The following is a 56,234-nucleotide window of genomic DNA, read 5'->3' as shown; positions in this document are numbered from 1 at the left end:
GCTGCATCCGCCACGGCGAGCGGCCGACCTGCATCGGCCAGAAGCAGGTCTGGTTCCTGCTGCGCCTGCTCGGCCGGGAGGACGACCTGCGGCTGGACCTCACCGACAAGCCCGAGTTCGACCAGTGGCGCTGGGTGGACTTCTGGTACCCGGCGGAGCATGTGGTCGCCTTCAAGCGCCGGGTCTACCTGCAGGCGCTGATGCATCTGGCGCCCGAGGCCGAGAAGCTGGCCCAGGGGGCGGCGATCCTGAGCCGCCGGCCGGCGCTGCCGCCCGAGTTGGCGGCTGCCGGGGCGGGGCGGCTGCGTCGTCGCGCCGGCTGAATGCGATCCGGCAGGCAGTTGACAATCATTCTCAATTGAGGTTGAATGGGAACCGTTCTCACCGGAGGCGGTCCCGTGTACGTCTGCATCTGCAACGGAGTCACCGATCACGACATCCGGCGCGCCGCTGCCGAGGGCTGCCGCGATCTGGCCGAGTTGACCGCCCGTACCGGCTGCGGCGGCACCTGCGGCTGCTGCCGCGATCTGGCCGCCGAGGTGCTCGGCGAGGCGCGCAATGCGCATGCCTTGCCGCTCGGGCTGATGCCGATCGCCGCCTGATCCGGGCATCGCGCCCTGCCCCGCCCGGCCGGGCCGAGGGGCATTCGTTCCCATGCGCCACTCACCGCGACCGCATACGCGAATGCGGTCGATTTTCGTTCCGTCATGGTTTTTCCGTCGGCGTTAAGCTGCATGGCTGGAACGACAACGGGAGACGGCCATGAAAGGCGACGCCAAGGTCATCGAGCACCTGAACAAGGCGCTCTACAACGAGCTCATCGCGATCAACCAGTACTTCCTGCACGCCAGGATGCTCAAGAACTGGGGTCTGAAGGAGCTCGCCGAGCACGAGTACCACGAGTCGATCGACGAGATGAAGCACGCCGACAGGCTGATCGAGCGGATCCTGTTCCTCGACGGCCTGCCCAACCTGCAGAACCTCGGCAAACTGCTGATCGGCGAAGGGCCGAAGGAAGTGCTGGAGTGCGACCTCAGGCTGGAGCAGATGGCGGTGCCCGACCTCAAGGCCGGCATCGCCCACTGTGAGCAGGTCGGCGACTACGTCAGTCGCGAACTGCTGGAAGACATCCTCGAGTCCGAGGAGGAGCACATCGACTGGATCGAGACCCAGCTCGGCCTGATCGAGCGTCTGGGCCTTCAGAACTACCTGCAGACCAAGGTCGGCAGCTGAGCCCTGTGCGAAAGCGGGATGCGCTGACGGGCCCGGCGATCCGGGCCCGTCGCCTGTTCGGGGCTCACGGTGCCGGTGGCGCGGTTTCCCGCAGCAGCTCGCGCAGTTCGCGTTCGGCGCTGCGCCAGGCTTCGCGCAGGGCGGCGACCGCCGCGCGTGGATTCTCCAGTGTGCGCTGACGCGCGCCGAGCTCGATGCGTTTGGCCTGACTGGACAGCAGCAGGGCGCCGAGGTTGGCACTGGCCGATTTCATCGTGTGCGCCGGCGCGACCAGCCCGGCGATGTCGCCGTTCCTGGCCGCCTGTTCGAGCTGGTCGAGATGGAATGGCGCGTCCTCCAGGAAGACCCGCACCAGTTGCAGGAACTCCTCGCCCATCAGGTCGCGCAGGTCGTCGACGATGCCGCGGTCCAGGGCCTTGCCCGGCGGCACGGCAGCGGGCGCGGCGGCCGCCGTTGCGGCGGCTCCCGCGGATGGGGCAGCGGCGCCGGTGCGCGTGCCGAGCCAGAGAGCGAGGGTCTGCTCGAGCTGCGACCGGGTCACCGGCTTGGCGAGGTAGTCGTCCATGCCGGCGTCGAGGCAGCGTTGGCGGTCGCCGGCCATGGCGTTGGCGGTCATGGCGATGATCGGCGTGCGCGCCAGGCCCTGTGCCGCTTCGTGCCGGCGCCATTGCCGGGTGGCGGCGTAGCCGTCCAGCACGGGCATCTGGCAGTCCATCAGCACGGCGTCGTAGCCGGTCGCGGCGAGCCGCGCCAGCGCTTCCTTGCCGTTCGCCGCGGTGTCGCAGCTCAGGCCCATCAGGCCGAGCAGACGTTGGGAGACCATCAGGTTGACCGGGTTGTCCTCGACCAGCAGGACGTGACCTTCGAGCCGGCTGGCGGCAGGCAGGGGGGGTGGGGCGACAGGCTCGGCGGCGGCGGGCTCGCCGCGGACGGGTGGGCGGCTGGATGCGCCGCGCTCGCTGCCCAGGTGCGAGGCGATCAGGACGCGCAGGTCGGCGTCACCCAGATGCCGCGAGGCCACCAGCACGCCGGCGCCCTCGCGCAGTTCCTCGGGCAGCGGTTCGTCGCCCTGCAGGTAGACGATGTGCAGGGTATCGAGCGCGCTCAGGCGGCGGATGTTGCGATGCAGGGCGAGCGCGGTGCTGCGCGCCGGGCCAAGGTCGGCCAGCAGGATGTGGAAGGCCCAGCTCGGCCCCCGCGAGACGGCACTGCGCAGCCGGTCGAGTGCATCCTGGGTGGTGGAGACGAAGCTGGCGGTGACGCCCCAGTTGGGGATGGCGATCGACAGCCGGCGATGCAGCGCCGGGTCGGCGGTGAGCACCAGCATGCGCGCCCCGGCCAGCTCGGCGCGCGGGCCCTGGATCTCGCTGACCGTCTTGAGCAGCGGGATCTCGAACCAGAACAGCGAACCGCGGCCGGGTTCGGACTCGACGCCGATGCGGCCGCCCATCAGCTCGACGATGCGCTTGCTGATCGCCAGCCCCAGGCCGGTGCCGCCGTACAGGCGGGTGGTGGAGGCGTCGGCCTGCGAGAAGGGGGTGAACAGGCGGCCGATCGCTTCCGGGGCGATGCCGATGCCGGTGTCGCGCACCTCGAAGCGGATCTCGTGGTGGGTGCGGGTCTCACCCAGACGGATGACGTTGAGGCCGACCGTGCCGCGCTCGGTGAACTTCACCGCGTTGCTGAGCAGGTTGGTCAGCACCTGGCGCAGCCGGGTCGGGTCGCCGCGCAGGGCCAGCCGCAAGGCCGGGTCCATGCGCAGGCTCAGACGCAGGCCCTTGTTCTCGGCCGGCTTCTCCATCAGACGCATGACCGAGTCGACCAGCTCCTTGAGGTTGAGGCCGACGCTTTCCAGCGACAGCCCGTTCGCCTCCAGCTTGGAGTAGTCGAGGATGTCGTCGACGATGTGCAGCAACTGGCTGGCGGAAGCGTAGGCGGTCTGCACCAGCTCCTGTTGCTCGGGCCGCAGGGGCGAGGACTGCAGCAGGTCGAGCATCGGCAGGATGCCGTTGAGCGGCGTGCGGATCTCGTGGCTCATGGTGGCCAGGAACTCGCCCTTGGCCAGGGTCGCCGCCTCGGCGGCCTGCTTGGCTTCGAGCAGTTGCCGTTCGAGCCGCTTGTGCTGTTCGAGCTCCTGTTGCAGGGCGTCGAACTCGGCGCGCTTGGTCGCGCTCTCCAAGGCGTGGATGGAGGCTTCGGCGACGATGGCCGCGGCGCGCCGGCGGTAGGCGAAGCCGAGCGCACTGATGCCGACCACGGCCAGCAGCGCCAGTATCAGCGCGATGCTCGCCCACGGCCCGGCGATCTCGAAATGGTCGATGGCCGAGACCGCCGCGGCGCCGCCGGCGCCGGCGAGGGCGATCCAGCGGATGACCGGGGCGTCTGGGTGCGGCGCGCCCATCGATTCAGAGCACCGCCGACTGGAAATCGAAGGCCAGATCGTCGCCGGCCCGCTGGACCAGGTTGCCCTGCAGGAAGTCGATGCCGCTGACCCAGAGGGTGGCGGCGGCCTGCGGATCCTCGACGCGGTGCCCGATCACCAGCAGGTTGCGGCGGTGGGCGTGGTCGATCAGTACCTTCAGCTCGTCGCGCAAGGCCTGGGTGCTGCTGGCCGCGAGGTACTTCGGCGCCAGCTTGACGTAGCTGAGCGGCAGCCGCTCCAGCAGCGCGAGGCCGTCGCGACCGGCCTCGCACTGGCTCAGGCAGAACTGGACGCCGTCCGCGACCAGCGCGGCGCAGAAGGCCTGCACGCTGTCGGTGTTGAGGATCGCATCGTCGAGCCGGATCTCGATCACCAGCGCGCTGGCCGGGGTGTCCTGCCGGCTGATCCGCTCGCGCAGCCATTGGATCTGGTCGCGTGCGGCCAGGGTCAGGCTGGACTGGCTGACGAACAGCCGCAGCGGACGCGCCTCGCGGCGACTGCGCTCGAGCGCGGCCAGCGCCTGTCCCATCACCCAGCGGTCGATGTCGACCATCAGGCCATGCCGCTCGGCCAGCGGGATCAGTTCGGCGGCGGGGTGCAGCCCGCCCTCGGCATCGCGCAGCCGCAGCAGCGCCTGGAACTGCGCTTCGTCGCCGCCCTGCACGGCGACGATCGGCTGGTAGTGCAGCTCGAAGCCGCCTTCGGTGATCGCGCGCTCGATCTGCGCCAGCAGCGCCTGCTCCCGTGCCAGCTCCAAGTGCTGCCGCGGGCGGTGCAGACGCACGCCGGACTCGCTGCCGCGCGCTTCGTGGCAGGCACGCTCGGCAGCGTTGAGCAGGGTGCCGGCATCGGGGAAGGTCGACGCCAGCGCGCAGGCGCCGACCAGCGCGCGCAGACGGACCGGCCGCTGGTCGACCTCGAAGCTGTGTTCGGCGAGGGTGCGCCGCAGGTCGGCGGCGAGCGGCTCCAGCGCGGCCTCGTCCTGTTCGGTGGCGAACACGATGAAGCTGGCGTCGCCGTAGCGCGCCACCGGCATGTCCTTGCCGAGCCGCTCGGCCAGCAGCGTGCCGGCTTCGGCCATCAGCCGCTCGAGCGCGGCCAGGCCGAGTTGCTCGCGCAGGTGGACGCCGCCCTCGATGTCGATGAACAGCACGCCGGCCGGGCGCGGGCTGCGGCTGGCCAGGGCGGCGTCGATCCGGGCCAGCAGTCGACGGCGGCCGAGCAGGCCGCCGTCGCGGCGGATAACCGGCGACGGCTGCGTGCGGCCGGCCAGCGCGCGGGCGCGGCGGATGCGGTTCTGCACGGCGGAGATCAGGTGGCGCGGCCGGACCGGCTTGGCGAGGAAATCGTCGCCGCCGGCGTCCAGTGCCTCGAAGTGCAGGTCCTGGTCGCTCTCGCCGGACAGGAACACGATCGGGGTGTGCAGGAAGCGGTCGTGCTCACGGATCAGCGCGGTCAGCTCCATGCCGTTGCAGCCGGGCATGTGCAGATCCATCAACAGCAGGTCGGGCGCGAACTCCTCCATGATCGCCAGCACCTGGAAGGGATCGTCGGCGACCCGCGTCTCCATCCCGGCATTGCGCAGGATGCTCTCGGCGAACAGGCCCTGCGAGCGATCGTCCTCGACGATCAGCACGCGATAGGCCGGCTCGCGCTCCTCCGGTGGTTCCAGCAGCACATGCAACTGCTGCAGCACTTCGCCGGCACCGGGCGGGGCGATGATCAGGGCGTCGGCGCCGGCGCGGCGGGCGGTCAGGCGGATGCCGAGGTCGTCCTCGGCGGCAATCGTCGCCAGCGGCAGACGCAGACCGGTGCGCTGGCGGGCGGCCCGCAGCGCGGCGCCGACCGCCTCCAGCGCCTCGATGTGCGCCGAATCCACCACGACCAGCAGCGGCAGCCGTTCGCCGAGCAGATCGTGCAGCTGTTCGGCCTCGGTGAACGGCTCGACGCTGTAGCCCGCAGCCTCCAGCCGCTGGTCGAGCTCGCAGGACAGGGCGCTGCCGTCGGTGAGGTGGAAGATGTGGGTGAGGATCCCGCTGTCGGTCTCCGCCTGGGTCGCCGAGGCGTCCCCGGCAGACTTCGTGCCGTGTGACTTCTTGGCCGCCATGGCTGCCTCTCCCGCCGGCGCAGCCGGGCGGACGGCCACCGCGACAGGGGGCGGCGCGTCGCCGCTCCAGCGTCGCCAGTAGCCCGGGGGCGGTACTTCCACCCGGGCGATATTGCCGAAAGTCGGTGCCGACTGCGCCGAGGCGGCCAGGGGTTGCGGCAGGCGGCTGCGCAGGTTGGCCAGCGTCTCCAGCATCGGGGCGGCGGCCTCTGCGGTGGGCAGGGCGGGAATGTCGAGGTGGGCATGCAGCAGCTGCTCCAGTGCCCGCAGGCCGGAGCCGACGTCGTCCAGGCCGTGGCGGACACTGGCGTCGGCCAGCCAGCGGGCGTCGTGGTGCAGCAGCGACAGCGCATTGATGTCCCAGCCGTTGCGCGACAGACGCTGGATGCGCCGGGCCAGCGCCTCCACCCGTCTGGGCAGGTGGCGGACGAACGCCCCGGCCGCGGTCGCGGGCGCGCTGGCGTCGTGCGGCATGGAGGTGGGCTGCGAAGGCATGAGCGGAAACCCCTGCATCATTGCATCATGGCATGCGCCGCGGTCCGCCGGCTGTCGCCGGAGCGGGCGGAGCCGCCGGGCGGTCCGCCCCGTCCGGACGCATGCGGGCCGCGGGACGACGAGCGTGGTTTGTAATGTGCATCGTGGGCGCGACGCGTCGGCCGTCCGGCGCGGGCCCGTCCCTGTTCGATACCGGTAACGACAATCCGCCCGGCGACAGGACGCAGTTGCGAGCCGGTTCACGTTACCGCCCCGTGCCCGTCCCGGGCCGGCCGCAGTTCATCGCCGGCGCCGCACAATGCAGCCTGGTCGAAACCGCAGGCGGACCGGCGGTTGACTCCCGGCGAAGCCGGGGGCTATACCGATCCACTTGGCATGAGCACTCCGATCCCACCACGGCGATTCATCGTCGTCTCCACCCGTCCCCGGGCCCGCCTGCTGCTGACGGCGGCGGCCGTGCTGTGGCTGGCCAGCCTGGCGGCCGCCTGGACGTGGGCGACGCGGGTCGCCGCGCCGACGCTGGCCGAGGTCCGGGAGGAAAACCGGGCGCTGGCCGGCCAGCTTGCCGAGCAGCGCCGGCAACTCGACGAGCTCCGCCAGCGCAGCACCACGTACAGGCGCTCGGACGAGATCAGCCGCGCCGCCAACCAGGAATTGCAGCAGACCCTGGCCGAACGCGAGGAGGAGATCGCACAGCTGCGTGCCGACGTCGCCTTCTACGAGCGGCTGGTCGGTGCCAGCGGCCAGCGCCGCGGCCTGGGCGTGCACAGCGTGCGGATGGAGCCCGGTGCCGAGGGCGCCTGGCTGTACACGGTGACGCTCACCCAGAACCTCAACCGCGGCAAGATCAGCCGCGGCGAGCTGACCCTGCAGGTCGACGGCGTGCGCGACGGCAAACTCGCCAGCCTGCGCTGGCCGGAATTGCTGCAGCGCGAGGATGCGCCGGGGCAGGCGTTTTCCTTCCGCTACTTCCAGCAGCTCGAGGGCAGCGTGATGCTGCCGCCGGATTTCGCGCCCAACCGCGTGCGGGTGTTCCTGCGCGCCGAGGGCAACACCACGGAACAGGCCTTCCCGTGGGAGGCCACGCAGCGGGCGGTCGCGACCGCCGGGAGATGAGGATGTTCGGGGGAGGCAAGGGCAGGAACGGGCGCGCGGCGCCGCCGGTGGCGGTCGAGACCCTGATCGGGCCGCGGGTGACGGTGCGCGGCGATGTCACCTTCAGCGGTGGGCTGTACGTCGAGGGCCGCATCCACGGCAGCGTGGTGGCCGAGGAAGGCGCCGAGGCGGTGCTGACCATCGCCGAGCACGGTCTGGTCGAGGGCGAGGTGCGCGCGCCGGTGGTGATCATCAACGGTCAGCTGCAGGGCGACGTCCACGCCGGCGAGCACGTCGAACTGGCGGCGCAGGCACGGGTGCAGGGCAACATCTACTACAAGGTGGTCGAGATGGCCGCCGGCGCGATGATCACTGGGCGGCTGATCCACGGCGAAGCGCCGCCGAAACGGCTCGCCGGCCCCGCGCCGGTGGCCGAGGCGCCCACCGCCGCTTGATAATGGACGCCGGGCCCCCATTTCGTCGCCATGAACGCCACGCCGAGCTACCAGCAGATCGATGCCCCGCTCGTGTTCACTTCGGCCGCCGCGGCCAAGGTGCGCGAGTTGATCCGTGAGGAGGGCAACGATGCCCTCAAGCTGCGCGTCTACATCCAGGGCGGTGGCTGCTCCGGTTTCCAGTACGGCTTCAGCTTCGACGAGGAGCAGGGCGAGGATGATCTGAGCATCGTGCGCGACGGTGTGACCCTGCTGGTCGATCCGTTGAGCCTGCAGTACCTGATGGGCGCCGAGGTCGATTACACCGAGTCGCTGACCGGTGCCCAGTTCGTCATCCGCAATCCCAACGCCAGGACCACCTGCGGCTGCGGCAGCTCGTTCACCGTCTGAAGGCCGCCTCCGTGACGCCCACGCCGACCGCGCAGCTTTTCGCCGGGCTGCCGCTGGATCGCGCCGAGCACCTGCGCGAGGACGTCGCCGCCCTGGCGGCGCTGTGGCCGCAGGCGCGGGTGATCCGGCTCGACCCCGAAGGCCATGCCGCGGCGCGCGCGGATGGTGAGGGGCTGGCGCTGGCGTCTGGCCGCGAGTTCGTCGACCGCTTCGCCCAGGCCACCTTCCTCGGCCTGTCCGGCGGCACCCCCTGGTTCGCACTCGACGCCGACCCGGCGGGCTGGCCGCACTGGATCGACCTGCGCAGCGCGGGGGCACGCTTTTCGCCGTTCGAGGCCGGCCTGTTCGCCTATGCCCGCGCGCTCGGGCTGTGGCAGCGCCGCAGCCGCTTCTGCCCGGCCTGCGGACATCGGCTTGGATTCGCGCGTGGTGGTCACGTCGCCGAGTGCGGCAATTGCGGGCTGGAACACTACCCGCGTACCGACCCGGCGGTGATCGTGCTGGCCGAGTCCGAAGGACGCGTCCTGCTCGGCCGGCAACCGAACTGGCCGGCCGGGCAGTACTCGCTGATCGCCGGCTTCGTCGAGCCGGGCGAGAGCCTGGAGGATGCCGCCCGCCGCGAGCTGGCCGAGGAAACCGGCATCGTCGCCGGCGCCTGCCGCTACATCGCCTCGCAGCCGTGGCCGTTCCCCGGCACGCTGATGCTCGGCTTCCGCGCCGAGGCCGAATTCATGCCGCCGCGGGTCGGTCGCGAACTGGAGGACGCGCGTTGGTTCAGCGCCGACGACATCCGCCGCGAGGTCGCCGCCGGTCGCCTGCGCCTGTCCTCGCGCATCTCCATCGCACGCAGCCTGATCGACGCCTGGCTGGCCGAGCGATGAGCGCCGCCGCGCCCCGTGCGCGCATTGCGGGCTAGAATCGGCGGCGAAGCGGCTCGGGGGAGCCGCACGCACCGCGGTAGAGGAACGCATGTCCGCCACCCTGATCGCCGTCGTCCTGGCCCTGCTGCTCGGGCATGCCGTGCAGCCGCTGACCGCGCTGCGCCGCTACGAGTGGTTCTCCGGCTGGGCGCGCTGGCTGGACGCGCAGCTCGGCGACAACGCCTTCTGGCGCGGTCGCTGGGGGCTGCTGCTGACGCTGGGTGTGGTGCTGGCGCTGCTCGGGCTGTTCCAGCTCGCGCTCGCCGGCCGCGTCTATGGACTGCCCGGCTTCGTGTTCGCGGTGGCCGTGCTGTTCTACGCCTGGGGACCGCGCGATCTGGATCTCGACGTCGAGGCCGTGATCGAAGCGCCCGACGCCGAGGGCAAGCGCGCCGCCGCCGCGCGCCTGCATCCGGCCGGCGGCGCGCCGTCGCTGGAAGGGCCGGCCTTGGTCGAGGCGGTCTTTCTCGGCGCGCTGCGGCGCTGGTTCGGCGTGCTGTTCTGGTTCCTGCTGCTGGGGCCGGTCGGTGCGCTCGGCTACCGTCTGGTCGCGCTCGCCGCCGAAGGCGAAACCCGCCAGGCGCTGCCCACGGCGCAGAGCGAAGGCGCGCAGTGGCTGCTGGCGCTGCTGAACTGGCCGGTGGCGCAGCTGATGACCTTCGCGCTGGCGCTGGTGGCCAACTTCGACACCGTGTTCACCGCCTGGCGCGAATCGCACGCCGGCGGCGTGCGCCTGGATGCCGACTTCCTCTCCGCCGCCGCGCGCGCCAGCGTCGACTGCGAACTGGCCGAGGAGGATGCCTACATCATCGATGCCGGCGGTCAGGCGCAACCGGCGCCGCCGGCCCTGCTCGAACTGCGCGACGCGATGAGCCTGGTCTGGCGCATCCTGCTGCTGTGGCTGGCCGTGCTGGCGTTGTTCGTGCTGGCCGGCTGGGTCGGCTGAGCGGCGATCAGGCGGCCGCGCCGCGCAGGGCGCGCACCGTCGCCTCCAGCGTGCTCGCGCTGGCCTGCTCGCCGGGCACCGGCCCGGTGGCGACCACCTCGACATGGGCGCGGAAGCGCCGCGGCAGGCGGGCACGGCGCAGCGCCGAAGAACCAGAACCAGCTCACGCCCAGCACGGCGTTGAGAACGGTGCGGTTGCCGCGCAGGAAACCCAGGTTGCGCACCGTCTCGGTCAGCGGGTTCCAGTTGAGCCGGAGGTCGGGTGCGGTCGGCGGCGCCTCGGGGATGCCGTGACTGGCCCACCAGCCGAGCACGGCGAACACGATCACCGTCGCCGACACCAGCAGCGGCCCGTGGTCGAAGCCGGCCATCAGTACGCCGCCGAGCAGAGTGCCGAGCAGGATGGTCAGGAAGGTGCCGGCCTCGACCAGCGCATTGCCGCCGACCAGCTCCTCGGGCCTGAGGTGCTGCGGCAGGATCGAATACTTGATCGGCCCGAACAGCGTGCTCTGCAGGCCCATCAGGAACAGCACGCCAAGCAGGAACGGCACCGACTCCAGCCAGAAGCCGACCGCCGCCATGCACATGATGAAGATCTCGAGCAGCTTGATCCAGCGGATCGAGCGCGACTTCTCGAACTTCTCCGCCCATTGCCCGGCGTTGGCCGAAAACAGGAAGAACGGCAGGATGAACAGCCCGGCGGCGAGGTTGGACCAGAAGTTGATGTCGTCGCTGCTCAGCCCGGCGACCTTGAACGCGATCATGATCACGAGCGCGTTCTTGAAGACGTTGTCGTTGAACGCGCCCAGCGCCTGGGTGAGGAAGAACGGCAGGAAACGGCGCTGCTTGAGCAGGGTGAACTGGTTGCTCGCCATGTGGCTCGCTCGGCGGATCGGTCGGCGGATCGGTCGGCGGAGCCTAGCAAAGCCGATGGCGGCACAGGGGCGGCCTGGGCCGCCCCCGCGCCAGGAGGCAGGCTCAGCCCCGCTCGCGCGCGATTGCCCTCCAGCCGATGTCGTGGCGGTGGAACTCGCCCTCCCAGGCGATACGCGCGACCGCCTCGTAGGCGCGCGCCTGCGCGGCAGCCACGCTGTCGCCGAGCGCGCACACGGTGAGCACGCGACCGCCGGCGGTGACCACGCGGCCAGCGGCGTCGAATTTCGTGCCGGCGTGGAAGACCTTGCTGTCCTCGATCGGTGTGGCATCCAGGCCATGGATGACGTCGCCGAGCCTCGGTGTGCCCGGGTAGTGCTGCGCCGCCATCACCACGCCCAGCGCGGGGCGTGGATCCCACAGCGCCTGCACGGCGTCGAGGCGGCCGGCGAGCGCGGCCTCGACCAGCTCCAGCAGATCGGACTTCAGCCGCAGCATCACCGGCTGTGTCTCCGGGTCGCCGAAGCGCACGTTGAACTCGATCACCTTGGGTGCGCCGCCCGCATCGATCATCAGTCCGGCGTAGAGGAAGCCGGTGAACGGGTGCCCCTCGGCCGCCATGCCGCGCACGGTCGGCATCACCACCTCGCGCAGAATGCGCTCGTGCACTTCGGGCGTGACCACCGGCGCCGGCGAGTAGGCGCCCATGCCGCCGGTGTTGGGGCCGGTGTCGCCGTCGCCGACGCGCTTGTGGTCCTGGCTGCTGGCCATCGGCAGTACGTGCGTGCCGTCGACCATGGCGATGAAACTGGCCTCCTCGCCGTCGAGGAACTCCTCGACCACCACCCGCGCGCCGGCGCGGCCGAAGGTGTTGCCGGCGAGCATGTCGCGCACCGCCGTTTCGGCCTCGGCCAGCGTCGTGGCCACGATCACGCCCTTGCCGGCAGCCAGGCCGTCGGCCTTGATCACGATCGGCGCGCCCTTCTCGCGCACGTGGGCCAGCGCGGCGTCGAGGTCGGTGAACACCGCGTAGTGCGCAGTGGGGATGCCGTGGCGGGCGAGGAAGTCCTTGGCGAAGGCCTTGCTGCCCTCCAGCTGCGCGGCGTGCGCGGTGGGCCCGAAGATGCGCAGTCCCTCGGCGCGGAAGCGGTCGACGATGCCGGCCACCAGCGGCGCCTCGGGGCCGACCACGGTCAGCGCCACGCCTTCGGCCTTCGCCAGCGCCAGCAGGCCGTCGATGTCGGTGGCGGCCATGGCGACGTTGCGGCACTTGGTCTCGCGCGCGGTGCCGGCATTGCCGGGGGCGATCAGCACTTCATCCACGCGCGGGGACTGCGCGAGCTTCCAGGCCAGGGCGTGCTCGCGGCCGCCGGAACCGATGACGAGAATTTTCATGGTCTGCTTCCTCGTTGCCGTTGCTCCACCCTTGCAGGAGCGGCGAAAGCCGCGACCCGAGAGACGAGAAACGAGTGAAGTGGAGTGAGAAACGAGGTAAAGCGTGGCTCGGTGAGCCGACGCTCTTGCCTCGTTTCTCACTCCTATTCACTCACTGCTGTCGCTCCAGGGTCGCGGCTTCCGCCGTTCCTGCGACGAATCCCGAATCTCCAATTCCGAATCCCGGCCTCAATGCCGGAAATGCCGCACGCCCGTGAACACCATCGCCATGCCGTGCTCATCGGCGGCGGCGATCACTTCGGCGTCGCGCATCGAGCCGCCCGGCTGGATGACGGCGCGGATGCCGGCGGCGGCGGCGGCGTCGATGCCGTCGCGGAAGGGGAAGAAGGCGTCGGAAGCCATCACGCTGCCCGAGACGGCCAGGCCAGCCTCCTCGGCCTTCATGCCGGCGATCCTGGCACTGACCACCCGGCTCATCTGGCCGGCGCCGATGCCGATGGTGCGGCCGTCCTTCGCGTAGACGATGGCGTTGGACTTGACGTACTTGGCCACGCGCCAGGCGAACAGCAGGTCGGCGAGTTCGGCCTCGCTGGGCGCGCGCCGGCTGACGACCTTGAGTTCGTCGCGGGTCACCTCGCGCAGATCGGCCGTCTGCATCAGCAGGCCGGAGCCGACGCGCTTGAGGTCGATGGTGTTGCGGCCGTCGCCGTGCGGGATTTCGATCACGCGCACGTTGGGTTTCTTCGCGGTGACCGCCAGCGCGTCGGCGTCGATGGCCGGAGCGATGATGACCTCGACGAACTGGCGCTCGACGAGGGTCTTCGCGGTGGCCGCATCGAGCGGGCGGTTGAAGGCGATGATGCCGCCGAAGGCCGAGGTCGGGTCGGTGGCCCAGGCCAGCTCGTAGGCGGCGCCGATGTCCGCGCCCTCGGCCACGCCACACGGGTTGGCGTGCTTGACGATCACGCAGGCCGGACGCTCGAACTGGCGCACGCATTCCCACGCGGCATCGCTGTCGGCGAGGTTGTTGAAGCTCAGCGCCTTGCCCTGGCGCTGGCGGAAGGTGGCCAGCGTGCCGGGCACCGGCCACAGGTCACGGTAGAAGGCAGCCTGCTGGTGCGGGTTCTCGCCGTAGCGCAGGTCCATCACCTTGACGAAATTGCCGTGCTGCTGGGTCGGGAACTGCGCGCGTGGGCCGTCGAGGTCGATGCTTGAGAGGTAGTTGCCGATCGCGGCGTCGTACTGCGCGACGCGGTTGAAGGCGGCGACCGACAGCGCGAAGCGGGTCTTGCGCGTGAGTGCGCCGTCGTTGGCCGCGAGTTCTTCCAGCGCGGCGGAATATTGCGCCGGGTCGGTGAGCACCGCGACCCGGTCCCAGTTCTTGGCCGCCGCGCGCAGCATCGCCGGGCCGCCGATGTCGATGTGCTCGATCGCCTCGTCCAGCGTGCAGTCGGCGCGCGCGGTGACCTGCTCGAACGGATAGAGGTTGAGCACCAGCAGGTCGATCGCCTCGATGCCGTGCGCGGCCATCACCGCGTCGTCGGTGCCGGCGCGGCCGAGCAGGCCGCCGTGCACCTTCGGATGCAGCGTCTTGACGCGGCCGTCCATGATCTCGGGGAAGCCGGTGACCTCGCTCACGTCGGTCACCGTCAGACCCGCCTCACGCAGTGCGCGTGCGGTGCCGCCGGTGGAGAGCAGTTGCACGCCGCGTGCGGCGAGCGCCCGGGCCAGATCGAGCAGGCCGGTCTTGTCGGAGACGGAGAGCAGGGCGCGGCCGATCCGGATGCGGTCGGCGGGCTGGCGGTCGGTGGTCATCGTGGGCACCCCGGAAAAGGCGCGAATTATACCGGGGAGTGGTGGCCCGGGCCGTCGGTGGTTTCCGGCGCGGCGTGCCGGCGGTTTGCGCGCCGGCGAGCCGGGCCGGCATCCATGCGTGAAGTGGCAGTCCGGCGATGTTGCGTGCGTGGGGGCTCCGGATTCCCGCTTTCGCGGGAATGACGTCGATGTGACGCGCTCTCTCGCAGCCCCGAGTCACGAGCCCAGGCCTTCAGCCCAGGCCGTAGTGCTTGAGCTTCTTGCGCAGCGTGGCGCGGTTGATGCCGAGCGCGGCGGCGGCGCGGCTCTGGTTGCCACCGTAGTGGCGCATCACTTCCGCGAACAGCGGCGTTTCGACTTCGCGCATCACCACGTCGTAGAGGTCGTCGGGCGTATTGCCACCCAGGTCGGCCAGATAGCGGCGTACGGCGACGGCGACTTGCTCGCGCAGGGCGGGTTGGGTGGCGACGGCGCTCGGGCTGTCCGAGCGCAGGGCGTAGAGGGCATTCACGTCGGGGCGGCTCCGATGTTCTTCTCAGCTTCCGGTGCTGGCCTTCGCGTGTGGATCGAAGGGAGGGCAGTCTACCCCCATCGTCGGACGGCTTGCCAATGCCTGCGCAAACGCCTGAGTGGGCGCAGAAAAATTCTCCACGCCGCGGGATGTGCGCCGGCGTTCAGCGGAAGTCGAACGCGAAAGCGATCGCGGCGCGGTCGGGATCGAGCACTTCCAGCGTGACGTTGGCGGACTGGCCGGGGGCGATCAGCGGGCTGGCCGGGGCAGCGCCGAGGTACTCGGCCGGCGCGAAGCGCCGCATCGCCACGTCGCGGCCGTCGAGATCCTGCAGGCGCAGTTCCAGCCACGGCCAGGGCTGGGCATAGAGCGCGTCGTTGCGGAAGGTGGCGGTGATCAGCAGCGCCCCGGGGACCGACGGGTGTGGGCGCACCTCGCGCGCGGTGATGCGGAGGGCGGACAGTTCGCGCCAGGGTGGCAGCGTGCAGCCGAGCAGCTCGCAGGCTTCGAGCAGCCATGGCCGCCAGCGCGCGTCGGCGGCGAGGCGGTCGCGCTCGGCGTACAGCGACTGCGCCAGCAGCAGCGCGGCGAGCAAGACCACCAGCAGCCACAGCCAGCGCTGGCGGCCGGGATGCGCCGGCCGGGTCGCGGCGAAGCTGGGCATGGCGTGGTGCCGCGCCGACGGCTTGGGCGCGCCGCCGAACAGATCGCCCTGGTCGGGCGACGCGGCGTCGTCGGAGGCCAGCGGATCGCGGTCGGTGTACGGGTCGGCCATGCGGCGATTCTACGCCGCGGCGCTCAGCCGCGACGACGGCCGGTGATGCGGATCCAGTCCTCGTGCCGTGCCACGGCGAGGTCGTCGAACCATTCGGCGTAGCGTTCGAGCAGTGGCGCTTCCTGGCCGGCGAGGATGCCCGACAGCGCGATGACGCCACCGGCTGCAGTGCGCGCGGCGAGGTGCGCGGCCAGCGCGTCGAGTGCGGAGGCGAGGATGTTGGCGACCACCACCGGATAGGTCGCCGGTGGCTCCGCGTCGGGCAGGAACACGGTCAGGCGCTCGGCGACACCGTTGCGTTCGGCGTTGTCGCGGCTGGCGATCAGTGCCTGCGGGTCGTTGTCCACGCCGACCGCATGCGCCGCGCCGAGCTTGAGCGCGGCCAGCGCGAGGATGCCCGAGCCGCAGCCGAAATCGAGCACGGTCCGGTCGCGCAGGTCGAGCGAATCCAGCCACGCCAGGCACAGCGCCGTGGTCGGGTGCGTGCCCGAGCCGAAGGCCAGGCCGGGATCGAGCCGCACCACCGCGGCATCGGGCGTGTTCGCTTCGTCGGGCAGGTCGTGGTTCCACGGCACGATGAAGGTGCGCGTGCCGAACTTCATCGGCTTGAACTGGTCCAGCCAGGCGCGTTCCCAGTCCTGGTCGGCGACTTCGCGGAAGCTCGCCGAGGACAGGTCCAGCCCGTCGTCGAAGGCTTCCAGTGCGGCCAGCACCGCGTCCTGGTCGGTGCCGTGCCCGAACAGCGCGGTGACAGTGAGCATCGGCCACAGCGGTGTCTCGCCCACGCCGGGTTCCAGGATGGCGTGCTCGTTCGGCGTTTCCGCCTCGGCATCCATCAGCGTGACCGAGAGCGCACCGATGTCCTCCAGCGCGGCCTCGACGCGCGGCTGGTCGGATTCGCGGCAGCGCAGTGAGAGTTCGAGGTAGGGCACGGTGGCGTCGGTTTGGAATCGGTTCGATGGGTGAGGCAAGTGAATTGACCCGGGTGCAGCGAAGCGGAATCCGGGGCACGGGTTCCCGGATTGTGGCGCTGCGCGCCTTCATCCGAGCTACTCCCTACTCGCTGGCGCGTGTATCAGACGATGCTCTTGTCCGTCAGAAAGCCTTGGGTAGACCCGCCTGCCGGAGCACGGCGTTGGCGGTGTGGCGCGACTTGATCTTCCCGTCGACCACGAAGTGCAGGCCGGTGAGCGGCGAGCGCCAGATTTCGTGATCGCCGCGTCCGTGGCGGATGAACTCGCAGCCGGCGTCGCGCAGCAGTCGCTTCAGCGCGTCGGTGTAGCTCTCGACCATCAGGCGGCCGGGCGGACATGGTCGAAGCGGCGGGCCAGCAGCTCGAAGGAAATATCGCCTTCCACCGCCGCGCCGTTGGCCGCGAGCAGTTCCGGGATCATCGTCTCCAGCTTGGCCACCAGCGCCTCGACCGTGTCGGCCTCGGTGGCGAGGCCGGGCACGTCGTTCGAGGTGGCGAACCACACGCGCGCCTCGGCATCCCATTCGGCATGCACGTACAACGGCTTGTCGTTCATGTGCGTACTCCGGCGTTCCGGCGCGAGGGTGCGGCGACGGCTGGAGTTTAGCCCAGCCCGATCGCCTTCTCCTTCTGCTCCTTCAGGCGCTTTTCCAGGTAGTGGATGTTCATGCCGCCCTGCCGGAAGCCGGGGTCGGCCATGATGCGCTGCTGCAGCGGGATGTTGGTCTTGATGCCGTCGATGACCATCTCCGAGAGCGCCACGCGCATGCGGGCGATGGCCTGGGCGCGGTCGGCGCCGTGGACGATGAGCTTGCCGATCATCGAGTCGTAGTTCGACGGCACCCGGTAGCTCTCGTAGATGTGGCTGTCCACGCGCACGCCCGGCCCGCCAGGGGCGTGGAAGTGCTTGATCAGGCCGGGGCAGGGCATGAAGGTGTCCGGGTCCTCGGCGTTGATGCGGCACTCGATGGCGTGGCCGCGCAGCACCACGTCCTCCTGCCGGATCGACAGCTTGTGGCCGGCGGCGATCAGCAGCTGCTCGCGCACCAGGTCGATGCCGGTGACCATCTCGGTGACCGGGTGCTCGACCTGGATGCGGGTGTTCATCTCGATGAAGTAGAAGCGGCCGTCCTCGTACAGGAACTCGAAGGTGCCGGCGCCGCGGTAGCCGATGCGCAGGCAGGCCTCGACGCAGACCTGGCCGATCTCGGCGCGCTGCGCCTCGGTGATGCCGGGGGCCGGCGCCTCCTCCACCACCTTCTGGTGGCGGCGCTGCATCGAGCAGTCGCGCTCGCCGAGGTGGATGGCGTTGCCCTGGCCGTCGGCGAGCACCTGGATCTCCACGTGGCGCGGGTTCTCCAGGAACTTCTCCATGTACACCATGTCGTTGCCGAACGCGGCCTTGGCTTCGGACTTGGTGGTGGCGATGGCGTTGTGCAGCGCGGCGGCGGTGTGCACCACGCGCATGCCGCGGCCGCCGCCACCGCCGGCAGCCTTGACGATCACCGGGTAGCCGATCTCCTCGGCGATGCGCGCATTCTCGGCCGGGTCGTCGCCGAGCGGGCCGCCGGAGCCGGGCACGCAGGGCACGCCGGCCGCCTTCATCGCCTTGATCGCCTCGACCTTGTCGCCCATCAGGCGGATGGTGTCGGCGCGCGGCCCGATGAAGATGAAGCCGGACTGCTCCACCCGCTCGGCGAAATCGGCGTTCTCGGAGAGGAAGCCGTAACCGGGGTGGATGGCCTGGGCGTCGGTGACCTCGGCGGCGGCGATGATCGCCGGGATGTCCAGGTAGCTCTGTGCCGACGGCGGCGGGCCGATGCACACCGACTCGTCGGCCATGGCGACGTGCTTGAGATTGCGGTCGACGGTGGAGTGCACCGCCACGGTCTTGATGCCGAGCGCGTGACAGGCGCGCAGGATGCGCAGCGCGATTTCGCCGCGGTTGGCGATGACGACTTTGTCCAGCATTGAAAGGGCGTCCTGTGGCGTTTCGACCACGGTAGCCGGCAACCGGCAGCCGGTAGCCGGAGGGCGGGCGTCAGCGACGCGCTCTTCCGGTCTCCGGTTTCCGATTCCCGGTTTCCGCTCTCAGGAAATGACGAACATCGGCTCGTCGAACTCCACCGGCTGGCCGTTCTCGACCAGGATGGCGGTGACGGTGCCGGAGACGTCGGCTTCGATCGGGTTGAACATCTTCATCGCCTCGATGATCCCCAGCGTGTCGCCGGCCTTGACGGTCTGGCCGACCTTGACGAAGGCGGGCGCCTCCGGGTTCGGCGAGGCATAGAAGGTGCCGACCATCGGCGAGCGCACGACGTGCCCGTCCGGCGCCTCCTTGACGCTCTTGCCGACCGACTCGGCCGAGGGGCCGGGGGCGGGCGCCGCCGGCGCGGCGGCCGGGCGGTGATGCTCGGCCTGCATCGGTGCGGCAACGGGGGCGGCCATCGCCGGTACGCCGCCCTTGGGCACACGTGACAGGCGCACACTCTCCTCGCCTTCCTTGATCTCGATTTCGGCGAGGTTGGATTCTTCGAGCAGGTCGATCAGTTTCTTGATTTTGCGGAGGTCCATGCCGGCCTCGTTCTGGTCTGGAAAGGGGTGTCGCGCGCGGCGACGGGTCGGTCAGTGGCCGGGCAGCCGCGCCAGCGCGGCCTCCAGCGCGAGACGGTAGCTGTCGGCGCCGAAGCCGGCGATCACGCCCACCGCCAGGTCGCTGAAATGGCTGTGGCGGCGGAACGGCTCGCGGGCGTGTGGGTTCGACAGGTGCACCTCGATGAACGGGATGGCCACGGCGGCGAGCGCGTCGCGCAGGGCGACCGAGGTATGGGTGTAGGCGGCCGGGTTGATCAGGATGAAGGCGGTGCCGTCGTCGCGCGCGTGGTGGATGCGCTCGATCAGCACGTGCTCGGCATTCGACTGCACGCTCTCCAGGACATGCCCGGCCGCCTGCGCGCGCTGGCGCAGGCCGGCGTCGATGTCGGCCAGGGTGGTACGGCCGTAGACGTCCGGCTCGCGGCTGCCGAGCAGGTTCAGGTTGGGACCGTGCAGGACCAGGAGTTTGGCCAAGGCTGCCCTCCCCGGGGCGCCGTCAGGGGCCGCCAGTCTGTGCGAGCGACTGGCCGCTTGTCCAGCCGTTGACAACCCGATCAACGACGTTCGCAGGAATTTAAGCGGATGTTTGAATCGCGTGCGTCGATGGGGCGGGGCGACCGGTGGCGGCCTTACTCCGTCGCCCAGCGTCGCAACTCGGCGGCGCTGAACACGCCCAGCTTCTGCTTGCGGACGCGGCCGTCGGCAGCGATCAGCACCGAGTAGGGCAGCACGCCACGGGTATTGCCCAGCCGTACCGAACTGTCATCGGCGGCCGGGCTGTCGAGCAGGATGGGATAGCGCACCGGCACCTGTTCGAGAAAGGCATGCACGGCCTCGGCGCTGTCCAGCGCGATACCCAGCACTTGCACGCCGTTGTCGCCCTGTTCGGCGGCAAAGGCGTCCAGAAGCGGCATTTCCTCGATACAGGGGCCGCACCACGAGGCCCAGAAGTTGATCAGCAGCGGGCGGCCGTCCCAGCGCGACAGCGGCTGCGGCATGCCGTCGAGGTCGGGCAGGTGCAGGTCCGGGCGAAGATCGCCGACCTTGGCGACCGTGACGCCGGCCGGCACCGGCTGCTCGGCCGGCAGCGACCACCAGCGTCCGGCCCACAGCCCGGCCGCGCCGGCCAGCACGGCGACCGCGACGATGGCCAGATGGCCGCGCCAGGACGAGGCGCTCACTTCGCGGCCTCCAGCGCCGCCTGCACGATGCCGTCGCTGAGCACGGTCGGCAGCACCCGCGGTTCGCCGCCGTTGCGCGGGTAGACCACGTAGAGCGGCACGCCGACCGCGCCATGCGATTCGATGAAGGCGGTGATGTCGGGGTCGACATTGGTCCAGTCGCCTTTCATGTAGACGCCGTCGGCCGCGGCCAGCGCATTGCGGAAGGCGTCGCCTCCGAGCACGCGGCGTTCGTTGACCTTGCAGGTCACGCACCAGTCGGCGGTCATGTTGACGAACACCAGTCGGTTGTCGCGGCGCAGCGCGGCGAGGCGCTCGGCCGAATACGGCACGGCGTCGTCCGCCGCCTGCGTGGCCGTGCCCGGCGTGGCCGGCAGGCGCTGCACGCCCCACAGCGGCAGCAGCGCCAGCGCCAGCGTCGCCAGCGCCAGAGCGCGCGCCAGCGGACGGCGGCGGAAGCGCAGCCGCTCCAGCCACCACAGCGCCAGTGCCAGCAGCACCGCGCCGGCCAGCAGCAGGCCAATGGCGTCGGCGCCGCGCTGCTTGGCCAGCACCCAGGCCAGCCACGCCGCGGTGAGATACATCGGGAAGGCCAGCGCCTGCTTGAAGGTTTCCATCCACGCGCCCGGTTGCGGCAGGCGGCGCGCCAGCGCCGGCACGAAGCCGATCAGCAGGAACGGCAGCGCCAGGCCCAGGCCCAGCGCCAGGAACACCAGCAGCGCCAGCAGCGGTGGCGCGGCGAAGGCGAAGGCCAGTGCGGTGCCCATGAACGGCGCGGTGCACGGGCTGGCCACCACCACCGCCAGCACGCCGGTGAAGAAGTCACCGGCCGGGCCTTTCTTTTCCGTCAGCGTCTGGCCCATGCCCGACAGCCCCAGCCCGAGGCTGAACACTCCCGACAGGCTCAGGCCGATGGCGAGCATCACATAGGCCAGCACCGCGACCACCAGCGGCTGCTGGAGCTGGAAGCCCCAGCCCAGCGACTCGCCGGCGGCGCGCAGGCCCAGCACCGACAGGCCCACTGCGACGAAGCTGGCCAGCACGCCAGCCGTGTACCACAGTGCGCGGCGGCCGGCGTGGCCATTGCCGTGGCCGCCATCGGCCAGGCTCAACGCCTTGAGTGAGAGCACCGGCAGTACACAGGGCATCAGGTTGAGGATCAGGCCGCCGCCGAGCGCCAGCAGCAGGGCCAGCGCCAGCGTGGTGGCGCCGGCCGGCGCGCGCGCGGGCGCGTCGGGCAGCGTGGCGACGGCGCCGGCCGGCAGGTCCACGCGCACCTGTCGGGTCATCGGCGGGTAGCACACGCCGTCGGTCTGGCAGCCCTGGAAGGTCGCCTCCAGCAGCAGCGCCTGCGCCTCGCCGCGGCTGCGGCCGAGCGGCAGCGGCACTTCGGTCTCGGCGAAGTACACCGACACGTCGCCGAAGTGGTCGTCGTGGTGTGCCTGCGCCGCCGGCCAGCGCGGCTCGCCCAGGGCGACGCCGTCGCCTTCGATCACCCGGAATGCCAAGCGGTCGCGATACAGGTAGTAGCCCGGCGCCGGCGTGAAGCGCAGCAGCAGGGCCGACGGGCTGGCGGCGATGGCCTCGAAGCGGAACGCCTGCTCGGGTGGCAGCGGCAGGTCGACGCTGCTGCCGTCCGGGGCGGTGCCGGTCAGCGGGGCGCCGACGCCGAGCGCACGGTTGAGTGCGGCCAACCCGTCCTCCGCTCCGGCGGGGGCGGGCGCCAGCGCGACGGTGATCGTCTGCGTATGCGGCGGATAGCACACCCCGATGTCGGCGCAGCCCTGGTAGCGCACGCGCAGCGTGGCTTGGCTGGCACCGGGCACGGGTGTGCCGGTGAGCACGGCGCGCAGCTCGCCGCGGTAGGTTTCGACGTCGCCGAAGAATTCGTCGTGGTAGGCGATGCCCGGCGGCAGCTCCAGCGCGCCGGGCGCGAAACCCTGGCCATCGCGCACTTCGGTGCGGTGGCGGTAGAGGTAATAGCCCTCGGCGATGGCCCAGGTCAGCGCGATGCGGTCGGGTGCGACCGCCTCGGCGCGCAGGGCGAAGGCCTGCTCGATCGGCAGCAGGTCGCTGGGGTCGACGGCACGGGCGGGCAGCGGGAGGGCCAGCGCGAGCGCGGCCAGGGCGGAGGCGAGCCTAGCGATCAAGCGGTGTGTCCTTGCGACGGGGCGGGGGCGCGGGTTTCCTCGACGATCCAGCCCAGGTAGGGCGGTAGACCGGCGGCGATTTCGACCGCGACGATCTCCGGGAGTTCATACGGGTGCAGCGCGCGAAGCCGCGCCTGCAGGTCGTCGAAGCGGTCGGCGGCGGTCTTGATCAGCAGCAGCGTCTCGTCGGCGGATTCGACCGCGCCCTGCCAGCGGTAGACCGAGCGCAGGCCGGGCAGCAGGCTGACGCAGGCGGCCAGCCGCTCCTCGACCAGGGCGCGGGCGATGCGCTCGGCCTGGTCGCGGTCGGGGCAAGTGCAGTGGATGAGCAGGGTCTTCATGGTTGGCAAAGGCTAGCAGAGCCGTCGCGGGCGGACCCGCCATCGGGGGGCTTGAAACCGGCCGGGCCAACCCTATCTAGGGCCTGGTCGCGACGCTTCCTCGGGGGAGCGGTCGCGCGCTATCATTGGCACTCACAAGGGCAGAGTGCTGACAGCTCTGCTCTCATTCATTGGCAATCAGTCAGTTAGAGGGAATGTCATGAGCATCCAGCCGCTGTACGACCGCGTCGTCATCAAGCGCATGGAAGAAGAAAAGGTGTCCGCCGGTGGCATCGTCATCCCCGACACGGCGGCCGAGAAGCCGATCCGGGGCGAGGTCATCGCCGTCGGCGAGGGCAAGGCCCTGGACAACGGCAGCGTGCGCGCGCCGAAGGTGAAGAAGGGCGACAAGGTGCTGTTCGGCAAGTACGCCGGTACCGAGGTCAAGCTCGACGGCACCGAGTACCTGGTGGTGCGTGAGGACGACATCCTGGCGATCCTGGGCTGAGCCAGTCGCCGCAAGTCGGTAACCGGCCGCCCGCTTCGCGGGCCCGATCGGTAATCGGGGTGGCGCACCCCCTCCCATGCCGATCGTCTTGACACCGGTTCCGAAGACCGCTCTGCCGATTTCCCATTTCCCATTTCCGTCTTTGAGGTAACAGCCATGGCTGCCAAAGAAATCCGTTTCGGTGAAGACGCCCGCGCCCGCATGGTCCGCGGCGTGAACATCCTCGCCAATGCCGTCAAGGCGACCCTCGGCCCGAAGGGCCGCAACGTCGTGCTCGAGAAGAGCTTCGGCGCCCCCACGATCACCAAGGACGGCGTGTCCGTCGCCAAGGAGATCGAGCTGTCCGACAAGTTCGAGAACATGGGCGCGCAGATGGTCAAGGAGGTCGCCTCCAAGACCTCCGACAATGCCGGTGACGGCACCACCACCGCCACCGTGCTGGCGCAGGCGCTGATCCGCGAGGGCATGAAGGCGGTCGCCGCCGGCTTCAATCCGATGGACCTCAAGCGCGGCATCGACAAGGCGGTCGCCGCCGCCGTCGCCGAGCTCAAGAAGCTCTCCAAGCCCACCGCCGACGACAAGGCCATCGCCCAGGTCGGCACCATTTCGGCGAACAGCGACGAGTCGATCGGCAACATCATCGCCGAGGCGATGAAGAAGGTCGGCAAGGAAGGCGTGATCACCGTCGAGGAAGGCTCGGGCCTGGAGAATGAACTCGACGTGGTCGAGGGCATGCAGTTCGACCGCGGCTACCTGAGCCCGTACTTCATCAACAACCAGCAGTCGATGTCGGCCGAGCTGGAAGACCCGTTCATCCTGCTGCATGACAAGAAGATCTCCAACGTGCGCGACCTGCTGCCGGTGCTGGAAGGCGTGGCCAAGGCCGGCAAGCCGCTGCTGATCGTGGCCGAGGAAGTCGAGGGTGAGGCGCTGGCGACCCTGGTCGTCAACACCATCCGCGGCATCGTCAAGGTCTGCGCCGTCAAGGCCCCGGGCTTCGGCGACCGTCGCAAGGCGATGCTGGAAGACATGGCGATCCTGACCGGCGGCACCGTGATCTCCGAAGAGGTCGGCCTGCAGCTCGAGAAGGCCACCATCAAGGATCTGGGTCGCGCCAAGAAGGTCGTGGTCTCCAAGGAGAACACCACCATCATCGACGGCGCCGGCGAAGCCGAAGCCATCCAGGCTCGCATCAAGCAGATCAAGGCGCAGATCGAGGAGACCACCTCCGACTACGACCGCGAGAAGCTGCAGGAGCGCGTGGCCAAGCTGGCCGGTGGCGTGGCCGTGATCAAGGTGGGTGCTGCCACCGAGGTCGAGATGAAGGAGAAGAAGGCCCGCGTCGAGGACGCCCTGCACGCCACCCGTGCGGCGGTCGAGGAAGGCGTGGTGCCGGGTGGTGGCGTGGCCCTGCTGCGTGCCAAGGCGGCCATCGAGAACCTGAAGGGTGCCAACGAGGACCAGAACCACGGCATCGCCATCGCCCTGCGCGCGATGGAGGCGCCGCTGCGCGAGATCGTCGCCAATGCCGGCGAGGAGCCGAGCGTGATCGTCAACAAGGTCAAGGACGGCCAGGGCAACTTCGGCTACAACGCCGCGACCGGCGAGTTCGGCGACATGGTCGAGATGGGCATCCTGGATCCGACCAAGGTCACCCGCACCGCGCTGCAGAACGCGGCTTCCATCGCCGGCCTGATGATCACCACCGAAGCCATGGTGGCCGAACTGCCGAAGAAGGAAGACAAGCACGCCCACGGCGGTCCGGGCGGCATGGGCGACATGGACTTCTGATCCACGCCGCACCGTCGAGTCTGTCCACGAAGCCCGGCCCAGTGCCGGGCTTCGTGCTTCATGGCGTCCGAGGCGTAAAGCTCTGGCTCGCGCCGCGGCAACGGCTGATTCGACAAGCAGAAACCGCCGATGGGAACGACGGATCACGGACGCAACCCTGAGCAGCCGTCCGGGCATCGGAGCGCTTTGTGCCGCGCCTTGCCGCATCCCGGCGGCAGGTAGAGGTGTGCGCACCACTGCCGGCCGCCAGACCCGATCCGCGTCACGCCCGCCCCGCGCCCGAGCGCACGCTGCTGTACGCGCTGGTGCAGGCGTACCGCGCGCATCTCACCCGGTTCCACGGCATCTTTGCGGCAAACGCGAAGTCGCGTGCACAGCTGATGCCGTCGGGGCGGGGCAAGCGGCCTGCGACCGATGCCGCAGCGGCGGAGGTCCGTGCGATCGACGAGCCGCGCAGTCACCAGCAGGAGCACTGTGCGATGAACTGGCGCAACGTCTCAATCGGGTCTTTTCCCTCGACGTCACCCCCTGCGTCCACTGTGGCGGTACGGTACGGATCGTCGCCAGCATCGAGGAACCCGCCGCCATGCGCCATCCTCGCCCACTTCCAGAAACACGGCGCGCTGGAGCGAGCGCATTACCGGCCTGCAGCGCGCGCGCTGGCTGCGGCGGCCGCGTGAGTCCTCGCCGGCCACGGAGCCTGTCCAAGGCTCAGTCGAAAAACCCAGGGCGAAAACCGGAAGACGCCACGACGCGGCCACAACCCGCAGGGCTGCGCTCGGCCCGCTGCCGGGAATCGGTGAGAAATGCCGCGGGACTGCGCCGCTGCGCCGCTCCGCGAAGCCGGAATCCCACGCGCGGACCTCCGATGCTGGCCCCAGCTGGCGCCTGTGCGGCCGTGACCTGACACCTGCCCGCCAGCTGCCCGAAGCCAGCGCCCGAAAAGGGCGTTTGAATTTCCTATATCCTCGTGCGCTGGTTCGATACCGAGCCGGTGCTGGCCGCGCTGGTGGCCGGTCTCAGCGAAGAGATGCAGCACCTGCGTGCTGAATTGGCCTATCACCTGGTGCGCGCGGCGTGAGCGGAGGCCCCTGATGGACAAGCAAAAGACGTGGAATGCCAGTTACTGGCTGGTGGCGTTCGTGTTGTTGCTGGTGCTGCAGAACTGGTGGCAGGCCGCGACCAGGGTGCAGCCGGTGCCGTACAGCGAGTTCGAACAGGCACTGCGCGAGGGGCGTGTGGCCGAGGTGCTGGTGGGCGACCGCACCCTCACCGGGCGGCTGAAGACGCCCGACACGCGCGGCAAGACGGTCATCGTGGCCAACCGGGTCGAACCCGACCTGGCCGAGCGCCTGGCGCCGTACGATGTGCCCTACACCCGCGTGGTGGAAAGCACATTGCTGCGCGACGTGCTGTCCTGGGTGCTGCCGGCGCTGGTGTTTTTTGGGGTGTGGTTCTTCCTGTTCCGCAAGTTCGCCGAAAAGCAGGGCATGGGCGGCTTCATGAGCATCGGCAAGAGCCGCGCCAAGGTGTACGTGGAACAGAACACCGGCGTGCGCTTCGACGACGTGGCCGGGGTGGACGAGGCCAAGGCCGAGCTGGCCGAGGTGGTGGACTTTCTGAAACACCCGCAGGAGTATGGTCGGCTGGGAGCGCGTATCCCGAAAGGCGTGTTGCTGGTGGGGCCGCCCGGCACTGGCAAGACTCTGATGGCCAAGGCCGTGGCGGGGGAGGCCGGGGTGCCGTTCTTCTCCATCTCGGGCTCGGAGTTCGTCGAGATGTTCGTGGGGGTGGGCGCAGCGCGCGTGCGTGACCTGTTCGAGCAGGCGCGCGCCAAGGCGCCGGCCATCATCTTCATCGACGAACTGGACGCGCTGGGACGCGCCCGGGGCGCGGGTGGCTGGGTGGGAGGGCACGACGAGCGCGAGCAAACCCTCAACCAGCTGCTGACCGAAATGGACGGCTTCGACAGCTCGGTGGGGTTGATCATTCTGGCGGCGACCAACCGGCCCGAGATTCTGGACCCGGCGCTGCTGCGCGCCGGGCGGTTCGACCGCCAGGTGCTGGTCGACCGGCCGGACAAGAAAGGGCGGCTGGCGATCCTGCGCGTGCATGCGCGCAAGGTACGGCTGGCGCCCGACGTCGATCTGGAGCGGGTGGCGGGATTGACCACCGGGTTTTCGGGGGCCGATCTGGCCAACCTGATCAACGAAGCGGCGCTGGCGGCTACCCGCCGCAAGGCCGACGCCGTGGGGATGGCCGACCTGACTGCGGCGTTCGAACGCATCGTCGCGGGTCTGGAGCGGCGCAACCGCGTGCTCAACGAGGCCGAGCGCCGCACCGTGGCCTACCACGAGATGGGTCATGCCTTGGTGGCGCTGGCACTGCCGGGGTCGGATCCGGTGCACAAGATATCCATCGTGCCGCGTGGCGTGGGCGCGCTGGGCTACACCCTGCAACGCCCGACCGAAGACCGGTTTTTGATGCGGCGCCGCGAGTTGGAGCACAAGATCGCCGTGCTGCTCGGGGGGCGTGCGGCGGAAAAGCTGGTGTTCGGCGAGCTGTCGACCGGTGCCGCCGACGATCTGGCGCGAGCGACCGACATCGCGCGCGACATGGTGACCCGTTACGGGATGGATGAAGACCTGGGCTATATCGCCTTCGAGGCACAGCGCCCGCGTTTTCTGGACGTGCCGGAACAGGTCGCCGGGGGGTGCCGTGTCGCCGAGTCGACGCAGACGCGCATCGATGCCGCCATCCGTGCCATCGTGATGGGGGCGTTCGAACGCGCGATGGCCATTCTTGAGCACAATCGCGACATACTGGAGCGCAGTGCGCAGGCGCTGCTGGAACGCGAGACGCTGGAAGAGGACGAGATTCGCGCCCTGACCCAAGGGATGCGTGCGCCCGACGCGGTATCGGTGGCGACGTGAGGATCGGCGGCCCGCCCACAGGGCCCGTCCGATCCGCTGCCACGATTCGCCTCCAGCCCGGTGCGCCCTTCTTGGACGCGCCCTGCGTGCCGTTTTGCCATGCCGTCCTGCCCACCCCCGTCCCGCCCCCGATCGTTTTTTTTTTCGCCGCTGGTTCACCAACGTCTTATCGGTGTTGGTGCTGATGCTGGCCTGGCGCCAGACGTCGGTGCTGCAGGCCATCGTCGCGCTGGGCCTGCTGTTCTACTGCATGGGCGTGCCGGCCTGACTGCTGCCCAGCACCGTGGCGGAAGGCGGGTTCAGCAGTCGTTGACGCGGCGCGCGGTGATGCTGCCGTCGACGTCCAGGTCGCCCAGCGGCGTGCTCATGCGCATCGACATCGTGCCGTCGCTGTGCTCGCCCTTGAACACGACATCCATGCGGCCGGTGGCCTTCGAGTGCATCCCGTCCGTGTCGTAGGTGCAGTTGAAGGTGGCCCAGCCGCCCTCGCTGCCGACCTCGCGACCGGTGATGGTGCAGTCGTCGCCCATGTTGCTGCCCATCAACTCCTCCGCACTGGCCAGGCACTCGGCGCTCTCTTCCACGACGTCATCCAACTCGATCGGGCCCGTGATCCGGCTGTGGACCCTGATTTCCCAGATGCCCGGGACGAAGCGGGTGCTGTCGTCTGCCTGCGCGGTCGCGCTGATCTGGGCGGTGGTGGCGAGGGCGGCGGCAAGCGTAAGGGCGATGCGCATGTCGGACTCCTTGGACAAGTTCGAACGGTGATCCGGGTCGGTTCGTCGGGTACGGCTGGTCTCGCGTCCGGTGAGCGCACAGCCATCCCCCGGCAGGGTGATCATCAGGCTGCCGTCGCGGATGTTGCTCCCCCGCTCAGGCAATGTACCCCGGAGTGAGTGGCTCAAGCCCTCCATCGTGATGAAGCCAGTGGTTTTGGCCGCGCTCTTGATTCCCCGCTGGGCGGGTCGGACGCTGTACAGGCCGTTGGCCAGCAGGGACTGGCTGAACAGGGTGTTTGAATCCCCTATGCCCTGGCGCTGTCTCGGCGCCGGCCTTCAGGTACAGCACCTCGTTGGCGATGATGGCGACGAACAGCCCATCGGGGCAAAGGCCATGGCCGCCGAACATGCGCTTGGCGTGCATCGCCCCCAGCGGCGCCAGCAGCTCGACGCACCAGCTGACGAAGCCCTCGTCGCGTGCCACGCGCCGGCCGCCGGCAAGCTCGCCGGGCAGGCGGCGCGGCATCGATGTGGTCGGCATGCCGCTGATCGGCGTGGCGCTGCCGGTCGCCGCCCTGTGATGGCTGGCGCGCCTGCGCCCTCCATTCCGGCCGATCGCGCGCCTGCGGGCTTTCGCCCTGCTGGCCCTGTCCCCGCTGTGGGGCGCTGCCGAGGGCGCGCCGGTGTTCTCCTCGATCGGCCAGCCGCGAAGGGCCGGTACTGAGGCCCAGTCGCGGAGCACGGAGCTTTCGCCGCGCAGCGGGGTTGCCATTTACATCATCGCTGGTGTCGGATATAGTGTCTGTTATGCGACTTACCCTCACCCAACTCAGCGAACAGTCCGGCGTGCCGGAGCGCAGCGTGCGCTTCTACATCCAGAAGGGCCTGGTGGACCGGCCCGAGGGCGAGAAGCGCGGTGCCTACTACACCCCGCGGCACCTGGAGCAGCTGCTGCGCATCCGCCAGTGGCGCGAGGCCGGGCTGTCGCTGGAGGGCATCGCCGAGCTGCTGGCGGCGCGCAGCGAGCCGCCGCGCAGCACGCTGCGGCCCAGCGGCATGGAGGTGCGCTCACATCTGCTCATCGCCGATGGCGTCGAATTGGCCATCGCGCCCGAGCGCGCCGGGCTCAGCTCCGATCAGGTACGCCAGCTGTTCCGCGCGGTGCAGGCGGCCTACGCCGACCTCGCCCGCTCCCCTTCCGACCAGGAGAACCCCGATCATGGCGATTGAATCCCTGCCCGCAGCCGCCGCCCCGCGCCAGGCGCTGGAGCGCGCGCACCTGGACGTGACCGTGCGCGGCCTCGATGCCGTGGTCGCGGTGAGTTACAGCTTCCGCAATGCCGAACCCAAGGCCATCGAGGCCCTGTTCACCTTCCCGATGCCGCGGTCGGCGGCCTTCCTCGGCCTGTCGGCCGAGATCGGCGGCGAAACCATCGAGGCCGAGGTGATCGAAGCGCGCGACGCGTTGCGCCGCTACGACGATGCGATCTCCGACGGCGACAGCGCCCTGCTGCTGCGCCAGCTCGCGCCGGGCCTTCTGCAGGCCAGCCTCGGCAATGTCGGCCCGGGTGAGGAAGCGCGTTTTACGCTGCGCTATGCCCTGCCGCTGACCGTGCTGGAGCGGCGTCTGCGCCTGCGCCTGCCGATGAACCTGCGTCCGCGCTATGGCGCCTGGGATCTGGACGAACTGGACGAGCCGGTGCACGACGCCGGTGTCGAATACGCGCTCTCGGCCCGGCTGCGGGTGGAGGGTTTCCTCGCCGGCGCCAGCCTGGCCTGCGTCTCGCATCCGGCCCGCTTCGAGCGTCGCGGCGAGGTGGCCGAGCTGGCCCTGATCGATGCCTGGCTGGATGGCGACGTGGTGGTCGAGTTCGGCCTGGATGCCGCGCTGCCGCCCGTGGGCGAGTGCTTTCCCGACGGCGATGCTGCCGGCGCACGCGTGCAGGTGCTGCTGCCGCCGGCGCCAGACGAAGCGCAGAAGCCGCTGCAGACCATCCTGCTGCTGGACTGCTCCGGCTCGATGGCCGGCGATGCCATCCTCGGCTGCCGCGCCGCGCTGGAAGCCGTGGCCCAGGCCCTGGACGAGAACGACCGCCTGCAGGTGATGCGCTTCGGCAGCGACGTGCATGCCCTGCTGCGGCGTCCGATCCGCGTCGGCGAGGCGGTGCGTCGCTCCCTGTCCGAGCTGGCCGCCACGGTTCAGGCCGACCTCGGCGGCACCGAGATGGGCAAGGCGCTGGGCCGCGCCCTCGATGACCTCGCCCTGACCCGCGACCCCGCCTGCGCGCAGGCAATCTTCCTGGTCACCGACGGCGCGATCCAGCCGCACGACATCGAACACGCCCTGCAGCGCGCCATCGACGAGGGCGTGCGCGTGTTCGTGGTCGCGGTGGGATCGAGCGCCAGCCTCGAAACCCTCGAACCGCTCGCGACGCGCACCCGGGGCCAGCTCGAGCAGGTGATGCCGGGCGAGGCCATCGCCGGGGCCGTGCTGAGCCAGCTGCGGCGCATGCGCCAGTCGTCGCCGCTGACGGTGCATTTCCAGTTCGAGACCGAGGCTGGCCCGGTCGAGGCCAGCGCCCTGGCCTATGGCGGCGATGCGGTCGGGCTGCAGCTGGCGCTTCCTGCCCCCGCAACCCAGGTGCGCGCCAGCTGCGCGCTGTGGAACGAGCCGCTGAGGTTCGCCCTGACCCCGGTCGAAGCCAGCCCCGACCGGCTCGCCCTGCTCGGCCTTGCCCGCTACCGCGCCACCAACGACGAGGGGCAGCAGCGCGAACTGGCCCTGCGCTACCGCCTGCTCACGCCGTTCACCTCCGCCATCCTGGTCAGGCGCCGCGCCGATGGCGAGCGCTTCGAGGAACTGCCCGCGATCCGCCCGCAGCCGCAGATGCTGAGCCGCGGCATGGCAGCGGCGGCTGCATCGGGGCGGGTGCTCATGCCTGACGCGGCTGCGTCGGCGCTGTGTACGGACGCCACCAGTTTCAGTGCGGTTCATTTCAGCGCCCTGGATTTGTTGGGCGAGGCCCACGTCGACGAATCCGCTCCACTGCCGGACGAGCCGGCCCTGCCGCCGGCACCAGGGCCGGAGTCGATCCGGCAGGCCCTGCTGGCGCTGCAGGCTGCCGTCCTGGCTGCGCTGGAGAAAACCCAGCCCGACCTGAGCCGCACAACCCTGCTCGCCCAGTTGCCGGATACGCTGCACGAGGTTTTCGAGTGGCTGTTGCGGGAAGGCCTGTGGGTGGAGTCCGACGCGGACTGGCTGGCCCTGCTCGACGCCCTGACTGGGCTGGATCTGGGTGTCCCGGTCGATACCGGCATGCAGGACGCCATTGCCACAGCCCTCCTGCTCGCCGGCTACGGCGGGCGGGCGGACCACGAGCTCGCCGAGCTGCGCGAACGGCTTCAGAGCCTGATCGAAACCTGAGCATCCCAATGCCGGGAGACAGTCCCATGGCCGTACTGGCTGAAACCCTCGCCGCGCAGCCGCCTCGGCACCGGCTCACGCCCGGACTTCGTCGGCCAGCGGCCGCGCTCCTTCTCCAGCTCGACCTTTCCGGGCTTGATCCCGGACGCTCCTCTCGAGGCCAGGATCCCGCAGCGCGTGTCCAAGGAAATCGAGGGACCGAAATCGGGGGCGTAACTCGTAACTGGGGGGTGGGGGGCTGCACCTGAACGGGTGGCGGTGGCCCTCCGCCTGCCATGGCTTCGGCCAGCGCAATGTGCGCCGCTTCCGGGCGCCGGCCCTCGCCCGGATCAGCGCTCCGAATGCCCGGCCTCGAACCAGTCCTTGCGCTGGAACAGGCCAGGCTTGATGAGGTCGACGAAGGCGCGTGCCGGGCTCGACAGGACCTTGCCCTTGCGCACCAGCACGCCGTAGCTGCGCGAGGGGAAGTACTCGCGCATCGGCCTGGCGACGAGGCGCCCTTTGTCGGCCTCGGTGAGGCATAACGCCGAGACGATGGCGATGCCGAGGTCCTGGGCCACGTATTGCTTGATCACTTCCCAGCCGCCGACCTCGATGGCCACGCGGTAGGGCAGGCGGCGCTGCTCGAAGGCGGTGGTCACCATGCGCCAGGTGGAGAGCTGCTTCGGCGGCAGAATCAGGCCATAGGGCGAGAGGTCTTCGAGCGTCGGGTTCGCCTTCTTCGCCAGCGGGTGCCCGGGGGCGGTGATCAGCATGGCGTCGAAGCGTTGCAACGGGGCGTAGTCGATGTCGTTGGGCACCTCCCACATCGCCCCCACGGCGAAATCGACCTCGTCAGCGCGGAGTTTCTCCAGCCCGGCCCGGCCGGTGACGCTGTGCAAGTGCACCCGGACCTCGGGACGCTGACGGCGGAAAGCGGCCAATGTTGCCGGTAGCAGGTGCAGCAAGGTGGAGCTGCCGGCCGCGATGTTCACTTCTCCGCCGTCCAGGCCCTGCTGGCTGTTGCGGAAGGCCTCGTCCAGGCTCTCGAAGCCCTCCAGCAGGGGACGGACGAGGTCGTAGAGCGCTTCGCCTTCCCGGGTCAGCGAGAGCCGCCGGCCCACGCGTTCCAGCAGCGGAACGCCGTAGTGACTTTCCAGTGCCTTCAACTGCAGGGAGACGGCCGGCTGGCTCAGGAACAGAGCCTCGGCGGCCCGCGAGACCGAGCCCAGGCGGGCCACCTGGCAGAAGGCCTGGAGTGGCTTGAGGCGGCTTCCCTTGTAGTAGAAGCGCCCGGACTCCGTCTTGGATGCCGACTTTTGGCTGCGTTTTCGCGGCGTGTTGGCCATCTTTTCGGACTCGCATTAGAAAATCTTATGAAGAATATCCAAAGATTTGCCTTGTAAAAGCAGGTGCAGCGTAACAGCGTGGAGCCAGTTCCATGAGCGAGCCGCCATGTCTGCCACTGCCACTGCCTCCGCCAGCGCCAGCCAGTCTCCGCCTGTCTCCAGCCCGGCCCGCGTTCCGGCCGAGGGTTTCCGCCGCGTCGGCCGCCCGGTGCCTGGTGAGGAGACCATCCTGACTCCGGCCCTGCAGGCCCTGCTCACCGATCTGCACCGTCTGTTCGAACCCGCCCGCCGTGAGCGCCTGGCCGCCCGGGTGGCCCGCCAGGCGGCCTTCGATGCCGGCGAGCTGCCGGACTTCCGCGCCGACACCCGGGCCATCCGCGAGGGCGGCTGGACGGTGGCGCCGATTCCGGCCGCGCTGCGCGATCGCCGGGTGGAGATCACCGGGCCGGTCGATCCGAAGATGGTGATCAACGCCCTGAATTCGGGCGCCAACTGCTTCATGGCCGATTTCGAGGACAGCAACGCGCCGTCCTTCACCAATCAGATCACCGGCCAGCGCGCCCTGCGCGACGCGGTGGACGGCATCCTCGCCTACACCGCCCCCGAGACTGGCAAGCGCTACGCCCTCGACCCGGCCAGCCAGACCGTGCTGATCGTGCGTCCGCGCGGCTGGCACCTCGACGAGGCGCATGTCACCGTCGATGGCCAGCCAATGTCGGGCGCGCTGTTCGACCTCGCCACCTTCGCCTTCCACAACGCCCGCGCCCTGGCCTGGCGCGACCGGGGCCCGTACTTCTACCTGCCGAAGATGGAGTGCATGGAGGAAGCGCAGCTCTGGGAGGAGGTGCTGGCCTTCCTGGAGATGCGGCTCGATCTCGACATCGGCACGATGAAGGTCACGGTGCTGATCGAGACCCTGCCCGCGGTCTTCGAGATGGACGAGATCCTGCACGCCCTGCGTGGCCGCATCGTCGGGCTCAACTGCGGGCGCTGGGACTACATCTTCAGCTACCTCAAGACCCTGCGCCGGCACCGCGACCGGGTGCTGCCGGAGCGTGGCCAGGTGACGATGTCGCAGCCCTTCCTCAAGGCCTATTCCGAGCTGCTGATCCAGACCTGCCACCGCCGCGGCGCCCATGCCATGGGCGGCATGGCGGCGCAGATTCCGATCAAGGGCGACGATGAGGCCAATGCCCGCGCCATGGAGCGCGTGCGCGCCGACAAGCTGCGCGAGGTCATGGCCGGGCACGACGGTACCTGGGTGGCGCATCCGGCCCTGATCCCGCTGGCCCGCGAAGTGTTCGACGCCCACATGCCCACACCGCACCAGCAGCACGTGAAGCGCGAGGACGTGCATGTCACCCGCGATGACCTGCTGAAGCCCTGCGTCGGCACCATCACCCGCGCCGGCTTCGACAACAACGTCGAGGTCTGCGTGCGCTACCTGGCGGCGTGGCTGGCCGGCAACGGCTGCGTGCCGATCCACCACCTGATGGAGGACGCCGCCACCGCCGAGATCTGCCGCGCCCAGCTCTGGCAATGGCTGCACTACCCGGCCATCGCCGCCCGCGGCGGTGTGGCCGCCGAGCCCCTGGCCCTGGACGATGGCACGCCGGTGGATTGGGCGCTGTTCGAGCGCGCACTCATCAATCTGCCCTCGCGTATCGGCGATCGCCGGAATCTGCCGGGTGGCGAGCGCATCGACGAAGCCATCGCGCTGCTCGACCGCCTCACCCATGCCGACAGCCTCGAGCCTTTCCTCACCGTCGTGGCCTATCCGGCACTGATCGGGCCGGAACTCCGCGCCGTCTGACCAGCCCCTGCTTTCCTCTCAGCCATTCCCACCACTCACCACCCGCCAAGGACCTCCGCCATGAACCGCCTCCCCACTGCCGAAGAAATCACCCGCGACTGGGCCACCAACCCCCGCTGGAAGGGCATCACCCGCAACTACCGCGCCGAGGACGTGGTGCGTCTGCGCGGCACCGTGCCGGTCGAGCACAGCCTGGCCAGGCTCGGCGCGGAGAAGCTCTGGCGCTACCTGCAGACCGAGGACTTCATCAATGCGCTCGGTGCGCTCACCGGCAACCAGGCCATGCAGCAGGTCAAGGCCGGCCTCAAGGCCATCTACCTCAGCGGCTGGCAGGTGGCGGCCGATGCCAATCTCGCCGGCGAGATGTACCCCGACCAGTCGCTATATCCGGCCAACTCGGTGCCGCAGGTGGTCAAGCGCATCAACAACACCCTGTTGCGTGCCGACCAGATCCAGCATGCGGAAGGGCGGGACGACATCGACTTCCTGCAGCCGATCGTGGCCGATGCCGAGGCCGGTTTCGGAGGTGTGCTCAATGCCTTCGAACTGATGAAGGCGATGATCGAGGCCGGCGCGGCCGGCGTGCACTTCGAGGACCAGCTCGCCTCGGTGAAGAAGTGCGGCCACATGGGCGGCAAGGTGCTGGTGCCCACCCGCGAGGCGATCGAAAAGCTCAATGCCGCACGCCTCGCCGCCGACGTGATGGGCGTGCCCACGCTCATCGTCGCCCGTACCGATGCCGAAGCGGCCGACCTGCTCACCTCCGACATCGACGACAACGACAAGCCCTTCTGCACCGGTGAGCGCACGGTGGAGGGCTTCTTCAAGGTGCGTCCGGGGGCCGAGCAGGCCATCAGCCGCGGGCTGGCCTATGCGCCCTATGCCGATCTGGTGTGGTGTGAGACCGGCAAGCCCGATCTCGCTTTCGCCCGGCGCTTCGCCGAGGCCATCCATGCCAGGTACCCGGGCAAGCTGCTGGCTTACAACTGCTCGCCCTCTTTCAACTGGAAGAAGAACCTCGATGACGCCACGATTGCCAGGTTCCAGAAGGAGCTTGCGGCGATGGGCTACAAGTTCCAGTTCATCACCCTGGCCGGTTTCCACAGCCTCAACTACGGCATGTTCGAACTGGCCCACGGCTATGCCCGCCGCCAGATGAGCGCCTTCGTCGAGCTGCAGGAGAAGGAGTTCGCCGCCGCCGAGCGCGGCTTCACCGCGGTCAAGCACCAGCGCGAAGTGGGCACCGGCTATTTCGATGTCGTCACCCAGGTGATCCAGAGTGGCCAGAGCTCGACCACGGCGATGAAGGGCAGCACCGAGGAGGAACAGTTCCACAGCGACAGGGCGGCGGTGGCCGCCTGAGTCCCGGGGAGCCCGGCTGCGGAGGGATGTCCCGGCCGGGACATCGAGTCGGGGAGGGGGTGGTCCCGGCCCCGCCTCGATGCGCACGCGGCAGACACGGCAATACTGTCCTTTCAAGTGCAGTTTTGCACTGCAGCGTGACCTTCCCACCCAGATCGTTAGGCTCAGGGCTCCCGACATGGGGGGAGGGAGCCAGGCCCGCATCCGGTGCGAACCGATGCGGGCTTGTCTTTTCCGGGGCCGGATCGCCGATGCGGTCGGGGCTACAGTTTCGCGCCGGGCGGCCGATACGACGGTCATGCCGCCGACCCGGACCCCCGCCCTGCCTTCCTCCGCCGATCCGGCGCGCCGTCTCCAGGACCTGACCCACGAGCTCGACAGCACCCGCGCCGCGGTCGAGGGCGCCGGGCTGATGCTGCTGGTGGTGGCGGCGGCGGACCAGTCGATCCGCGATGCCAACGAGGTGGCCTGCCGTCGCCTCGGCTACCGCCGCGAAGAGCTGCTGGCGCTGCATGCCGGCGACATCGATCCGGACATCGACGAGGCGATGCGTCACCGCTTCTGGTCGGTGCTGCGTTCGGGCGAGGTGCTGCGCGAGGAACGACGCTTCCGCACCCACGGCGGCGACCACATCCAGGTTGAGGTGATCGCCTCCGCCGCCCGCTACGGCAATGACGGCGTGGCGCTGGTGCTGGCCCGCGACATCAGCGAGACGCGCCGCGCCGAGGTCGCGCAGCAGCGCGCCATCGAGCGGCGCGAGCGCGAATCGCGCCTGCTGGCCGAGCTGGCGGTGCATCCGGGCGTGGCCTCGGGCGACCTGGAAACGGTCTGCGAATGGCTGCTGGAGGGTGCCCGCGCCCTGCTCGAGGTCAGCAGTGCCAGCCTCTGGCTGGTCGAGGACGAAGGCCGCCGCATCCGCCCGCACTCGGTCGCACGCACGATGGGGCCGGTCGATTCCCCGGCCGAGCCGCTGTGGATCGACGATTTCCCGACCTACTTCCAATGCCTGCGCCGCGGCGAGGTCATCGACGCCGGCGATGCCCTGCGCGATCCGCGTACCCGTGAGCTGACCGAGCATTTCCTGCGTCCCTCGGGAGTGCGCGCGCTGCTCGACGTGCCGGTGATCCTGGCCGGCGAGCTGGTCGGCGTGATCTGCTTCGAGCAGGTCGGACGCGCGCGCCATTGGAGCCCGGAAGAGCTGTCCTTCGCCCGTGCGCTGGCGCAGATCGCCGCGCAGGCGATGCTCACCCGCGAGCGCCTGCGTGACCTGCAAGCGCTGCGCCAGAGCGAGCTGCGCCTGCGCCTGGCACAGCGCGCGGCCGGTGTGGGCAGCTGGGAATGGTCCGCCGACGGCACGGTCTGGTGGTCCGAGCAGCTCTACACCCTGTTCGGTGTCGACCCGGCGCACTGGCAGCCCTCGCTGGAGAATTTCCTCGATCTGGTGCACCCGGAAGATCGCGGGAAGGTCAGCGAAGCGATCGGCAATGCCGTGCGCGCCGGCGAATGGGTGCAGTTCGAGTACCGCCTGTGCCGGCCCGACGGCGAGGAGCGGATCTTCCACGAGTCCTCGCTGGTGCAGCGGGACGCGCGTGGCCGCGCGTTGCGCATCATCGGCACCGCGCTGGACGTCACCGAGCGGCGCCGGCAGGAGCAGCGCATCCAGGAGCTGGCGTTCTTCGACCCGCTGACCGGCCTGCCCAACCGCACCCTGTTCTCCGACCGCATCGACCGCTGCCTGGTCGAGGCGCGGCGCAGCGGCACCGGCTTCGCCCTGCTGTTCCTCGACCTGGACAACTTCAAGCAGGTCAACGACTCGCTCGGCCACACCCAGGGCGACGCCCTGTTGCGCGAGGTGTCCAGGCGGCTGGTCCAGGCCTTGCGCGAGCAGGACACGATCTCGCGACTGGGCGGCGACGAGTTCGTGGTGCTGCTGCCGGGCGTGACCGACCCCACGCACATCGCCGGGATCGCCGCCCGCGTGCTGGCCGAACTGCGGGCCCCGATCACGCTCGATAACTTCGAGCTGAGCGTGACCACCAGCCTGGGCATCGGCTGCTTTCCGCAGGACGGCGAGGACGCCGAGACGCTGATCCGCAACGCCGACACCGCCATGTACGCCGCCAAGGCGCTCGGCCGCGACAACTTCTGCTTCTTCACGCCGGCGATGAACGCCGACGCGGTGCGACGCCTGTCGCTGGAGGCCGGCCTGCGGCGCGCGCTGGAACGCGAGGAGTTCGAGCTGCACTTCCAGCCGGTGTACGCCCTGACCGACGACGCCCTCTACGGCGCCGAGGCGCTGCTGCGCTGGCGCGATCCTGTCCGCGGCCTGATTCCGCCCGGCGAGTTCCTCGCCGTGGCCGAACACAGCGGCCTGATCCTGCCGATCGGCGAGTGGGTGATGCTGGCGGCCTGCCGTCAGGCGATGGCCTGGCGAAAAGCCGGCTATCCGCCGATTCCGGTGCTGGTGAACCTCTCGGCGGTACAGCTGCTGCGTGCCGATGTCGCCGCGCTGGCCGAGCGCGCCCTGCAGGCCAGCGGCCTGCCAGCCGACGGGCTGTGCGTGGAGATCACCGAGAGCACGCTGATGGAGCGGGTCGAGGACGTGCTGCCGATGCTGCACCGGCTCGGCGAGCTCGGCGTGCGGGTCGCGGTGGACGATTTCGGCACCGGCTACTCCTCACTGGCCTATCTCAGCCAGTTGCCGCTGCACGTGCTCAAGATCGACCGCAGCTTCGTCCAGGCGGCCGACCGTGAGCGTCACCCGGCCATGATCACCCGCGCGGTGATCAATCTGGCCCGCGACCTCGGTCTGAGCGTGGTCGCCGAGGGCGTGGAGACCGAGGCCCAGCTCGACTGGCTGCGCGCCCACGGCTGCACCGCCTACCAGGGCTTCCTGCGCAGCCCGCCGCTGCCGCCGCGGCTGTTCGCCGAGCGGGTGCTGGCGCAGAAGGCGCGCGTCCAGTAGCGGCCGGCCGGGCGAGCGATTGCGGCGCTCCCGCTGCGGGACCGCGAGCGACGCCGTGGATCGCGCAAACGTGCGTTTGAAGCCGCACTCCGGGCCCCGGTCCGCAGCCAGGGGCGGATCGGGAGATGCCGGCCGATCAATCGCTTGCACACATTTCCTGCGTGGCGCTGCATCGCAGCAAGCCAGTCTGCCCGGGCTCTGCTATCAACCGCAGTGCGATTTGTGATGCAGATCACACAATCGGGCCTGCCGGACAACCATCGCTATCAAGGGGGTTCACGTGAAAAAGACGAAACTCGCCGCTGCGGCGGCATGGGCGAGCCTGTGTCTCGCCGGGGGACTGCATGCCGGCGGGGCGTACCAGCCGGTCCAGCCGCTGCTGCCGCAGGACTCGATCGTTGAAGGCACGGCGGTCGACGAAACGCCGGCCCTGTGGTTCATCGAACTCGGTGGTGCGCCGATCGCCGATGGCGGCAATGCCCGCGCCCTGCAGGCCGAGAAGGCCAGCTTCCGCGCCGCGGCCCGCAGCGCCGGCGTGCGCTACAGCGAACGCTTCGCCTACGACACGCTGTTCAACGGGTTCTCGGTTCACGCCGACGTCTCGCAGTTGGCCGCCCTGCAGCGCCTGCCGGGCGTGCGCGCGGTCTATCCGGTCGAAACCTTCCAGCGTCCGGAGGTCACCCGCGAGGCGGTGGCGGACATGTACACCGCGCTGGCCATGACCGGCGCCGACATCGCCCAGTCCGAGCTCGGCCTGGACGGCAGCGGCATCCGCGTCGCGATCATGGATACCGGCATCGACATCGACCATCCCGATTTCGGCGGCAACGGCGTGCCGGGCGCCAACGACACCCCGTTCCCGAACGCCAAGATCGTCGCCGGCTACGACTTCGTCGGCGACGCCTACACCGGCCCCTCCGGCCCGGTGGCGCCGGTGCCCGGCGGCCGTCCCGACGACTGCAACGGCCACGGGACCCATGTCGCCGGCATCGTCGCGGCCGACGGCACGGTCAAGGGCGTCGCGCCCAAGGCCCGGCTCGGCGCCTACCGTGTGTTCGGCTGCACGGGCTCGACCTCGGCCGACATCATGGTGGCGGCGATGGAGCGTGCGCTGGCGGACGGCATGCATGTGCTCAACATGAGCATCGGCGCCGCGTTCCAGGCCTGGCCGCAATACCCGACCGCCCAGGCCGCCACCCGGCTGGTGAACAAGGGCGTGGTCGTGGTCGCCTCGATCGGCAACAGCGGCACCAGCGGTCTGTACGCGGCCGGGGCGCCGGGGGTGGGCGACAAGGTGATCGGCGTCGCCAACTACCTCAACACCCACGCCTTCCTGCCGGCGTTCTCGATCTCGCCCGACGACCGCCTGATCGGCTACAACCGCGCCACCGGCGCGCCGGCCGCGCCGACCAGCGGCAGCGTGGAGATGGCGCGCACCGGCACGCAGACGTCGACGGCCGACGCCTGCAGCGCCTTGCCGGCCGACAGTCTCACCGGCAAGGTCGCGCTGATCCGCCGCGGCACCTGCAGCTTCCACATCAAGGCGCTCAACGCGCAGAACGCCGGCGCCGCCGGTGTGATCCTGTACAACAACGTCGCCGGCAGCTTCAGCCCGACGGTGGCTGGTGAGCCGGCCATCACCATCCCGGTCGGCGCCATCACCCAGGCCGACGGCAACCTGATCGACACCCGCCTGGCGGCCGGTCCGGTCACGCTGACCTGGCGCACCGGCGCGTCCTTCCCCAATCCCGGCGGCGGCCTGATCTCGGCATCGAGTTCGCACGGCCTGACCTACGAGCTGGTGCTCAAGCCGGACATCGGCGGCCCCGGCGGGAACATCTACGCCCCCTATCCGCTGGAGTTCGGCGGTTACGCCAGCCTGAGCGGCACCTCGATGTCGTCGCCGCACGTGGCCGGCGCCGCCGCGCTGGTGCTGCAGGCCGCACCGCGCACGCCCGCGCAGGCGATGGCGGCGGTCCTGCAGAACAGCGCCGAGCCCAAGCCATGGTCGGGCAATCCGGGCCTGGGCTTCCTGGACATGGCGCATCGCCAGGGCGCCGGCATGGTGCGGGTCGACAAGTCGGTGCTGGCCACCACACGGGTCGAGCCGGCCAAGCTCTCGCTCGGCGAGAGCGAGCACGGGCCGGCCGTGCGCACGCTGCGGATCTCCAACAAGGCCGGGCACGCGGTGACCTACACGCCGAGCTTCGTCAATGCGATCGCCACCGGCCCGAGCAGCTTCTCGCTGACGTATTTCGCCTCCAATGCGCAGGTGAGCTTCGGCGCCGCCACGGTCAGCGTGCCGGCCGGCGGTGCGGCCTCGCTGGACGTCACCGTCACCGCACCGACCAGCGTGCCGGCCGGCGGCATCTACGGCGGTTACATCGTGCTGACGCCGGACGACGGCGGCCAGGCGGTGCAGGTGCCCTTCGCCGGCTACGTCGGCGATTACCAGGCGCGCCAGGTGCTCACGCCGACCGCCAACGGCTTCCCGTGGCTGGCGCGCCGGACGGGCGAAACCAGCTATGCGAACCGTCCGGCCGGCGAGACCTACTCAATGACCGATCCGATGAACATCCCGTACTTCGCGGTGCATTTCGACCATGGCGCCCGCCGCGTCCGCTTCGAGGTCAGGGACGCGGTCACCGGCAAGAGCTGGCACCGCGCGCTCGACCTGGAGCACGTGGCCCGCAACAGCACCGCGACCGGCTTCTTCGCTTTCGGCTGGGACGGCACCACCGTCGCCGGCAGGAAGACCTACACCGTGCCCAACGGCCAGTACGTGGTCACGCTGTCGGTGCTCAAGGCGCTTGGCGACGACAGCGACCCGGCGCACTGGGAAACCTGGACCTCGCCGGTGATCACCATCGCACGGCCGTGATGGCCGCAGCACGGGCGTGAGGCAACCCGACAGGCCCGGCGCAATGCCGGGCCTGTCGCTTTCGGCCGCCAGCGCGAGGACACCCACGCGGCTGTGACAGAATCCGCCGATGCCCACACCGACGCTGCCGCCCGCGCTGGCCGACTTCCTCGCTCCGCGGCTGGAGCGCCTGGCCGAGGCCGACCCCGGCCTGGCTGCCGCGATCGCCGACCCTGCACGACGCCCCGGCATCGAACGCCTGCTGCTCGCCAGCGACTTCGCCTTCGACGCCTTGCAGCGCATGCCGGACTGGCTCGACGGCATCGAGGCGGACATCGCGCCGCCACGGCTCGCGGCCGAGGACGAGCCGCAATGGCCCGCGCGGTTGCGTCGCTATCGCCGCCGCCAGTCGTTGCGGCTGGTGTGGCGCGATGTCAACGGACTCGACGATGTCGAAGCCACGCTGGCCGGCAGTTCGCGGCTGGCCGAAGCCTGCCTCGACACCGCGCTGACGGCGCTGGAAACGCAGTTCGTCCAGCGCCACGGATGGGTACGCGACGCCGCCGGCACGGCGCAGCGGCTGGTGGTGTTCGGCCTGGGCAAGCTCGGCGGCGGCGAGTTGAATTTCTCCTCCGACATCGACCTGGTGTTCGCCTATCCCGAGGGCGGGCAGAGCGACGGAGCGCGCCCGCTCGATGCCGAAACCTGGTTCGCCCGCTTCGGCCAGCGACTGATCCAGCTGCTCGACGAGGTCACCGCCGAGGGCTTCTGCCACCGCGTCGACATGCGGCTGCGGCCGTTCGGCGCCAGCGGCCGGCTGGCGCTGAGCTTTTCGGCGATGGAGCAGTACTTCCAGCGCGAGGGCCGCGACTGGGAGCGCTACGCCTGGATCAAGGCGCGCCCGGTGGCCGGCGACCGCGCCGCCGGCGAGGCGTTGCTCGACACGCTGCGGCCGTTCGTCTACCGCCGCTACCTCGACTACACCGCGCTCGACGGCCTGCGCGAGATGAAGGCGCTGATCGCCGCCGAGGTCGCGCGCCGCGAACTGGCCGAGCACGTCAAGCTTGGCCCCGGCGGCATCCGCGAAATCGAGTTCCTCGCCCAGGCGCTGCAGCTGATCCGCGGTGGCCGCGAGCCGGAACTGCGGCAGCGCAATCTGCTGCGCGCGCTCGCCGCGCTGGTGCAGGCCGGTCACCTCGACGACGCGACCGGCGAACGGCTGGCCGTCGCCTACCGTTTCCTGCGCCGGCTGGAGAACCGCCTGCAGATGCTTGCCGATCAGCAGGTCCACACCTTGCCGGACGATCCGCTGACCCGTGCGCGGCTGTCGGTGACGCTGGGCTTCGCCGACTGGGAGGCGCTGTACGCCGAACTCGCGGCCCACCGCACGGCGGTGTCGGAGGAGTTCGACCGTCTGCTGGCGCCGCGCCGGCGCGCAGCGCAGACCAGCGCCCTGGCGACCTACTGGCGCGCGCTGCCCGACGGCGGCGAGCCCGGCGTGCTCGGCGAGAGCGGCTTCGGCGACGTCGCCGGCATCGATGCCGTGTTGCGCGACTTCGCCCGCAGCCCGGCGCTGCGCGCGCTCTCGGCGCGCGGCCGCGCCCGGCTCGACCACGTGCTGCCCGCCCTGCTCGCCGCGGCGGCACAGAGCCATGCGCCGGACGCGGCGGTACCGCGCCTGCTCGGCCTGCTGCACGCCATCGCCCGTCGCACCAGCTACCTCGCACTGCTGGAGGAGCAGCCGGCCGCGCTGCAGCGGCTGGTCGACGTGACCGCGCGCAGCGCCCTGCTCGCCGAGCGGCTGGAACAGCACCCGCTGCTGCTCGACGAACTGCTCGACGTGCGCGCCGCCGGCCCGGTACCGGACCGGGCCTCCCTCACCGAGGAGCTGGCCCGCGCGCTGGCTCGTGCCGATGCCGAGGACGCCGAGAGCGTGTTGCTGGCGCTCAACGAGTTCCGCCAGGGGGCATCGTTCCGCATTGCACTGGCCACGCTGTCCGGGCGTCAGCCGGCCCGCGACGCGGTGCGTCAGCTCGCCTGGCTGGCCGAGCTGATCGTTGGCGCGGCGCTGGCGCAGGTCGAGCGCGAACTGGCCGCGCAGCACGGCCGCGTGCCCGACGCCGGCATCGCCGTGCTCGGCTACGGCAGCTTCGGCGGCGAGGAGCTCAACTTCGGCTCCGACCTCGATCTGGTCTTTCTCTACGACGCCGCGCCGGACGCGCTCTCCGATGGCGCGCGGCCGCTGGAGGCGGCGCGCTGGTACGCCAAGCTGGCGCAGAAGCTGGTGAGCTTCCTCGGCACCGTCTCGCCGGCCGGGCGGCTGTACGAGGTCGACGTGCGCCTGCGCCCCGATGGCGCCAAGGGCCTGCTGGTGTCCACCGTCGCCAGCTTCGCTGCCTACCAGCGCGAGCGCGCCTGGACCTGGGAGCGTCAGGCGCTGGTGCGCGCGCGGGCGGTGGCCGGCGGCGAGCGCGTCGTCGCGGCGTTCGAGCAGGTGCGCACGCAATCGCTGTGCGCGCAGCGCGATCCGCAGGCCTTGCGCGAGGACGTGGTGGCGATGCGCCGGCGCATGCGCGCCGAGCTCGACCGCAGCGATGCGGCCCGTTTCGACCTCAAGCAGGGCGAGGGCGGGCTGGTCGACCTGGAGTTCCTGTTGCAGGCCGGCGTGCTCGAACACGCCGTGGCGCATCCGGCGCTGGCCGTTCCGCGGGCGACGCCGGCGCTGATCGAGGCGCTGCGCGACGCCGGTGTGCTGACGCGCGACCGGGCCGAGGCCCTGCATGCGGCGCGCGACGTACTGTTGGCGCGCGCGCTCGGCTGCACGTTGGATCGTCGGCCGCGGCTGGTGGGCGAAGACGCGGAACTGGCGCAGGCGCGCGCCGCGATCCGTGCGGCCTGCCTGGCGCACGGGCTCGACTTCCGCACGCAGGCGAGGCGGTAGCGGCGACCGGTTTGCGGCCACGCAGCCGGCGTGATGCTCTACAGGGGACTGCTCCGTCCCAGCAGGCGCCGCACCTCGGCGGCCACCCGTGGCAGCTCGCGCAGCGGCGTCACCGGCCAGTCGCCGGGGCAGAACTTCATCGGCCGGATGCGGGCGCGCACCACCAGATCGTGCAGAAATTCGCCGTGCCGGCCGCGCACCGGCCCAGGCATGTGCACATACACCGGCGCACGGGTGGCGCAGGCCTCGGACAGCAGGTTGACCGAATCGGGCGACACCACCAGCCGGTCCGACCAGGCCAGGATGCCCGGGTAGGGATTGGGGCCGTCGGTGGCGCCGAACCAGTGCAGCCCCGGTGCCTGCCCGAAACGTTCGCGCACCGCCTCGGCCAGCCACGCCGGCGTGCGTCGCGAGCCGGTGACCAGCAGGCTGCCGCCGTCGCGCTCCAGCCAGTGCATCAGCATTTCCGCCAGTCCGTCCCACCAGGCCGCGTCGAGTCGCGCGGCGCGCACCGGCCCGCCCAGCAGCAGGCCGATGCGCGGCGCCGGCAGGGCGGCGAACCGCGCGAACTCGCGCCGCGCGCGTGCCAGCCAGGCATCGTCGATCGGGTGCAGGCTGCCGCTGAGTCTGACCACATTGGCGGCGGTCAGAGCGTCGTGCGTCGGCGTCACCACCACGTCCCAGTGCGCGGTGCCGATGCGCGGATTCAGGATCTGCACCACCGGCACGCCGCGCTCGCGCAGCAGGCGCGTGGCCAGCGCGGCCTGGCGGCCGCAGCCGATCGCCAGCGCGGGCGGCGCCGCCAGCGCCCGCATGAACTCGCGGCCGAAGGCAGCCTGTGCGCCGGGCAGCCGATGCGGCGCCAGCCAGCGCCACGGGTATCGCGTGCGCAGCCGCCAGACCCGCGGCGCGGCGTCGCCGAGCGCTTCGGCCAGCGCCAGCGCCTGCCGCTCGTTGCCGGCGGCACCGTCGCTGATGACCCAGGTGGCGTGCGCGGAGGAGGTCGTCATGCGCGGAGTCTAGCCTGCGGCGGTGCATCGGCGTCGCGCGCGTAGCGCATGACGCGCCGCCGGCTGCGCCGCGTCGGCAGCAGGCTTACACTGGCTTCACTCGCGGGCCGGCAAGCTCGGTCCCGGGCGCCGCTCCGCCCGCGCGCCGCCATCCCCTCGTCCTTGTCCGTGGAGAACGCCATGTTCCGGAGTCTTTTCCTCGCCGCCTTCACCTTGGGCCTGGCCGCGCCGTCGCCGGCCGCCGAGCGCTGGGCCTTCGACAAGGCGCACACGCAGGTGCTGTTCACCGTCGACCACCTCGGCTTCACCGAGCTCACCGGCCAGTTCCGCGTGATCGACGGCGAGCTGATGCTCGACCGCGAGGATCTCACCCGTTCCTCGGTGCGCGCGACGATCCGTGCCGACAGCGTGGACATGAACCACGACCGCCTCAACGCCCATCTGCGCAATCCGGATTTCTTCGATGTCGAGAACCATCCCGAGCTGGGTTTCGTCAGTACCGCCGTCGAGCGCGTCGGTGAGGACGCACTCAAGCTCCATGGCGAGCTGACCATGCTCGGCAGGACCCTGCCGGTGGTGCTGGACGTGAAGATCAACCAGATCGGCAGCCATCCGCTCCGCGGCACGCCCTACGCCGGCTTCACCGCCACCGGACGGCTCGATCGCACCGCCTGGGGCATGGGCTACCTGGCCGGTCCGATCGGCGCCGACATCGGCATCCGCATCAACCTCGAAGCGGCCCCCGTGCAGGAATGAGCCCCCGTCTGCACCGCCCGGCGGCGTCGCGCGGCCGGACCCGGACCGACTGGCTGGACAGCCGGCATGCGTTCTCGTTCGGCCATTACTACGACCCGCAGTGGCTGGGCTTCGGCCCGTTGCGGGTGCTCAACGAGGACCGCGTCGCGCCGGGTGCGGGCTTCCCGCCGCACAGTCACGCCAACATGGAGATCCTCACCTGGGTGCTGTCCGGGACGCTGGCGCATCGCGACAATGCCGGCGGCAGCGGATCGATCCGGCCCGGGGAGCTGCAGCGCATGAGCGCCGGTCACGGCATCGAGCACAGCGAGTTCAACGCGGCGAGCGACGCGCCGGTGCACTTCCTGCAGATCTGGCTGCAGCCGGACCGCTCCAACACGCCGCCCGGGTATGCCCAGCGCGCGTTTGCGCCCGAGGCGCTGGCTGGGCGCTGGTGTCTGCTGGCCGCGCCGTGCGCCATGGCCGATGCGGTCGGCGCGATCGGATTGCGCCAGGATGCGCGCCTGTACGCGGCGCGCCTGATCGCCGGGCAGGCCGTCGAGCACGCCGTGGCGGCCGGTCGTCGCGCCTGGCTGCAGGTGGCACGCGGCGAGCTCGAGTGTGGTGGCCTGACCCTGGGCGCGGGCGATGGCCTGGGCGTGAGCGGTCGGGACGAGCTTCGGATCGCGGCCCACGGCGAGGCCGAGGTCATGCTGTTCGATCTGCCTTGACCCGGACGCGGGCGGTGCTCACCGTTTGCGGCGCGCGCGCGGATGGGCGGCGTCATACACGCGGGCCAGATGCTGGAAGTCCAGATGGGTGTAGATCTGGGTGGTGGCGATGTCGGCATGGCCGAGCAGCTCCTGCACCCCGCGCAAGTCGCCGGAGGATTCGAGCAGATGGCTGGCGAAGCTGTGCCGCAGCAGGTGCGGGTGCACGCGCTTCCAGATGCCCTGCCGCCGGGCCAGTTTGCGCAGCCGCAGCTGTACCGCGCGCGGCGAGATCGGCGCGCCGCCGCGGCCGGGGAACACTGGCGCATCGGGCCTGGCATCGCATTGGCTCCGCCAGGCCGCCAGCGCCTCGCGGGCATGGCGGCCGACCGGCACCAGGCGCACCTTGCCGCCCTTGCCGGTGACCCGCACCAGCCCCTCGACCAGGTCGAGCGCGTCCCAGCGTAGTGCGCACAGCTCGGACAGGCGCAGGCCGGAGGAATAGAACAATTCCAGCATGGCGCGGTCGCGAAGGCCCAGCGCGCCTTCCGGCGGCAGCTCGACCAGTCGGGTCATCTCGTCGGCGTCGAGCACCTGCGGCAGCTTGCGCGGCGCCTTGGGCGCGCGGATGCCGGTGGCCGGGTCGGCGTCGATCAGATCCTCGCGCTCCAGATGGCGAAACAGGCTGCGGCAGGCCGACAGCCGCCGCTGCAGGCTCTTGCCGGACAGGCCGCGGCGATGCTCGCTGGCGACGAAGGCGCGCAGGTGATCCGGGCGCAGCTCGCGCCAGTGGGCGAGACGGTTGGCGTCCATCCAGCCGACCAGCGCGGCCAGGTCGCGGCGGTAATTGACGACGGTGTGCGCCGACATCCGTCGCTCGACTTCGAGGTGGCGCAGGAACGCCTCGACCGCGGCCGCCAGTGGCGTGTCGGCGCCCATCTCACTCGCCGTCGAAGCGCTCCAGCGCTGCCAGCAGCGCCTCGGACATCAGCCGCAGGAACAGCGTGCCCATGCCGGGGTAGAAGCGGTTGGGGTCGTGGCTGCCGACCGCGAGCATGCCGCGGATGCCCAGTGGCAGCAGCGCGGTCGACTGCACCTCGTCCTGGCGCTCGCCGAACAGCAGCGCGGTCTTCTCCGGCTGCAACCGGCCGCACAGCGGCTCGCCCTCGGCGAAGAAGGTGCGGAAGGGTTCGAGCACGGCGGCATCGCGGGCGATGACCTGCAGCCAGGGCGCGTCCTCCAGGCCGGCGACCGGTGCATGCAGCACCACGCTCACCGCGTCGCCCTGGAAGTCCTCGCCCAGCGTCGCGACCATCGCCCGCAGCGTGTCGGCGGCGCTGCGCTGGCGCATCAGCGCCAGGGTCAACTGGTGGGTGCGGACGGTGAGGCGCTCGTTCTCCTGGGCGTTGTGGAACAGCTCGTGCAGGCGACGGTTGAGTTCGCGGTTCTTGTCGCGCAGCACTTCGAGCTGGTAATGCGCCAGCGAGGTGGTCTTGCCCTCCTCGCGCGGCACCACCAGGCTCAGCGCCAGGTCGGTGAACTGCTCCAGGAAACGTGGGTGGCGGCGCAGCCAGGCGGCCACCTCGTGGGCGCTGAGTTTTTCCAGGTCGCGGTCGATATCGCTCACGGATTCCATTCTCCTTCGAAAACGAATGCGGCCGGGCCGGTCATGCGTACCGGGGCATCGTCGGCGGGCCAGTCGATGTCGAGCATGCCGCCGGGCAGGGCGACCCGGGCACGGCGGCCGAGACGGCCGCGCCGGATCAGCGCGACCACCGCCGCGCAGGCGCCGCTGCCGCAGGCCAGGGTCTCGCCGGCGCCGCGCTCGTACACGCGCAAGCGGATGCGGTCGGGCGCCAGTATCTGGGCGAAACCGACGTTGACGCCCTCGGGGAATTCCGGTCGCTGCTGCAATGCCGGACCGAGCCGATGCACTGGCGCGGCGTCGAGGTCGTCCACCTCGATCAGCGCATGCGGGTTGCCCATCGACAGCGCGGCGAAGCGCACGGTCTCGCCGTCGATGTCGAGCGCGTACTCGACCGCCTCGGCATCGGCGCGGAACGGGATGCGCGCCGGCGCGAACACCGGCCGCCCCATGTCCAGCGCGTAGCGGCCGTCGGGCAGGACATCGACGGTGATCGCGCCGGCCGGGCTGTCGAGCACGAAGCGCGGCGGCATCGCCGCACCGTCGCGCACCAGCCAGGCAGCGACGCAGCGCGCGCCGTTGCCGCACTGCTGCGCCGGCGAGCCGTCGGCGTTCCAGATCCGGTAACGGGCGACACAATCGGGGCGCGCGCTGCGCTCGATGGTGATCAGCTGGTCGAAGCCGACGCCGGTGTGGCGGTCGCCCATCGTCCGCGTCAGCGCAGCGTCCGGCGGCGGTGCGCCCTCGCGCAGGTCGAGGATGACGAAATCGTTGCCGGCGCCGTGCATCTTGCAAAAGCGCAGCCGGCGGGACGCGGCGGCGTTCATCGCGTCGGCGCGGCGCTGTCCGGTTTCGGCAGCACCAGCGGTCCCTTGTTGCCGCAGGCGGCGACGGAGACGAGCACGGCGGCGAGCAGCAGGGCGCGTAAGGTGGTTTTCATCCCGTGGAGTATACCCAGCCGTTCACCACCGCAGGCGGCTGGCGGCGATGCGTGCGCCGACCTCGGCCAGGATGCGCCGTGCCTCGTCTTCGGGCAGGTAGCGGATGCACAGCGGCGGGTCGGTCGGGTGGGCGCCGGCGGTGTCGAACCACAGCGTGGCCATGCCGTGACGACGGTCGAACGGCGAGCGGGTCAAGCGCAGCGCCTGCAGCTTGCCGACCTCGGCGAAACGCCAGCGGCGGTCGAGCCAGCCGGTATGCACGGCGACCAGCGCCTCGTCGACGGCGTAACGTGCGCAGGCGGCCAGTTTGCGCGCGCGCAACCACCACCACGGCAGCAGCAGGAGCAGCCACAGGCCGTCGGCGCCGAAGCGCAAGGTCGCGGCGAACGTCGCCAGCCCGGTGAGCAGCGCCGGTGCGGTGAACATGCGCCGCCAGGCGCGCGGATGCAGCGGCCGCCAGGGCAGGTCGGGCCAGCCGGCCCGCGGCAGCAGGCGCCGGATCAGCGCGTCGGCGACCGCGGGCGTGGCGATCGGCGCCAGCTCGCGCAGCGAACGGCCGCCGTTGCCGGTGTCGACCACGGCGGTGTCCACCCGCAGGCTGCGCCGCCCGAACCAGCGATGCAGCAGGCTTTCGCGCAGGCAGAACGCCTGGATGCGGTGCGGCGGCGCATTGGCCCGCACCCGCGTCAGCAGGCCGCCGTCGACCTGCAGCCGGCCACCGAGGTCGCGCAGGACGAAACCGTGGAACTGCAGCAGCGCCAGCGCCACCGACAGCGCCCGCAGCAGCAGCGCGAAGGCGAGGAACAGCGTCAGCCCGCCGAGGATCCAGGGCAGCGGCCCCAGCGCGGCACCGTTGGCCCAGTCGAAGACCGGCCGCACGACCGCGTGGGCCAGGTCGCCGAACAGCGACGAGCCGGACTGCGCGAAAGCGCCGAAGCCGGCGGCGAGCAGGATCATGCCGCGGTTGGAGATCAGCCCGAGCTTGATCACCTCGGCCGTGGGCAGTGCCAGCAGCAGCTCGCTCTCCGGGGGCGCCGCCGCGGTGTCGGCTTCGCCGGCCGCCTCGCGGGCGCGGCGGCGCAGCAGCGCCTCCAGCGCCTGGGCATCGTCCAGGCGCAGCACGCGCATGCGCGCCTCCGGCGCGTGGCCGCCGGCCGATTCCAGCCGCACCTCGGCCACGCCGAACAGCCGGTGCAGCGGGTTGCGGTGCAGGGTGACGTCGTGGATGCGGCGGAACGGAACGTGCCGCAGCTTGCGCTGCAGCACGCCGCTGCGGATCACCAGCGCGTCGCGGTCGATGCGGAAGCGGTAGGTGAAGTACTGCACCACGGCGTGCAAGGTCAGCGCGAGCACGCCGATCAGGCCGAACAGTTCCCAGGTGTCGTTGCCGCGCCGGCCGAGGAACAGCACCGCGATCAGCGGCACGGCGAACTCGCGCAGGCTGGCCAGCAGCACGAACAGCCAGGACAGCGGATGCAGCCGGCGCTCGTCGCCGGGCAGACCCTCAGAGCGCGTCGTCATCGGCGCCGGCCTCGCGGTCGACCAGGGCGTCGCGCAGCGCGCGGGCGCGGGCGGCGTCGAGCCCGGGCAGCCGCACCGCGCTCATCCGGGTGCCGGCGGTGTGCAGCACCAGCGTGGCCAGGCCGAGCCGGCGTTCCAACGGGCCGCGTTCGAGGTCCAGATGCTGCACGCGCGAGCGCGGTACCAGCGTCTCGCCCTGCCAGCAGACGCCACGGCGGATGCGCAGGCCGTCGTCGTCGAGCCGGTAACGGGTGCGGCGATGGCTGAGGCCGCCGTAGACCCAGGCATGCGCCAGCATCAGCAATCCGGCGGCCAGCAGGGCCGGCGGCAGCCACTCGCCGCGCAGGCGCAGCACCAGGCCGGTGACGACGGCGGCGATCAGCGGCAGCGCGGCCCAGCCGGCCAGGCCGAGCCGGAAGGCCCAGCGCGCCGGTGGTGGCAGCGCCTCCCAGTCGGGCGTGGGCCGGCTGGTCGGGGTGGCTTCAGTCGTTTCGTGCATTGCGGATCGCTCGGGCGGAGTAGCAGTCGGGCCAGTACGGATTGCCCCCGAGCGGGCTGTCGGGCGGCTGCAGGCTGAAGCGCTTGTAGGTCCACTGGTACTGCGTGGGGTCGCGGCGGGCGATGCCTTCGACCGCGACGTTGAGGGCGGCGGTGGCGACGGCGGGATCGGTGTCCGCCACGGCGGCCGGCGCCGGCTGGAAATGAATGTCGAAGCGGCCGTCGGCCAGGCGCTCGGCCCACGCGAACAGCACCGGCGCGCCGCTGCGTGCGGCCAGCCGCGGCAGCAGGGTCATGGTCAGCGCCGGCAGGCCGAAGAACGGCGCGAACTCGCCTTCGCCGGCCTTGGGCTGCTGGTCGGGCAGGATGCCGACCGCGCCGCCTTCCTTGAGGGTGCGGAACAGCTGGCGTACGCCGGCACTCTCGGCGCGCACCTGGGTGACGCCCGGCTGGCGCCGCGCCAGCTGCACAAACGCATCGCCCGCGGCCGAGTCCGGTGGGCGGTAGACGATCGAGATCGGTGTGCGCGAGGCCAGGTACTGGTTGAGCAGTTCCCAGTTGCCGAAGTGCGGCGCGGCGATGATCAGCCCGCGCCCGGCGGCAAGCGCGGCGGCGAAGTGCCCATCCCCGGTCACGCTGCGCACCAGACGCAGGTTGTGGCGGGCCGGGTGGGTCCAGAAGCGCAGGGTCTCGAAAATCTGCCGGCCGGTGCCGCGCAGGATCGCCGCCACGCGCGAGTCGCGTCCGGCCGGGTCGAGCTCCGGGTGCAACAGCTCGATGTTGCGCCGCGCGACCTTGGCCTCGCGCCAGCCGCGCCGCGCCGCCAGCACCGCCCACAGGTCGCCGAGGCGGTGCAGCACGGGCAACGGCAGCCGGCCGACCAGCCAGCACAGGACATAGGCCAGATGGCCCGGGAATTGCGACGGGGTCATGGATGGGAGTCTAGCCGGGCGGGCCTGGAGAATGGGGAATCGCAAACGCGCCAGGATGCCCCGCTCCGCACGGACCTCACGCTTTGCGCCCCGCCGCAGGCCCGTTACCCTCCCGCCACCCGCGCCGATTTCCGATTTCCAACTCCCGGTTTTCCGCCCCATGATCAGCCTCATCCAGCGCGTCACCCAGGCCAGCGTCCGCGTCGACGGCGAGACGGTGGGAGCGATCGGGCCCGGCCTGCTCGCCCTGGTGGCGGTCGAGCCCGGCGACGGCGAGGCGCAGGCGCAGCGGATGGCCGAGCGCCTGCTCGGTTATCGGGTGTTCCCCGACGCGGCCGGGAAGATGAACCGCGCGCTCGCCGACACCGGCGGCGGCCTGCTGCTGGTCAGCCAGTTCACCCTGGCCGCCGACACCACCAGGGGCATGCGTCCCAGCTTCACCTCCGCGGCCGCCCCGGCCGAGGGTGAACGCTGGTTCAACCGGCTGGTGGAAATCTGCCGCGCGCGCCACCCGCGAGTGGAAATCGGCCGCTTCGGCGCCCATATGGAGGTGGCGCTGGTCAACGACGGTCCGGTGACCTTCTGGTTGCGGGCATGACTCGGCCGCGCGAGAAAACCCTTTGGCGTCAGTCGTTTGGCAGCGCCATCGGGATTCCAGTACACTGAAACGTTCCATTTTCTTTCCCGGCGACCCGGATCCGCACCCCATATGGCCAACGCATCCCCGGAGCAGCAGTCCGAGATCAAGCAGCTCATCAGCAAGGGTCTCGAACAGGGCTACCTGACCTACGCCGAAGTCAACGACCACCTGCCGGACGACGTCGTCGATCCCGAGCAGATCGAAGACATCATCGGCATGATCAACAGCATGGGCATCGAGGTGCACGAGGTGGCGCCCGATGCCGAGACGCTGTTGCTGTCGGACAGCTCCAGCAGCCGCGACGCCGACGACACCGCCGCCGAGGAGGCTGCCGCCGCGCTGTCCGCACTCGATGCCGAGGGCGGCCGCACCACCGACCCGGTGCGCATGTACATGCGCGAGATGGGCACGGTCGAGCTGCTCACCCGCGAGGGCGAGATCGCCATCGCCAAGCGCATCGAGGAGGGGCTCAACCAGGTCCACGCCTCGCTGGCCAGCTTCCCGTGGTCGATCCAGCTGCTGCTGGAGGAATACGAACAGCACACCGAGGGCAAGAAGCGCCTGAACGAGGTCGTCACCGGTTTTCTCGACATCGAGGAGCCGGCGCCGGAACTGGCCGAGGCCGAGGTGGAGGCGGACGCCGACATCGACGAGGACGACGAGGAGGCTGCCGGCGACGACGAGGACAGCGCTCCGGCCGATACCGGCCCGGACCCGGCCGAGGTCGCGCGCCGGATGGACAGCCTGCGCACCCTTTACGGCAAGTTCCAGAAGGCGCACGCCAAGTACGGCCCGAGCGACAAGAAGGTGGTCAAGCTGCGCGAGGAGATGGCGGCCCAGTTCCTCACCCTGAAGCTGCCGATGCCGCTGATGGACAACTTCGTGCGCAAGCTGCGCGACGTGGTCAACGCCATCAAGGAGCACGAGCGCCGCATCCTGGAGCTGTGCACCAAGTACGCCAAGATGCCACGCAAGGACTTCCTGCGCGCCTGGCCGGGCAACGAGACCAACACCAAGTGGGCCGACGAGGTCATCCGTCGCAAGCAGAAGTGGTCCTCGGGCATCCGCGAGTTCCGCGACGAGATCATCGCCGAGCAGGAGAAACTCATCGGCATCGAGCAGGCGCTGTACCTGACCCTGCCCGACATCAAGGAGATCAACCGCGCCATGGCCTACGGCGAGGCCAAGGCGCGCAAGGCCAAGAAGGAGATGGTCGAGGCCAACCTGCGCCTGGTGATCTCCATCGCCAAGAAATACACCAACCGCGGCCTGCAGTTCCTCGACCTGATCCAGGAAGGCAACATCGGCCTGATGAAGGCGGTGGACAAGTTCGAGTACCGCCGCGGCTACAAGTTCTCCACCTATGCGACCTGGTGGATCCGCCAGGCCATCACCCGCTCGATCGCCGACCAGGCGCGCACCATCCGCATTCCGGTGCACATGATCGAGACGATCAACAAGCTCAACCGCATCTCCCGCCAGATGCTCCAGCAGTTCGGCCGCGAGCCGACGCCCGAGGAGCTGGCCAAGGAGATGGACATGCCCGAGGACAAGATCCGCAAGGTGCTCAAGATCGCCAAGGAGCCGATCTCCATGGAGACCCCGATCGGCGACGACGAGGACTCGCACCTGGGCGACTTCATCGAGGACACCAACGTCGAGTCGCCGATCGAGACAGCCACCAACATCGGCCTGATGGAGACTGTGCGCGAGGTGCTCGCCGGCCTGACCCCGCGCGAGGCCAAGGTGCTGCGCATGCGTTTCGGCATCGACATGAACACCGACCACACCCTGGAGGAGGTCGGCAAGCAGTTCGACGTCACCCGCGAGCGCATCCGCCAGATAGAGGCCAAGGCGCTGCGCAAGCTGCGCCATCCGAGCCGCTCCGAGCAGCTGCGCTCGTTCCTCGACCTCGACTGAGCCGCCCCCGCGGCAGCCTGAGACGAAGCCCCGCTCCGGCGGGGCTTCGTGTATCCGGCGGCGACAGACGATAATCACCGTCCGAATCACCGCCCGCCGGACCCATGGTCCAACGGTCAGCGCAGGGACTCGTGATCCCTTGGTTCCAGGTTCGAATCCTGGTGGGGCGAGCCGGGGCTTTCGCGAGATGCGTTGAAGCGCATCTCGCGCCGGCGAGCGCCCGGCCAGGGAAGGCCGGGCGGGCAGCACGCACCATGGACGGTGTTCCCGGGCGACAATGCAGGGCACGGGGGCCTATAGCTCAACGGTCAGAGCAGGGGACTCATAATCCCTTGGTTCCAGGTTCGAATCCTGGTGGGGCGAGCCGGGGCTTTCGCGAGATGCGTT

47 protein-coding genes, 2 tRNA genes and 3 pseudogenes (1 of these 52 cut by a window edge) are annotated in these 56,234 nt (G+C 70.4%); 25 read left to right on the top strand and 27 right to left on the bottom strand.

Annotated elements, in window-relative coordinates; genetic code table 11:
* The 3 genes and pseudogenes from HNQ58_RS06760 to bfr all read left to right on the top strand — a co-directional run.
* A pseudogene (locus tag HNQ58_RS06760) lies at nucleotides 1-225 on the top strand (RNA pyrophosphohydrolase) (its annotated part extends 244 nt beyond the left edge of the window); the annotation flags it as partial.
* A 173-nt stretch (nucleotides 226-398) separates the two neighbouring features.
* The gene (locus tag HNQ58_RS06755) at nucleotides 399-602 is read left to right on the top strand and encodes a (2Fe-2S)-binding protein (RefSeq protein ID WP_183948145.1); all 204 of its coding nucleotides are present in this window, start codon (nucleotides 399-401) and stop codon (nucleotides 600-602) included.
* Nucleotides 603-762: 160 nt separating this feature from the next.
* Complete coding sequence (gene bfr / locus HNQ58_RS06750; protein ID WP_183948144.1) at nucleotides 763-1,233, top strand: bacterioferritin; 471 nt, start codon at nucleotides 763-765, stop codon at nucleotides 1,231-1,233.
* Nucleotides 1,234-1,297: 64 nt separating this feature from the next.
* On the opposite strand, the gene HNQ58_RS06745 is transcribed toward bfr, so the two are convergent.
* Nucleotides 1,298-3,634, bottom strand: a complete 2,337-nt coding sequence (locus HNQ58_RS06745) for a hybrid sensor histidine kinase/response regulator (RefSeq protein ID WP_183948143.1) — start codon at nucleotides 3,632-3,634, stop codon at nucleotides 1,298-1,300.
* Between the two features lie 4 nt (nucleotides 3,635-3,638).
* The gene (locus HNQ58_RS06740) at nucleotides 3,639-6,257 is read right to left on the bottom strand and encodes an EAL domain-containing protein (protein ID WP_183948142.1); all 2,619 of its coding nucleotides are present in this window, start codon (nucleotides 6,255-6,257) and stop codon (nucleotides 3,639-3,641) included.
* Nucleotides 6,258-6,632: 375 nt separating this feature from the next.
* Between HNQ58_RS06740 and HNQ58_RS06735 the strand changes: the two genes are divergently transcribed.
* The 5 genes from HNQ58_RS06735 to HNQ58_RS13255 all read left to right on the top strand — a co-directional run bounded on the left by HNQ58_RS06735 (nucleotide 6,633) and on the right by HNQ58_RS13255 (nucleotide 10,063).
* On the top strand, nucleotides 6,633-7,373 hold the full coding sequence (locus HNQ58_RS06735; protein WP_246417112.1) for a DUF6776 family protein: 741 nt from the start codon (nucleotides 6,633-6,635) through the stop codon (nucleotides 7,371-7,373).
* Between the two features lie 2 nt (nucleotides 7,374-7,375).
* Complete coding sequence (locus HNQ58_RS06730; RefSeq protein ID WP_183948141.1) at nucleotides 7,376-7,807, top strand: bactofilin family protein; 432 nt, start codon at nucleotides 7,376-7,378, stop codon at nucleotides 7,805-7,807.
* Between the two features lie 30 nt (nucleotides 7,808-7,837).
* The gene (gene erpA / locus HNQ58_RS06725; RefSeq protein ID WP_183948140.1) at nucleotides 7,838-8,197 is read left to right on the top strand and encodes an iron-sulfur cluster insertion protein ErpA; all 360 of its coding nucleotides are present in this window, start codon (nucleotides 7,838-7,840) and stop codon (nucleotides 8,195-8,197) included.
* A gap of 11 nt (nucleotides 8,198-8,208) precedes the next feature.
* A complete protein-coding gene (gene nudC, locus HNQ58_RS06720) occupies nucleotides 8,209-9,078 on the top strand; it encodes an NAD(+) diphosphatase (RefSeq protein ID WP_183948139.1) in 870 nt (289 codons plus the stop codon).
* A gap of 88 nt (nucleotides 9,079-9,166) precedes the next feature.
* Nucleotides 9,167-10,063, top strand: a complete 897-nt coding sequence (locus HNQ58_RS13255) for a hypothetical protein (protein WP_221301189.1) — start codon at nucleotides 9,167-9,169, stop codon at nucleotides 10,061-10,063.
* Nucleotides 10,064-10,230: 167 nt separating this feature from the next.
* On the opposite strand, the pseudogene HNQ58_RS13380 reads toward HNQ58_RS13255, so the two are convergent.
* The 14 genes and pseudogenes from HNQ58_RS13380 to cutA form a co-directional block, all read right to left on the bottom strand.
* Nucleotides 10,231-10,938: pseudogene (locus HNQ58_RS13380) on the bottom strand (MFS transporter); the annotation flags it as partial.
* Nucleotides 10,939-11,041: 103 nt separating this feature from the next.
* Complete coding sequence (gene purD, locus HNQ58_RS06710) at nucleotides 11,042-12,331, bottom strand: phosphoribosylamine--glycine ligase (RefSeq protein WP_183948137.1); 1,290 nt, start codon at nucleotides 12,329-12,331, stop codon at nucleotides 11,042-11,044.
* A gap of 228 nt (nucleotides 12,332-12,559) precedes the next feature.
* Nucleotides 12,560-14,146 (bottom strand): bifunctional phosphoribosylaminoimidazolecarboxamide formyltransferase/IMP cyclohydrolase, encoded by a 1,587-nt coding sequence (gene purH / locus HNQ58_RS06705; RefSeq protein WP_183948136.1) that lies wholly within the window; start codon nucleotides 14,144-14,146, stop codon nucleotides 12,560-12,562.
* A gap of 232 nt (nucleotides 14,147-14,378) precedes the next feature.
* A complete protein-coding gene (gene fis / locus HNQ58_RS06700) occupies nucleotides 14,379-14,657 on the bottom strand; it encodes a DNA-binding transcriptional regulator Fis (RefSeq protein WP_183948135.1) in 279 nt (92 codons plus the stop codon).
* Between the two features lie 163 nt (nucleotides 14,658-14,820).
* Nucleotides 14,821-15,432 (bottom strand): DUF3426 domain-containing protein, encoded by a 612-nt coding sequence (locus HNQ58_RS06695; protein ID WP_183948134.1) that lies wholly within the window; start codon nucleotides 15,430-15,432, stop codon nucleotides 14,821-14,823.
* Between the two features lie 23 nt (nucleotides 15,433-15,455).
* Complete coding sequence (gene prmA / locus HNQ58_RS06690; protein ID WP_183948133.1) at nucleotides 15,456-16,364, bottom strand: 50S ribosomal protein L11 methyltransferase; 909 nt, start codon at nucleotides 16,362-16,364, stop codon at nucleotides 15,456-15,458.
* A gap of 163 nt (nucleotides 16,365-16,527) precedes the next feature.
* Complete coding sequence (locus HNQ58_RS06685; RefSeq protein ID WP_183948132.1) at nucleotides 16,528-16,725, bottom strand: type II toxin-antitoxin system HicA family toxin; 198 nt, start codon at nucleotides 16,723-16,725, stop codon at nucleotides 16,528-16,530.
* A complete protein-coding gene (locus HNQ58_RS06680; protein ID WP_183948131.1) occupies nucleotides 16,725-16,961 on the bottom strand; it encodes a DUF1902 domain-containing protein in 237 nt (78 codons plus the stop codon). The genes HNQ58_RS06685 and HNQ58_RS06680 overlap by 1 nt, the downstream gene beginning before the upstream one ends.
* A 47-nt stretch (nucleotides 16,962-17,008) precedes the next feature.
* Complete coding sequence (accC, locus tag HNQ58_RS06675; protein ID WP_183948130.1) at nucleotides 17,009-18,376, bottom strand: acetyl-CoA carboxylase biotin carboxylase subunit; 1,368 nt, start codon at nucleotides 18,374-18,376, stop codon at nucleotides 17,009-17,011.
* A gap of 120 nt (nucleotides 18,377-18,496) precedes the next feature.
* On the bottom strand, nucleotides 18,497-18,979 hold the full coding sequence (gene accB / locus HNQ58_RS06670) for an acetyl-CoA carboxylase biotin carboxyl carrier protein (RefSeq protein ID WP_183948129.1): 483 nt from the start codon (nucleotides 18,977-18,979) through the stop codon (nucleotides 18,497-18,499).
* Between the two features lie 51 nt (nucleotides 18,980-19,030).
* Complete coding sequence (aroQ, locus tag HNQ58_RS06665) at nucleotides 19,031-19,474, bottom strand: type II 3-dehydroquinate dehydratase (protein ID WP_183948128.1); 444 nt, start codon at nucleotides 19,472-19,474, stop codon at nucleotides 19,031-19,033.
* A gap of 155 nt (nucleotides 19,475-19,629) precedes the next feature.
* Entirely contained in the window at nucleotides 19,630-20,181 is a 552-nt protein-coding gene (locus HNQ58_RS06660; RefSeq protein ID WP_343057221.1) for a TlpA disulfide reductase family protein, read from the bottom strand.
* Nucleotides 20,178-22,331: a protein-disulfide reductase DsbD family protein gene (locus HNQ58_RS06655; RefSeq protein WP_246417110.1), complete on the bottom strand. Its 2,154-nt coding sequence runs from the start codon at nucleotides 22,329-22,331 to the stop codon at nucleotides 20,178-20,180. The genes HNQ58_RS06660 and HNQ58_RS06655 overlap by 4 nt, the downstream gene beginning before the upstream one ends.
* Entirely contained in the window at nucleotides 22,328-22,672 is a 345-nt protein-coding gene (gene cutA / locus HNQ58_RS06650) for a divalent-cation tolerance protein CutA (protein ID WP_183948127.1), read from the bottom strand. The genes HNQ58_RS06655 and cutA overlap by 4 nt, the downstream gene beginning before the upstream one ends.
* 199 nt (nucleotides 22,673-22,871) lie before the next feature.
* On the opposite strand from cutA, the gene groES reads away from it, so the two are divergent.
* The 4 genes and pseudogenes from groES (at nucleotide 22,872) to ftsH (ending at nucleotide 27,883) form a co-directional block, all read left to right on the top strand.
* Complete coding sequence (groES, locus tag HNQ58_RS06645) at nucleotides 22,872-23,159, top strand: co-chaperone GroES (RefSeq protein ID WP_183948126.1); 288 nt, start codon at nucleotides 22,872-22,874, stop codon at nucleotides 23,157-23,159.
* A 156-nt stretch (nucleotides 23,160-23,315) separates the two neighbouring features.
* Nucleotides 23,316-24,950, top strand: a complete 1,635-nt coding sequence (gene groL / locus HNQ58_RS06640; protein ID WP_183948125.1) for a chaperonin GroEL — start codon at nucleotides 23,316-23,318, stop codon at nucleotides 24,948-24,950.
* A gap of 293 nt (nucleotides 24,951-25,243) precedes the next feature.
* Nucleotides 25,244-25,630 (top strand): annotated as a pseudogene (locus HNQ58_RS06635) (IS91 family transposase); the annotation flags it as partial.
* Nucleotides 25,631-26,044: 414 nt separating this feature from the next.
* Entirely contained in the window at nucleotides 26,045-27,883 is a 1,839-nt protein-coding gene (gene ftsH, locus HNQ58_RS06630; RefSeq protein WP_183948124.1) for an ATP-dependent zinc metalloprotease FtsH, read from the top strand.
* Nucleotides 27,884-28,182: 299 nt separating this feature from the next.
* Here ftsH and HNQ58_RS06625 read toward each other — a convergent pair whose 3' ends face one another.
* Together HNQ58_RS06625 and HNQ58_RS06620 are read right to left on the bottom strand one after the other, a co-directional pair.
* A complete protein-coding gene (locus HNQ58_RS06625) occupies nucleotides 28,183-28,725 on the bottom strand; it encodes a DUF3617 family protein (RefSeq protein WP_183948123.1) in 543 nt (180 codons plus the stop codon).
* Between the two features lie 31 nt (nucleotides 28,726-28,756).
* On the bottom strand, nucleotides 28,757-29,143 hold the full coding sequence (locus tag HNQ58_RS06620; RefSeq protein ID WP_221301186.1) for a TfoX/Sxy family protein: 387 nt from the start codon (nucleotides 29,141-29,143) through the stop codon (nucleotides 28,757-28,759).
* A gap of 266 nt (nucleotides 29,144-29,409) precedes the next feature.
* On the opposite strand from HNQ58_RS06620, the gene HNQ58_RS06615 reads away from it, so the two are divergent.
* Both HNQ58_RS06615 and HNQ58_RS06610 read left to right on the top strand, forming a co-directional pair.
* Nucleotides 29,410-29,832 (top strand): helix-turn-helix domain-containing protein, encoded by a 423-nt coding sequence (locus tag HNQ58_RS06615; RefSeq protein WP_183948122.1) that lies wholly within the window; start codon nucleotides 29,410-29,412, stop codon nucleotides 29,830-29,832.
* Nucleotides 29,822-32,026 carry a VIT and vWA domain-containing protein gene (locus tag HNQ58_RS06610; RefSeq protein WP_183948121.1) on the top strand — a complete coding sequence of 735 codons (2,205 nt, stop codon included), beginning with the start codon at nucleotides 29,822-29,824 and terminating at the stop codon, nucleotides 32,024-32,026. Before HNQ58_RS06615 ends, HNQ58_RS06610 begins: the two co-directional genes overlap by 11 nt.
* Before the next feature lie 329 nt (nucleotides 32,027-32,355).
* On the opposite strand, the gene HNQ58_RS06605 is transcribed toward HNQ58_RS06610, so the two are convergent.
* Nucleotides 32,356-33,354: a LysR family transcriptional regulator gene (locus HNQ58_RS06605; protein ID WP_183948120.1), complete on the bottom strand. Its 999-nt coding sequence runs from the start codon at nucleotides 33,352-33,354 to the stop codon at nucleotides 32,356-32,358.
* A gap of 106 nt (nucleotides 33,355-33,460) precedes the next feature.
* Here HNQ58_RS06605 and aceB point away from each other — a divergent pair, with 106 nt between their 5' ends.
* The 5 genes from aceB to glnE all read left to right on the top strand — a co-directional run bounded on the left by aceB (nucleotide 33,461) and on the right by glnE (nucleotide 45,295).
* A complete protein-coding gene (gene aceB, locus HNQ58_RS06600) occupies nucleotides 33,461-35,167 on the top strand; it encodes a malate synthase A (RefSeq protein WP_183948119.1) in 1,707 nt (568 codons plus the stop codon).
* A gap of 60 nt (nucleotides 35,168-35,227) precedes the next feature.
* Entirely contained in the window at nucleotides 35,228-36,529 is a 1,302-nt protein-coding gene (gene aceA, locus HNQ58_RS06595) for an isocitrate lyase (protein ID WP_183948118.1), read from the top strand.
* 298 nt (nucleotides 36,530-36,827) lie between these two features.
* On the top strand, nucleotides 36,828-39,494 hold the full coding sequence (locus tag HNQ58_RS06590) for a sensor domain-containing protein (protein ID WP_183948117.1): 2,667 nt from the start codon (nucleotides 36,828-36,830) through the stop codon (nucleotides 39,492-39,494).
* 280 nt (nucleotides 39,495-39,774) lie between these two features.
* The gene (locus HNQ58_RS13540; RefSeq protein WP_183948116.1) at nucleotides 39,775-42,375 is read left to right on the top strand and encodes a S8 family serine peptidase; all 2,601 of its coding nucleotides are present in this window, start codon (nucleotides 39,775-39,777) and stop codon (nucleotides 42,373-42,375) included.
* 109 nt (nucleotides 42,376-42,484) lie between these two features.
* Nucleotides 42,485-45,295: a bifunctional [glutamate--ammonia ligase]-adenylyl-L-tyrosine phosphorylase/[glutamate--ammonia-ligase] adenylyltransferase gene (gene glnE / locus HNQ58_RS06580; protein WP_183948115.1), complete on the top strand. Its 2,811-nt coding sequence runs from the start codon at nucleotides 42,485-42,487 to the stop codon at nucleotides 45,293-45,295.
* Between the two features lie 38 nt (nucleotides 45,296-45,333).
* Here glnE and HNQ58_RS06575 read toward each other — a convergent pair whose 3' ends face one another.
* Complete coding sequence (locus tag HNQ58_RS06575) at nucleotides 45,334-46,305, bottom strand: mitochondrial fission ELM1 family protein (protein WP_183948114.1); 972 nt, start codon at nucleotides 46,303-46,305, stop codon at nucleotides 45,334-45,336.
* 180 nt (nucleotides 46,306-46,485) lie between these two features.
* Here HNQ58_RS06575 and HNQ58_RS06570 point away from each other — a divergent pair, with 180 nt between their 5' ends.
* Nucleotides 46,486-47,061, top strand: coding sequence for a YceI family protein (locus HNQ58_RS06570; protein WP_183948113.1), 576 nt, complete (start codon nucleotides 46,486-46,488; stop codon nucleotides 47,059-47,061).
* Nucleotides 47,058-47,771, top strand: coding sequence for a pirin family protein (locus HNQ58_RS06565; RefSeq protein WP_183948112.1), 714 nt, complete (start codon nucleotides 47,058-47,060; stop codon nucleotides 47,769-47,771). The genes HNQ58_RS06570 and HNQ58_RS06565 overlap by 4 nt, the downstream gene beginning before the upstream one ends.
* Before the next feature lie 18 nt (nucleotides 47,772-47,789).
* Here HNQ58_RS06565 and xerC read toward each other — a convergent pair whose 3' ends face one another.
* The 7 genes from xerC to HNQ58_RS06530 are packed head-to-tail and all read right to left on the bottom strand — an operon-like array spanning nucleotide 47,790 to nucleotide 53,287.
* Nucleotides 47,790-48,689 (bottom strand): tyrosine recombinase XerC, encoded by a 900-nt coding sequence (gene xerC, locus HNQ58_RS06560; protein ID WP_183948111.1) that lies wholly within the window; start codon nucleotides 48,687-48,689, stop codon nucleotides 47,790-47,792.
* Between the two features lies 1 nt (nucleotide 48,690).
* Entirely contained in the window at nucleotides 48,691-49,368 is a 678-nt protein-coding gene (locus HNQ58_RS06555; protein WP_183948157.1) for a DUF484 family protein, read from the bottom strand.
* 5 nt (nucleotides 49,369-49,373) lie between these two features.
* Nucleotides 49,374-50,222, bottom strand: a complete 849-nt coding sequence (dapF, locus tag HNQ58_RS06550; RefSeq protein WP_183948110.1) for a diaminopimelate epimerase — start codon at nucleotides 50,220-50,222, stop codon at nucleotides 49,374-49,376.
* A complete protein-coding gene (lptM, locus tag HNQ58_RS06545; protein WP_183948109.1) occupies nucleotides 50,219-50,335 on the bottom strand; it encodes an LPS translocon maturation chaperone LptM in 117 nt (38 codons plus the stop codon). Before lptM ends, dapF begins: the two co-directional genes overlap by 4 nt.
* A 22-nt stretch (nucleotides 50,336-50,357) precedes the next feature.
* Nucleotides 50,358-51,857, bottom strand: coding sequence for a PH domain-containing protein (locus HNQ58_RS06540; protein WP_183948108.1), 1,500 nt, complete (start codon nucleotides 51,855-51,857; stop codon nucleotides 50,358-50,360).
* Nucleotides 51,841-52,356, bottom strand: coding sequence for a PH domain-containing protein (locus tag HNQ58_RS06535; protein WP_183948107.1), 516 nt, complete (start codon nucleotides 52,354-52,356; stop codon nucleotides 51,841-51,843). The genes HNQ58_RS06540 and HNQ58_RS06535 overlap by 17 nt, the downstream gene beginning before the upstream one ends.
* Entirely contained in the window at nucleotides 52,340-53,287 is a 948-nt protein-coding gene (locus tag HNQ58_RS06530) for a lauroyl acyltransferase (RefSeq protein WP_183948106.1), read from the bottom strand. Before HNQ58_RS06530 ends, HNQ58_RS06535 begins: the two co-directional genes overlap by 17 nt.
* 160 nt (nucleotides 53,288-53,447) lie before the next feature.
* Between HNQ58_RS06530 and dtd the strand changes: the two genes are divergently transcribed.
* The 4 genes from dtd (at nucleotide 53,448) to HNQ58_RS06510 (ending at nucleotide 56,210) form a co-directional block, all read left to right on the top strand.
* A complete protein-coding gene (dtd, locus tag HNQ58_RS06525) occupies nucleotides 53,448-53,885 on the top strand; it encodes a D-aminoacyl-tRNA deacylase (RefSeq protein WP_183948105.1) in 438 nt (145 codons plus the stop codon).
* A 111-nt stretch (nucleotides 53,886-53,996) separates the two neighbouring features.
* Nucleotides 53,997-55,847, top strand: a complete 1,851-nt coding sequence (gene rpoD / locus HNQ58_RS06520; RefSeq protein WP_183948104.1) for an RNA polymerase sigma factor RpoD — start codon at nucleotides 53,997-53,999, stop codon at nucleotides 55,845-55,847.
* Between the two features lie 98 nt (nucleotides 55,848-55,945).
* Nucleotides 55,946-56,017 (top strand) — tRNA-Thr (locus HNQ58_RS06515).
* A 120-nt stretch (nucleotides 56,018-56,137) separates the two neighbouring features.
* A tRNA-Ile gene (locus HNQ58_RS06510) sits at nucleotides 56,138-56,210 on the top strand.
* The last annotated feature ends 24 nt before the right edge of the window (nucleotides 56,211-56,234 follow it).

Origin of the sequence: Rehaibacterium terrae (genome assembly GCF_014202935.1) — a bacterium.
GTDB lineage: Bacteria > Pseudomonadota > Gammaproteobacteria > Xanthomonadales > Xanthomonadaceae > Rehaibacterium > Rehaibacterium terrae.
Note: the sequence above shows the minus strand (reverse complement) of the source record. Positions and strands in the feature narration are given on the sequence as shown.

Excerpts from the sequence above, each read along its gene's own strand:
- HNQ58_RS13255 (WP_221301189.1), top strand. The coding sequence starts at position 9,167 with ATGTCCGCCACCCTGATCGCCGTCGTCCTGGCCCTGCTGCTCGGGCAT.
- aceB (WP_183948119.1), top strand. The coding sequence starts at position 33,461 with ATGTCTGCCACTGCCACTGCCTCCGCCAGCGCCAGCCAGTCTCCGCCT.
- rpoD (WP_183948104.1), top strand. The coding sequence starts at position 53,997 with ATGGCCAACGCATCCCCGGAGCAGCAGTCCGAGATCAAGCAGCTCATC.
- HNQ58_RS06575 (WP_183948114.1), bottom strand. The coding sequence starts at position 46,305 with ATGACGACCTCCTCCGCGCACGCCACCTGGGTCATCAGCGACGGTGCC.
- HNQ58_RS06615 (WP_183948122.1), top strand. The coding sequence starts at position 29,410 with ATGCGACTTACCCTCACCCAACTCAGCGAACAGTCCGGCGTGCCGGAG.
- erpA (WP_183948140.1), top strand. The coding sequence starts at position 7,838 with ATGAACGCCACGCCGAGCTACCAGCAGATCGATGCCCCGCTCGTGTTC.
- aceA (WP_183948118.1), top strand. The coding sequence starts at position 35,228 with ATGAACCGCCTCCCCACTGCCGAAGAAATCACCCGCGACTGGGCCACC.
- HNQ58_RS06570 (WP_183948113.1), top strand. The coding sequence starts at position 46,486 with ATGTTCCGGAGTCTTTTCCTCGCCGCCTTCACCTTGGGCCTGGCCGCG.
- HNQ58_RS06530 (WP_183948106.1), bottom strand. The coding sequence starts at position 53,287 with ATGACCCCGTCGCAATTCCCGGGCCATCTGGCCTATGTCCTGTGCTGG.
- HNQ58_RS06695 (WP_183948134.1), bottom strand. The coding sequence starts at position 15,432 with ATGGCCGACCCGTACACCGACCGCGATCCGCTGGCCTCCGACGACGCC.
- dapF (WP_183948110.1), bottom strand. The coding sequence starts at position 50,222 with ATGAACGCCGCCGCGTCCCGCCGGCTGCGCTTTTGCAAGATGCACGGC.
- HNQ58_RS06625 (WP_183948123.1), bottom strand. The coding sequence starts at position 28,725 with ATGATCACCCTGCCGGGGGATGGCTGTGCGCTCACCGGACGCGAGACC.
- HNQ58_RS06730 (WP_183948141.1), top strand. The coding sequence starts at position 7,376 with ATGTTCGGGGGAGGCAAGGGCAGGAACGGGCGCGCGGCGCCGCCGGTG.
- HNQ58_RS06745 (WP_183948143.1), bottom strand. The coding sequence starts at position 3,634 with ATGGGCGCGCCGCACCCAGACGCCCCGGTCATCCGCTGGATCGCCCTC.
- HNQ58_RS06740 (WP_183948142.1), bottom strand. The coding sequence starts at position 6,257 with ATGCCTTCGCAGCCCACCTCCATGCCGCACGACGCCAGCGCGCCCGCG.
- HNQ58_RS06680 (WP_183948131.1), bottom strand. The coding sequence starts at position 16,961 with ATGAACGACAAGCCGTTGTACGTGCATGCCGAATGGGATGCCGAGGCG.
- HNQ58_RS06620 (WP_221301186.1), bottom strand. The coding sequence starts at position 29,143 with ATGCCGACCACATCGATGCCGCGCCGCCTGCCCGGCGAGCTTGCCGGC.
- HNQ58_RS06535 (WP_183948107.1), bottom strand. The coding sequence starts at position 52,356 with ATGCACGAAACGACTGAAGCCACCCCGACCAGCCGGCCCACGCCCGAC.
- HNQ58_RS06735 (WP_246417112.1), top strand. The coding sequence starts at position 6,633 with ATGAGCACTCCGATCCCACCACGGCGATTCATCGTCGTCTCCACCCGT.
- groL (WP_183948125.1), top strand. The coding sequence starts at position 23,316 with ATGGCTGCCAAAGAAATCCGTTTCGGTGAAGACGCCCGCGCCCGCATG.
- glnE (WP_183948115.1), top strand. The coding sequence starts at position 42,485 with ATGCCCACACCGACGCTGCCGCCCGCGCTGGCCGACTTCCTCGCTCCG.
- groES (WP_183948126.1), top strand. The coding sequence starts at position 22,872 with ATGAGCATCCAGCCGCTGTACGACCGCGTCGTCATCAAGCGCATGGAA.
- purD (WP_183948137.1), bottom strand. The coding sequence starts at position 12,331 with ATGAAAATTCTCGTCATCGGTTCCGGCGGCCGCGAGCACGCCCTGGCC.
- xerC (WP_183948111.1), bottom strand. The coding sequence starts at position 48,689 with ATGGGCGCCGACACGCCACTGGCGGCCGCGGTCGAGGCGTTCCTGCGC.
- HNQ58_RS06540 (WP_183948108.1), bottom strand. The coding sequence starts at position 51,857 with ATGACGACGCGCTCTGAGGGTCTGCCCGGCGACGAGCGCCGGCTGCAT.
- bfr (WP_183948144.1), top strand. The coding sequence starts at position 763 with ATGAAAGGCGACGCCAAGGTCATCGAGCACCTGAACAAGGCGCTCTAC.
- HNQ58_RS06610 (WP_183948121.1), top strand. The coding sequence starts at position 29,822 with ATGGCGATTGAATCCCTGCCCGCAGCCGCCGCCCCGCGCCAGGCGCTG.
- HNQ58_RS06605 (WP_183948120.1), bottom strand. The coding sequence starts at position 33,354 with ATGGCCAACACGCCGCGAAAACGCAGCCAAAAGTCGGCATCCAAGACG.
- cutA (WP_183948127.1), bottom strand. The coding sequence starts at position 22,672 with ATGAAGACCCTGCTCATCCACTGCACTTGCCCCGACCGCGACCAGGCC.
- lptM (WP_183948109.1), bottom strand. The coding sequence starts at position 50,335 with ATGAAAACCACCTTACGCGCCCTGCTGCTCGCCGCCGTGCTCGTCTCC.
- HNQ58_RS06685 (WP_183948132.1), bottom strand. The coding sequence starts at position 16,725 with ATGGTCGAGAGCTACACCGACGCGCTGAAGCGACTGCTGCGCGACGCC.
- ftsH (WP_183948124.1), top strand. The coding sequence starts at position 26,045 with ATGGACAAGCAAAAGACGTGGAATGCCAGTTACTGGCTGGTGGCGTTC.
- dtd (WP_183948105.1), top strand. The coding sequence starts at position 53,448 with ATGATCAGCCTCATCCAGCGCGTCACCCAGGCCAGCGTCCGCGTCGAC.
- accC (WP_183948130.1), bottom strand. The coding sequence starts at position 18,376 with ATGCTGGACAAAGTCGTCATCGCCAACCGCGGCGAAATCGCGCTGCGC.
- HNQ58_RS06590 (WP_183948117.1), top strand. The coding sequence starts at position 36,828 with ATGCCGCCGACCCGGACCCCCGCCCTGCCTTCCTCCGCCGATCCGGCG.
- purH (WP_183948136.1), bottom strand. The coding sequence starts at position 14,146 with ATGACCACCGACCGCCAGCCCGCCGACCGCATCCGGATCGGCCGCGCC.
- HNQ58_RS06565 (WP_183948112.1), top strand. The coding sequence starts at position 47,058 with ATGAGCCCCCGTCTGCACCGCCCGGCGGCGTCGCGCGGCCGGACCCGG.
- accB (WP_183948129.1), bottom strand. The coding sequence starts at position 18,979 with ATGGACCTCCGCAAAATCAAGAAACTGATCGACCTGCTCGAAGAATCC.